Here is a 55,999-nt window from a genome sequence, read left to right on the forward strand (position 1 = left end):
CAAGGGGGAGGGAGGGCGTCGAGCGCGGCCGCGACAACCCCCTCTGTCGCCTTTGGCGACACCTCCCCCGAGAGGGGGGAGAGGTGCCCATGACCCTCGCCGTCGCCATCAAGACCCTGTTCGCCGAGCGCAACGCCGATCTCGTCGACGTCGCCATCCTGCAGCCGGCCGACCCGTTCCTCGACATGGCCGGCGAGGACCTGCGCCGCCGCATTTTTCTCACCGAGAGCGAGACCGGCGAGCAGCTCTGCCTGCGCCCCGAATTCACCATCCCGGTCTGCCTCGACCACATCCGCACCCAGTCGGGCACGCCGCGCCGCTACGGCTATCTCGGCGAGGTCTTTCGACAGCGCCGCGAAGGCCGGGCGGAGTTCTTCCAGGCCGGCATCGAGGATCTCGGCGATCCCGACACGGCCGCCGCCGACGCCCGGCTGATCGCCGACGCGCATGCCCTGCTCGGGCAGGCGCTGCCCGATGCGAGGCTTGCCGTGACGCTGGGCGACCAGGCGGTGTTCGAGGCGGTGCTGGCGGCCCTCGGCCTGCCGCGCGGCTGGCAGAAGCGGCTGGCGCGCGCCTTCGGCGCGCCGGAGCAGCTTGCCGCCGCCCTTGCCGATCTCGCCAATCCGCAGCGCAAGCGCGGCCTCGGCCAGCCGGCGGCGCGCCTGGTGGCGGCGCGCGACCGCGAGGCGCTGGCCGCCCATATCGGCCGGACCATGGAGGAGCACGGCCTGGCGCCGTCCGCCGGCCGCACGCCGGACGACATCGCGCGCCGCCTCATCGAAAAGGCCGAACTCGGCGCGGTGCGCCTGTCGGAAGAGGCTTTCGCCGCGCTGAAAAAGTTCCTCGCGATCCGCGTGCCGCTTGCCGATGCCACCGATACGCTGGCGCGCTTCGCCGACGAGTCCGAGCTTTACCTCGACACGGCGCTCGACCTGTTCAAGGCGCGCGCCAGGGCCGTGGAAGGACAGGCGATCGGCAACGTCACCTACGACGCGGCGTTCGGCCGCCCGCTCGACTATTATACGGGCATGGTGTTCGAGATCGCCACCTCCGGTGCTGGCCAGCCGCTCGCCGGCGGCGGCCGCTACGACCGGCTGCTCACCCTGCTCGGCGCCGCCGCGCCGATCCCCGGCGTCGGCTTCTCCGTCTGGCTCGACCGCATCGAGGCGCTGCGGGGAGGTGGGCAGTGAACCGGGAGGTCAGATTGGCTGGAGACGTCGACGCGCCCCCTCCGCCAAGCGATGCGGCAGGCCACTGCCTCGGATCCTCCCCTGCGAAGCGGGGGAAGTGCATATGACAAACGGCACGCAACTCGGTCGCCTTACACCCCCACCCCTAACCCCTCTCCACAAGGGGGAGGGGAACTTCGCGGCCGCTTTGCAGAGCAAAACCATCAACGATTGGCGCCTGCCGGAAATGCAAGCCAGTCCCCCTCCCCCTTGTGGGGAGGGGTTAGGGGTGGGGGTAGCTTCATATGCGATTGCCCTGCCTGCAAGGGGGAGGGAGACCACGCGTAGCGTGGTGGAGGGGGCGGGCGCGCTGCAAATTGGCGCGGCCGGAAGTACAACATGACCCTCACCCTCGCCATTCCCTCGAAAGGCCGGCTGCGCGAGCAGGCGCTGGAACTGCTCGCCGCCGCCGGCCTGGCCGTCAGCCTGCCCGGCGACGAGCGAAAATACCGGGCGCGTGTCGAAGGCCGCGCCGACATCGAGATCGCCTTCCTGTCGGCCTCCGAGATCGCCGGCGAACTCGGCCAGGGCAATGTCGACCTGGGCATCACCGGCGAGGATCTTGTGCGCGAGAGCCGCGCCGACTGGGACGCCCGCATGGAGATCGCGGCACGGCTCGGCTTCGGCCATGCAGACGTTGTGGTGGCGGTGCCGGAGGTGTGGCTCGACGTCGATACGATGAGCGATCTCGACGACGTCGCCGCCGATTTCCGCCAGCGCCACGGAAGGCGGCTGCGCATAGCCACGAAATACTGGCGGCTCACCCAGCAGTTCTTCTCGGGCAAGCACGGCATACAGGTCTACCGCATCGTCGAAAGCCTCGGGGCCACGGAAGGCGCGCCGGCGGCCGGCTCCGCCGACATCATCGTCGACATCACCTCGACCGGCTCGACGCTGCGCGCCAACCATCTGAAAATCCTGTCCGACGGCGTGATCCTGCGCTCGCAGGCCTGCCTGGTGGCGTCGCGGCGGCAGCGCGACGCGGCGGATCAGGCGGCGCTGGCGGAGATTGTCGGAAAGGTGGGGGCGAGCGCGAGTTAAGTGCCGGGGACAGTTTACTTTTTTCCGGCTAGCACCAGCCTTGAAGTGCCTCCGCCTTTCTGCGGAAAGAAAGTAAACTGTCCCCTGCGCTTCCTGGATCACGACATCACCGTTTCCCGCAATCCGCGCAGAATGCCGGCGAGTTCGCGGCATTCCTCCTGCCGCGGGCTGTTCCTGCGCCAGGCCAAAGCGATCTCGCGCGACGGCATCGGCTCGGCGAAGGGCACGATCTTAAGGTCGCGGATGGACCGGCTCGGCTCGGCCGCCATTTCGGGGATGAGGGTCACGCCGAGTCCGTGCCCGACCATCTGCAGCAGCGTCGTCAGGCTGGTGGCACCGTAGTTGGAAAGGGCGGTCGGCCGCACGCTGCCGCAAATCTTCAGCGCCTGATCGCGCAGGCAATGCCCTTCTTCCAGCAGCATCAGCCGCTCCAGCGCCGGGCTTTCCGGCGGCACCGGCGGCGCGACGAAATCGGCGTCCTGCTCCGGCACGGCAAGGAAGAACCGGTCCTCGAACAGGCTTTCCGTCACCAGCCCCGGATGCTCGAGCGGCAGTGCCGCGACAAAACCGTCGATGCGGCCGGCGGCCGTCTCCGACACCAGCGACATGGTGACGGCCTCGCGCAGTTCCAGCTGCAGCTCGGGAAAGCGCGTCTTCAGCTCCGGCAGGACCTGCGGCAGCAGGTAGGGCGCCACCGTCGGAATCATGCCGAGCCGGAAACGCCCCTGCATGGTCCGCCTGCCGCGCCGCGCCAGCGTCTCGACCTCGCGAATCTGCGCCAGGATCGCCTCGATGCGCGGCTGCAGCGCGACCGCCTCCTCGGTCAAACGCACCGAGCGGCCGCCGCGCTCGAACAGCCGGCAGCCCAGCCGTTCCTCCATCTCGGCGATCTGCGAGGACAGCGCCGGCTGCGTCACCCCGGCAAGCCCGGCGGCCCGGCCGAAATGCAGCGTCTGCGCCAGCGCGTCGAAATACAGCATCTGCCGGATGGTCAGGTTTGTCATAAGGAGAAGTTATCGGAAAAATCAGGAAAGGCAATTTGTCATTATCGTCGCAAGGGCCTAGTCTGGAACGGTTCCAGATCGCTCGGCCATCCGCGCCCTGCGTCTGGTCGATGATTCAGCAAGAACCCACCCAGACGAGGGAGGCAGGAGAAGCCATGGACGCGAAGACGGACGACAAGGGCGCGGGCAAATGCCCGGTCGCGCACACGCCCGCAGGCAGAAAAAACCGCGACTGGTGGCCGGATCACCTGGACGTCCAGGTGCTGCATCACAATTCCACCCTGTCGGATCCGATGGGCAGGGATTTCGACTACGCCAAGGAGTTCGAGAGCCTCGATCTCGATGCGGTCGTCAAGGACCTGCACGCCTTGATGACCGACTCGCAGGATTGGTGGCCGGCCGACTTCGGCCATTACGGCGGCCTGATGATCCGCATGGCCTGGCATAGCGCCGGCACCTATCGCATCACCGATGGCCGCGGCGGCGCCGGCGCCGGCCAGCAGCGTTTCGCGCCGCTCAACTCCTGGCCGGACAACGCCAATCTCGACAAGGCGCGCCGGCTGCTGTGGCCGATCAAGCAGAAATACGGTCGCAAAATCTCCTGGGCCGACCTCATGATCCTCGCCGGCAACGTCGCGCTGGAATCGATGGGCTTCAAGACCTTCGGCTTCGCCGGCGGCCGCGTCGACGTGTGGGAGCCCGAAGAACTCTACTGGGGGCCGGAGGGCACCTGGCTGGGCGACGAGCGCTACAGCGGCGAGCGCCAGCTTTCCGAACCGCTCGGCGCCGTGCAGATGGGCCTGATCTATGTGAACCCTGAAGGTCCGAACGGCAATCCGGATCCGGTCGCGGCGGCCAGGGATATCCGCGAGACCTTCTTCCGCATGGCCATGAACGATGAGGAGACCGTCGCGCTGATCGCCGGCGGCCATTCCTTCGGCAAGACGCACGGCGCCGGCGACCCGTCGCTGGTCGGCCCGGAGCCGGAAAGCGGCGCGCTTGAGGACCAGGGTCTTGGCTGGAAGAGCAAGCATGGCACCGGTGTCGGCGCCGACGCCATCACCGGCGGCCCGGAAGTCACCTGGACGCAGACGCCGACCAAATGGAGCAACCTCTTCTTCAAGAACCTGTTCGAGAACGAATGGGAACTGACGAAGAGCCCGGCCGGCGCCAAGCAGTGGGTGGCCAAGAGCGGCGAGACGTCCATTCCGGACGCCTTCGATCCGTCGAAGAAGCACCGTCCGACCATGCTGACGACGGACCTTTCGCTGCGCTTCGACCCGGAATACGAAAAGATCTCGCGGCGCTTCTACGAGAACCCGGACCAGTTCGCCGACGCCTTCGCCCGCGCCTGGTTCAAGCTCACGCATCGCGACATGGGTCCGCGCGTCCGCTATCTCGGCCCGCTCGTTCCCAAGGAGACGCTGATCTGGCAGGACCCGATCCCGGCCGTCGACCATGAACTGATCGGCGAGCAGGACGTCGCCGCGCTGAAGGAGAAGATTCTCGCCTCCGGCTTGTCGGTGTCGCAACTGGTCTCCACCGCCTGGGCTTCGGCCTCGACCTTCCGCCGTTCCGACAAGCGCGGCGGCGCCAACGGCGCGCGCATCCGGCTTGCACCGCAGAAGGACTGGGAGGTCAATGAGCCAGCGCAGCTTCAGACCGTGCTTGCAAAGCTGGAAGCGATCCAGAAGGAGTTCGGCAAGAAGGTTTCGCTCGCCGACCTGATCGTGCTCGCCGGCTCGGCCGCGGTCGAGAAGGCCGCCAGGGATGCCGGCGTCGAGGTGAAGGTGCCGTTCACGCCGGGACGCGCCGACGCCTCGCAGGAGCAGACGGACGTCCAGTCCTTCGCGCCGCTGGAACCCCGTTACGACGGCTTCCGCAACTACACCAACAGCGGCAAGCTTCAGTTCATGAAGCCCGAGGAAGCCCTGGTGGACAAGGCTCAGTTGCTGACGCTGACCGGGCCGGAGCTGACGGTGTTGCTGGGTGGCCTGCGCGTGCTCGGCGCCAATCATGGCGGCTCCAGGCACGGCGTCTTCACCGACAAGGTCGGAGCGCTGACGAACGACTTCTTCGTCAACCTGCTCGACATGGGCACGCAGTGGCAGCCGCTGGCAGGCTCCGACGGCGTCTATGAAGGTCGCGACCGCAAGACCGGTGCTCCCAAGTGGACCGGCACGCGCATCGACCTGATCTTCGGCTCGCATTCGCAACTGCGCGCCTACGCGGAAGTCTATGCCACGGCGGACTCGAATGAAAAGTTCGCCAGGGATTTCGTGGCGGCCTGGACCAAGGTGATGAACGCCGACCGCTTCGACATCGGCAGCGAATCCTTACGCGAAGCCGCGTAATCCACCCGGCCGCCGAAAGGCGGTTCGAAGGATCAATGGGAAAGGCCGGGGCACGTCTCCGGCCTTTTTGCATTGTGGCCTCGGCCTTGAAGCAGCTATCCGGCTAGCCTACGATCTAGCCGGATGGAGATTTCCATGGGGAAGGTCTGGACGCTTCAGGACGCCAAGAGCAAGTTTTCCGCCGTGGTCGAGGCCGCGCAGCGCGGCGAGCCGCGGCATGTCACCAAGCGCGGTGTCGACGCGGTGGTGGTTTTGTCGGCGGAGGAATACGAACGGCTGCGCCACAGGGCGCCGAAGCCAAAGAAGACGTTTGTCGAGCATATCCTTAGCGCCCCGAAACTGCCGGAGGGCATGGAGGATATCTTCGATGATCGGGACCAATACCCTTCCGAATACCGCGACATTGATCTCGACTGAGCCATGTTCTTGATCGATACGATGGTTTTGTCGGAGAGCTTCAAGGCTCGTCCGCATCCGGACGTAATTTCGTGGATGACATCGGTTCCGGAACGACCAATCTTCATCAGCGGTGTCGCTGTCGGCGAGATTTCGCGCGGCGTTCGAAAACTGGAACGGCAAGATACGAATCGTGCTGCCGGCTATCGTGATTGGCTGGAAACCATTTTGGAAGATTACGACGGCCGCATACCGCCGATCGCAATCGGTACCATGCGGATGTGGGGACCGCTGACATACGACTTGCGTCATACAAATCCGGACCTTCTGATCGCCGCGACGGCGCTCGAACACGATCTGACGCTCGTCACCCGCAACATCAGGCACTTCGAGCCGACCGGCGTCAAACTCTTCAATCCGTATGAACAGACCGCCTGAGCGTCGCTTGAGCCGCGGGACAGCCGAAGGCTTCACGCTGCGTCGTGCAAACCCCGCGGACATCCCTTTCATCATGGCGACCGAGCGCCTGCCGGGCTACGAGACTCTGGTCGGCCGCTGGGAAGCGGACACCCATGCCGCAGCTTTCGCCGATCCCGCCTATCGCTATTTCATCGGCGAGATCGCAGGAAGGCCGGTCGGCTTCGCCCTGATTAGGGACTGGGCCTCGCCGGCAAAAGTCACCTGCGTCAAGCGACTGGCGGTGGTCGAACCGGGGCAAGGCCACGGCTCCCTTATCCTTCGCCGCGCTATCGACGCCGTGTTCGAGGAGACCGATGCGCACCGGCTGTGGATCGGCGCCTTTCCGGAAAATCTTCGCGCCCGCAGGGCCTATGTCGCTGCGGGTTTCGCTGAGGAAGGCATCGCGCGCGGCAGCGCCTTTTTCGGCGGGGTGTTCCGCGACGAGATGATCCTGTCGATGCTGCGTCCGGAATGGCAGGCGCGGCGCGCCCGCGACGGCTTGTGAAACCTTGCTTGCGTCTGTAACAAGCGCCCATTCGGGTTCACCGAAGGCGGGATCGACGATATGCGACTTGGCGGCAGGCTGGCGGCAGCCATCGAAGTTTTGGACGACATCGGGCGGCGGCATCGGCCGGTGGCGGACGCGTTGAAGGACTGGGGCCTTTCGCATCGTTTTGCCGGGGCCGGCGACCGCGCCGCGATCGGCAACATCGTCTATGACGCGCTGCGCCGCAGGCGCTCCGCCGCCTGGCTGTTCGATGCCGATACGCCGCGGGCGCTCGCCTTCGGTGCGCTGCTGCTCGAATGGGGCGAGACGCCGGAGAGCATCAATCGTGCGCTGGAGGGCGACCGCTTCGCGCCGGCGCCGCTCGACGCGGACGAACTGCAGGCCTTTGCCGCGCGACAGGCCGGCGATGCGCCGTCCGCGGTCCGGGCAGACATCCCCGACTGGTGCGAACCGTTGCTGGAACGCAGCTTCGGCGGCGACTGGGTGGACGAGGCCGGCGCGCTCGCCGCCCGTCCTCCGCTCGACCTGCGCGTCAACACGCTGCTTTCCGATAGACCGCGCGTGCTGGCCGAATTGGCCGAAACCAGTGCGGCGGCGACGAAGCTGGCGCAGTCGGGCCTGCGCATTCCCCCGATCGCCGGCGACGGCCGTCATCCCAATGTGCAGGCCGAGCCCTCTTTCCGAAAGGGTTGGTTCGAGGTGCAGGACGAGGGCTCGCAGGTCGCCGCGGAGCTTGCGTCGGCGCAGCCCGGCATGCAGGTGCTCGATTTCTGCGCCGGCGCCGGCGGCAAGACCCTGGCGCTGGCGGCGGCGATGGACAACAGGGGACAGATCTTCGCCCATGATGCGGAGAAGGCACGGTTGGCGCCGATCTTCGACCGCATCCGCAGGTCCGACGCCCGCAACATCCAGGTGCTGGCCAAGCCGGCCGAAGTCGCCAGGCTCGCCGGCAGGATGGATCTGGTGCTGATCGATGCGCCGTGCACGGGCAGCGGCACCTGGCGCCGCCGGCCGGATGCCAAATGGCGGCTGACCGCCAGGCAACTCGACGTCCGCAAGGCCGAGCAGGCCGAAATTCTCGAAAACGCCAAGGCATATGTGAAGCCGGGCGGCAGGCTGGTCTATATCACCTGCTCGGTGTTCCGCGACGAGAACCACGACCAGATCGGCCGCTTCCTTGATGCGAATCCGGATTTCGCACCCCTCGACCACGAGGCGCTGTTCGCCGGGCGATTGCCGGGGAAGACCGGCGCGGCGCGCATCGACAGGGATCGCGGCATCGTTCTTTCGCCGCTGCGCAGCGGCACCGACGGTTTCTTTTTCGCCGCCTTGTCGCGCCGGGTCTGACGCGGCTCCGCCCTTATTTTGCTGCACTGCAGCAGGAGCATTGCCCGATACTGCCGGCTCTGCGATAACCGGCATCCGGAGGTCGAGAAGCGATGTCGGCAAAGATCGTTCCCAACACGGATTTCGAGGAGCGCGTCCGCGCCTCCTTCGCGCGCCAGCAGGCGATGACGACCATCGGCGCCGAGTTGACCAGCGTGCTGCCCGGAACGGTCGAGATCGAGATGCCGTTTTCCGCCGCGCTCACCCAGCAGCACGGCTTCCTGCATGCCGGCATCATCTCGGCGGCGCTCGATTCGGCCTGCGGCTATGCCGCCTTTTCGCTGATGCCGGAAAACGCGGCGGTGCTGACCATCGAGTTCAAGGTCAACCTGCTGGCGCCCGGCAAGGGCGAGCGCTTCCTGTTCCGCGGATCCGTGACGAAACCCGGCCGCACCATCGTCGTCGCCGACGGCCAGGCCTATGCCTTTGCCGCCGACGGCGAGGCCAGGCTGATTGCCACCATGACCGGCACGATGATGACCGTGACGGGACGACAGGGCATCGAGGGCTGAGCGATGGTGCGGCTGACGGCGCTGGGCGGCAAAAGACTCCTCTTCGTCATGGCGGCGGAGGCCGAGTACGGGCCGCATCTGCGGCGCCTGTTCGTGCCTTTGATGACCGGCGTCGGTCCTGTCGAAGCCGGCATACGCCTGGGCGCGGCGCTGGCACGGCTTGAGGCGGCCGGCACGCTGCCCGACCTTGTCGTCTCGCTCGGCTCCGCCGGCAGCCGCTCGCTCGAGCAGACGGAGGTCTACCAGGCGGTTTCGGTGTGTTACCGCGACATCGACGCTTCGCCCCTCGGCTTCCCCAAAGGCGTCACCCCGTTCCTGGACCTTCCAGCGACGGTGCCACTTGCCCTGCGCATTCCCGGCATCGGCGAGGCGACACTCTCCACCGGCGGCACGATCATCTCGGGCGCGGCCTACGATGCCATCCCCGAGGACATGGTCGATATGGAAACGTTCGCGGTGCTGCGCGCCTGCCAGGTGTTTTCCCTGCCGCTGGTGGCGCTGCGCGGCATTTCCGACGGCAAGGCCGAGCTTCGGCATGTCGGCGACTGGACGGAAACCTGCATGTCATCGACGAGCGGCTGGCGGAGGCGGTCGGCCGGCTCGAGGCGGCGATCGGCGACGGGCTTCTCGCCGGCTGACCGGCAAAGCCGGACCGCGGCGGAAGGCAGATCGGCGTTGCGCAGGAGCGTTTCTTTCATTAAATGCCCGCCATGAAGAACACCGACACCGTCCTCATCATCGATTTCGGCAGCCAGGTCACCCAGCTCATCGCGCGCCGGGTGCGCGAGGCAGGGGTGCATTCCGAGATCGTGCCGTTCCAGTCGGCCGAGGCGGCGTTCAAGCGCATCGAGCCGAAAGCGGTGATCCTGTCCGGCGGGCCGGCCTCGACGCATGAGGCGGGGTCGCCGCGCGCGCCGCAGGTCGTCTTCGAGGCGGGCATTCCCGTGCTCGGCATCTGCTACGGCCAGATGGCGATGTGTGTGCAGATGGGCGGCGTCGCCGAGGCGTCGGACCATCGCGAGTTCGGCCGCGCCTTCGTCCAGGTCGAGAAGGACTGCCCGCTGTTCGACGGCCTGTGGGCGACCGGTCAGCGCCACCAGGTGTGGATGAGCCATGGCGACCGGGTGATCTCGCTGCCCGACGGGTTCCAGATTTTCGGCCGCTCCGAGGGCGCCCCCTTCGCCGTCTTCGGCAATGTCGAGAAGAAGATGTACGGCCTGATGTTCCACCCCGAAGTGGTGCATACGCCGGACGGCGCGAAGCTCCTGCGCAACTTCGTCCACGGCGTCGCCGGCATCGAGGGCGACTGGACGATGTCGGCCTATCGCGACAAGGCCGTCGCCGACATCCGCGCCCAGGTCGGCAAGGGCAAGGTGATCTGCGCGCTGTCGGGCGGCGTCGATTCCTCCGTGGCGGCGCTGCTGATCCACGAGGCGGTGGGCGATCAGCTCACCTGCATCCTCGTCGACCATGGACTGATGCGCAAGGACGAGGCGAAGAATGTCGTCGCCATGTTCCGCGAGCACTACAATCTGCCGTTGATCATGGTCGACGCCGCCGACCGGTTCGTCTCGGCGCTGGAAGGCGAGAGCGATCCCGAGAAGAAGCGCAAGACGATCGGCCGGCTGTTCATCGAAGTGTTCGAGGAGGAGGCGAAGAAGCTGGGCGGTGCCGATTTCCTCGCCCAGGGCACGCTCTATCCCGACGTGATCGAGAGCGTGTCCTTCTCCGGCGGTCCGTCTGTGACGATCAAGAGCCACCACAATGTCGGCGGCCTGCCCGAGCGCATGAACATGAAGCTGGTGGAGCCGCTGCGCGAGCTGTTCAAGGACGAGGTGCGGGCGCTGGGCAAGGAACTCGGCCTGCCCGAGCATTTCATCGGCCGCCATCCGTTCCCGGGACCGGGGCTGGCGATCCGCTGCCCCGGCGGGGTGACCCGCGAAAAGCTCGACATCCTGCGCGAGGCCGACGCGATCTATCTGGACGAGATCCGCAAGGCCGGCCTTTACGACGCCATCTGGCAGGCTTTCGCTGTTCTGCTTCCCGTGCAGACGGTCGGCGTCATGGGCGACGGCCGCACCTACGAATTCGTCTGCGCCCTGCGCGCCGTCACCTCGGTCGACGGCATGACCGCGGATTTTTACCACTACGACATGGGTTTCCTCGGCGCCACGGCGACGCGCATCATCAACGAGGTGCGCGGCATCAACCGGGTGGTCTACGACGTGACCAGCAAGCCACCCGGCACAATCGAGTGGGAATGACGGGGAGTACTGTGGAGTAAAGCAGGATAGCGTGGCGGATTATATGCGACCTTTTCCCAGCGATAGTGGTCGATAGTTCTCGCATCACTCTGTCATCTGCAAATAATTCTACCGACACTAACGTCCAGCGCGTAAGAGCTAACGTGCGATTGCATGAAGTACTCTGAGGGTCTGCAACCGTGAAGACGTAGGTTCAAATCCCCCCCGCGCAACCACGCTACAGCGCTGGGCCAACCTGGTCCACGACCCACTCCGCGTGCGTGTCATGCTGGTGACAACCGCTGACAGGTGCGCAGCGATAGCCGCTATGTGCCTTCGGTCATTCAATGGTCGCGGCAGCACTCTATGCACAGATGCTATCGGTCGCTTCGGTCTTGGGCTTCAGGAAGCGATTTTGACGATAAGGCCGACATCTGCCGGCGGCTGTGAGAGACACCCGCATCATTCTCACCTGCAAACTCGAACAAAGCTAGAACAACGGCTTTGACAAATCTCAGAATCGGTGGATTATTCTCAAGTCGTTGCAGCGTCATTCACCTCTTGTTGGACGCTGCGGGTGCAGAAACGATCCCACAGCCGTGTAGGTTTTGCTAGTTTTCTACTCAATAACCGCCGGCGTCAGTCGTGCAGCCGGATCGATTTCGCACCACCGATGTGCGCGCTTCCGCACTCAACGCCTGACTCCGGCGGACCCATGTTGAGGTTCTCGGGGGCGTCCCCGAAAGACCAAGGACGGAGCAAAGGATAAGTCATGGGAAAGCTTGAGGGTAAGGTTGCAGTCATCACGGGTGGATCGAGCGGCATGGCGCTGGCAAGCGCGAACCGGTTCGTTGAGGAGGGAGCCTATGTTTTCATCACGGGCCGGAGGCAGGAGGCGCTGGATGAGGCCGTCAAGCTGATCGGCCGGAACGTGACCGGCGTGCGCGGCGACGCGTCCAATCTCGACGACCTCGATCGCCTGTTCGACACGGTCAAGCGGGAAAAGGGCAGGATCGACATCCTGTATGCGAGCGCCGGCGTGGGCGCAGGCGTCCCGCTGGGTGAGATTACCGAGCAGCACTTCGATGCGACCTTCAACCTGAATGCGCGCGGCACGCTGTTTACGGTCCAGAAGGCGTTGCCGCTGTTCAACGACGGCGGATCGATCTTCATGACCGGGTCCGTTGCTTCGCTCAAAGGCTTTCCTGGTTACAGCGTGTATGCGGCGAGCAAGGCGACGTTGCACGCATTCGCACGCGGTTGGCTCAATGAGCTGAAGGGCAGGAATATCCGGGTGAACGTGCTGCACCCGGGGCCGATCGCCACACCGATGCAGGACCAGGTTCTCACCGCCGAAGCGAAGCAGATGTTCGAATCCCTGATCCCGCGTGGAACGATGGGTCTTCCTGAGGAAATCGCAGCGGCCGCGCTGTTTCTTGCGTCCGACGATTCGAGCTTCGTGAACGGGGTGGAACTGGCTGTCGACGGCGGCTTCTCGGCCATTTGAAATCGCGCCGGATCGCCGGAAGTGTTCGCGGCGGACGTTCACACATCAACACGGATCGGAGAAATATCATGAGCTATGCGATCATAGGATTCGGCAAGATAGGCCAGGCCCTCGCCCACGCCTTCGCCCGTAAGAACATCGACGTGACCGTCGCGAGCCGCCGGCCGCCCGAGGCGTTGGCGCCAGAGGCTCTGGCGATTGGACCCAGGGTCGTCGCCAAGTCGCTGCGCGATGCACTCGAGGCCGACACGATCATCCTGGCGGTCCCGTTCTGGGAGCACCGCGAGGTGGCGAAGGCCCTGCCGAGCTGGGAAGGCAAGACGGTCATCGACGCGACGAACACGTTTGGCGTTCTTCCTGAAGAGCTGGACGGCCTCCCGTCCTCCGCCTTCGTCGCCAAGGCGTTCACCGGCGCCAGGCTCGTGAAAGGTTTCAATCACCTGGTTGCCGCCACCCTGGCTGCCGATCCGATCGTCGAGGGCGGCCACCGGGTCGTTTTTCTGTCTGGTGACGACGAGGACGCGATCGCTCCCGTGGCGGATTTGGCCAAACAGCTCGGGTTCGCACCCGTCAAGCTGGGAAAGCTCAACGAGGGTGGCGCGCTGGTGCACGCACGCGGCCGCACTTGGGGTCCGCTCATCTTCCAGGATTTGTTCAAGAAGGACCAGTAATCGATCCACGACCGTGTGATCGACGCCGAGACCTGGTCGCGCTAGCGATTTTCGCAGCGGATCGCGCGACGGCCGGTAGTCGGGTCGTGCCCCGCAACTTGATCGCCTTCGGCAAGGTTGGCAGTCGGCTCATTGCGATACTCGTTCCGGCCGTAGCGACCGGCTTGCCACTTCCTGAAAGCGGCGTCACCGGCGGTGGCGCTGGAAGTGGAGAGCGACAGATGATGATCAGTAGTGGTCGGCGTCGCGCATCACCTTGTCGATTCGATTCTGGCTGCGCTCCAGCGCTTCGCGATCGGTCAGCTCGCCGTTGAGCGCTGCGAAGATTTCCTCGCCGAGGATGTGCTCGACCACCGCATATTCCGGAATCGGCGGGCGCTGCCATGTGTGCAGCTTGTTCTGCTTGGCCAGCCGGTCGGCGAAGCGCACGATCGGCGTCGTCGCCGCGGCTTCCGGATCCGCGGTGACCGAGAAACGGGGTGCGACCGGAATGCCGTTCTTGACATGCTCCTTCATGGCGGCGGGCGAGGCCATCCACGAGATCGACTCGAATGCGAGTTTGGACCGCTCCGGCGGCAGGCCGGCGGGGATGGCAAGCAGGAAACCGCCGATAGGGCTGACCGTCGCACCCCCTGGTCCGTGCGGGTGCGGCAGGTATTCGACCTTGCGTTTCACCACGGAATGGATGTCGTATTCGAAGCGCGAGGCGCGCATGGTCCAGCAGTAGATCATTGCCGCGCGGCCCAGCATGAAGCAGTCGAGTGCGCGGTTCCAATCCATCAGCAGGATGTCGGGCGGCGAGATGGCAAGAAGCTGGCGCATGTAGTCGAGCGTGCGAAAGCCCTGCTCGCTCAGCACGCGCGGGCGGTACATTTCGCCGGTCATGTTGTTGTAGTCGAAGGCGACGCGCGACATCGGCGCGTTAATCACCGGCACCCCGCAGCAGCCCATGAAGAACATGAAGGAGTGGGCGACCGGCATGCCTTTCGCCGCGTTCCACACGATTCCCTGCATGCCGCGCCTGGGGTTGTGCAACTCCCGGCCGGCTTCCAGCACCTTGTCGAAGGTGGTGGGCGAATGCAGCTTGTGCTGCTCGAACAGATCCTTGCGCACGGCGAGCGTTTCGATCGTGGAGTAGATCGGCACGCCGTATTGCTGCCCGCCCCAATGCCCGGTGTTCCAGATGTTGGGGTGGAAATCGAGCGGGTTCAGGTTGCTGTCGCGCAGATACTCGCCGAGCGGCTGCACGATGCCGCCCTTTACCGCTTCGCCGAGCCAGGGGATGTTGATGCAGATGACGTCGTATTCGCTTTCCCTGCGCCGGGCGTTGCGGAAGAGCTCTTCGTGCAGCTCGGGCAAGGCCAGAAGCTTGAAGTTCTTACGGGACGACAGCTTGCTGCGGAAATCCGACCACATGTTCCGCATGGCTTCGAAATAATTGTCGTCGTTGAGCAGGAAGCGCAGGTCCTGCGTCGGCGAATTGCGGTTCTCCATGATCTTCAGCGGCGGGATGATCTGGTCGACGATGTAGGAGCCGCCGAAATAGTAATCGTCGACGTTGGCATTGCCGGCACCCAGGCCGAAAGTCTCGGCGAGCAGCACCTTCACTTTCATCGCATAGGAAATGAAGTTCGATTTGAGCCGTTGGCTCGGCACGAGATTGTAGGATTTGCCGCCCGGATTTCGCTGCCTTTTCTCGATGTCGCCGTCCTCGATGAGGCGGTGGATGCGGCGCATCGCGCTGGCGAACGGGATTTGCGACACCAGGGCGAGAGAAGACATGGTGACGACGTCGCCGCGCAGATGGCTCTTCATCAGGAACAGGACGATGTTCCATACCGGATCCGGATCGGCATTCCGGAGCTTCTCGTCGTATGGTGTGCGGATGCGCTCGAGGAAATTGATTATGCGCAGCAGCTCATAGTCCGTCATGCGGTGCAACGTGTGATCCTCCGCAGGAAAAACTATCATCGTCTGCCTCCGTTATCACAAAGGCGGCCGGTACGCGTCTGGGCCGCTTGCCGTTCGGGTGCCTGATCGATCCGGGCCAGCGCGAAGCCCGCTATGTCTGCGCGACACCGCCCGCGAACCGGACCTTGCGGGCGGACGCCGGCTCGGACGCGCCGCGGGTCAGGCAATAGAAGCACTTCGGGGCACCCGGCCCGATATCGTCACGCTCGAGAGCCATCCGCGACAGCGAGGCCGAGACGACGCCCGCCGCAGCCGGTGTCGCGCGGCCAACGGTGGTTGGCCGGCTCCGGAATCTCGAAAGCCGGCCTCGAACCGGGCGCCGCCACCGTGCCGCGGCGACGCCGGCTGTCCTCATTGCGGATAGTCGACCTTGAACGTCGTCGGATCGTAATCGGAGCCGAGCCCGGTCGACAGGATCAGATCGTTGGACCTGTCCAGCCGCGCATAGTCCTCGGCCCAGCGATCGGCCTTGACCGACGTGGTCTCGTCGCCCTTGGAGATCGAGATGTCCGAATTCACCGCGTAGATCTTCGGCACCGGCTTGCCGGCCAGAACGTCGAGCGCAACCTGCACCGCGACGCCGCCCATAGCCGGCGGATAGTCGAAGTTGAGCACCGGCACCTTGTGCTGCACGGCCTGCTTGATGCAGCCGTTGAGATCGGCGCAGGTGATCGGCGGAATCGTGCCGTCTTCCCACCCGGCCTCGACAAAGGCCTCGAGCGCACCCGATGCCTGGAGGCCCGAGTCCGACCACACGGCGTCGATGGCCTTGCCGTGCTTCTGCAGCAGTGCGGCCATCACCTGCTTGCCCTTGACCGGGCTCCACTCGGTGTACTGCATGTCGATGATCTTGATGTCCGGATATTCGGCGAAGACCTGCTTGGCGGCGGCGATGCGGATTTCCGCCGGGCTGGCGCCGGCGAGACCGGGCAGCATGATGACGTTGCCCTTGCCGCCGAGCTTTTCGACGATCCACTGGGCGTAGAGGCGGCCCAGCACCTGGTCCGACGCGGTGATGAATGAGACGAAATTGTCGGAAGTCACACGGCGGTCGACGAGCACGACCGGCACGCCCTGCGTCATCGCCTGGCTGACGATGGGGTCGAGTTCCTGGGCGGTCGCCGGCGACACGATCAGCAGGTCGACGCCGCGCTGCAGGATGTCCTGCACGTCCGATACCTGCTTGGCCGCATCGTCGTTGGCGTCGGTGATGATCAGCTTCGAGATCTTGTCCTTGTTGTCGGCCGCCGCCTTCTGCACGGCATGCAGCAGGCCGACACGCCAGACGTTGGAGATCGAGGCGTTCGAGAAGCCGATGACGTAGGGCCCGTCCTTCTTGAACTGGGACGTGTCGGAATACTGGATGTCGGTCGATGCCCACAGAATGGTGCGCGGCTTGCCGCTGTACCCCTCCTTGGCCTCCTGCGCGTGGCTCGTGCCAGCGACCGTGCCCGCGATCAGCACCGCGAGCAGGGCGCTCTTCGTCAACATGCCTTTCATCGTTTCCTCCCTTCGTGTTGTTCAAGTCGCCGCCGGCGATCCTTGCAGTTCATGCTCGGGAAGGCCGCTGCCGTTCGGACAATCGAACACACCGCCGGACAAAGCCCGTCGCGCAGAGCGAACCAGAAGCAAGGAACGGGGAGGAATGTACGACGTGCTTCCGCGGGTAGGCCGTCAGCCTCCTCAAGCTGAAGCCCTTGCCCATGGCGCCGCCCGGTTATGCCGGGACCGGCAATTCTCCTCCTCATTCAGGGGCGATGCTAACACCGTCAAAACAGAGTGCAGTCCCGCGAATTCTCATTTTGAGAGTTTGTACAATGCGAGGGCCAGAGGCTCGAAGGCCCCGTCCGTTCCCCGTCGCATCAGGTTTCCGAAGGCCGGGCCGGCCGGCAATCGATTATCCATTTTGAGAATATTGGGCCGTGTCTCCCCGGAACGACTTTGGCATGGTCGGGCCTCTAGGGTGGATCCGCGATGACAAAGAAGAAAGATGGATCAGGCTCGCAAGGCCTGACAAACGACGATATCGGCGCCGATCTCAGACGCGAGATGTTTCGCCTCCAGGTTGAGATTCGCGACTGCGAGAAGCGCGCCAACGACCTGTTCTTCCAGAACCTGATCAAGGGGACGAGCCATCTGTCGCTCGGCCAGGAGGCGATCGCCGCCGGCATGGCGGTGGCCATGCGGCCTGGCGATAAGTCCTTCTGTACCTACCGCGGGCACGCCCACACGCTGGCGCGCGGCGTTCCCATGGAGAAGGTGCTGGGCGAGCTGATGCTGCGCGACAACGGCCTGATGCGCGGCAAGGGCGGATCGATGCACCTGACCTCGGTCGAGCACGGCGTGATGGGATCCTACGCCATCATCGGGGCACACCTTCCGATTGCGTGCGGCGCCGCCTGGCGTGCGCAGTATCTGGGTGAGAAGGACGTTTCGGTCTGCTTCTTCGGCGACGGCACGACGAATATCGGCGCCTTCCACGAGGCCCTCAACTTCGCCGCCATCTGGAAGCTGCCGGTCGTCTTCGTCTGCGAGAACAATCTCTACATGGAATACACGCCGATCGGCGACGTCACCGCGGTGGAGCATCCGGCAGCCGACCGCGCCTCCGCCTATGGGCTCGAGCGCATCGTCATCGACGGCAACGACGCGGATGCGGTCTATCGCACCGCACTGGCCGCTTTCGGCAAGGCGAGGGCGGGCGAGGGGCCGACGCTCATCGAGTGCATGACCTATCGCCATTCCGGCCATTCGCGCGCCGACCCGGCCAAATATCGTCCGGCCGGCGAGCTGGAGAAATGGCTGGAGAAGGACCCCGTCAAGATCTACCGCGCCCGCCTTCTCGAATTCGGCATAGCGGAGGAGGAGATCAAGGGCATCGAGGCTGAGAGCAAGCGCAAGGTCGAGGAAGCGACGGAGGTGTGCAAAGAGTCGCCCCCCGCGCCCGACGACATCCTCACCACCGACGTCTATGCCGATGGGGGCTGGTCATGGCGGAACTGACCTATCGCGACGCCGTGGCGCGCGGCATCGCCCAGGAAATGCAGCGCGACAACAACGTCGTTTTCCTCGGCGAGGACGTCGCCAAGGCCGGCGGCGTGTTCAAGGCCACGGTCGGCCTGTACGAGCAGTTCGGGCCGCTGCGCGTGCGCGACACGCCGATCTCCGAGCAGGCCATTCTCGGCGCCGCCATGGGCGCGGCGATGACCGGGCTGCGGCCGATCGCCGAGATCATGTTTGCCGATTTCGCGGCCGTATGCTTCGACTACATCGCCAACGAATTCCCCAAGCTGCGCTACATGACCAACGGCCAGCTCGGCTGCCCACTGGTCGTGCGCACCGGCAACGGTGGCGGGGCACGGTTCGGCGCCCAGCATTCCCAGTCGATCGAGAACTGGACGATGATGATTCCCGGCCTGAAGGTCGTGGCGCCGTCGTCGCCGGTCGACGTCATCGGCCTGATGGCGGCGGCCGTGCGCGACGACAATCCGGTGATCTTCCACGAGCACAAGTCGCTCTATGCCATCAAGGGCGAGGTACCGGACGGCGAGATCGTCGACACGCTCGGCACCGCAAAGATCCTGCGTCCCGGCAAGGATGCGACGATTCTTGCGCTGGCGCTGATGGTGCCGCGCGCATTGCAGGCGGCCGAGACGCTCGCCGCCGAGCACGGCATCGACTGCGAGGTCATCGACGTGCGCTCGCTGGTGCCTCTCGACACCAACACCATCCTCAACTCCGTCGCCAGGACCGGAAGGCTGTTCACGGTGGAAGAGAATCCGCGCCTGTGCGGCTGGGGCGCGGAGATCGCCTCCATCGTCGCCGACGAGGCGTTCTGGGACCTCGACGGGCCGATCGTGCGCATCACCACGCCGCACATCCCGCTGCCCGCCGCCGACCACCTCGAGGATTTGGCGCTGCCCAGCGCCCCGCGCATCGTCGAGCGCATTGCGCGCACCATGAACGGATCGGCAAGATGAGCACGCAGGTCCTCATGCCGCAGCTCGGCGAGACCGTCGCCGAAGGCAAGATCCTGACCTGGTTCAAGTCGGAAGGCGCCGAGGTCCAGGAAGGCGACAACCTCTTCGAGATCGAGACTGACAAGGTCACGATGGAAGTGCAGTCGACCGCTGCCGGCAAGCTGTCCTCCATCCGCGTCCAGGCCGGCGAGGTCGCCAAGGTCGGTGCGGTGGTCGCCGTGATCGGCGGGGAGCGCGAGGCGGCCGCTACGCCGCGGATTTCTACTCCGCAGCGGGCTGCGGCGCCATCCGCCGCACCTGCCGCCAATGGTCGGGCCACGCCTTCGCCGGCACCCGTTCCAACCATGCGCTCGCCGTTCGAGGAAGTCGCGACACCGGCGGAATCGTTCGGAAACGCGAAAGGCCCGCTCGGGCTGCGGCTGACCCCGCTGGCGCGCCGCCTCATCGCCCAGAACGGCCTCGATGCCGAAGCGATCGCCAGGCAGGTGTCGGCGGCCGGCGGTTCGAAGATATCCGAGAAGGACGTGCGGGCAGCTCTTGCCGCTCCTGCACCCGCCGACGCGCCGGACACGGGCGGGGCGGGCCCGGTCGTCTCTCCTCCGGCATCTCCGAAACCAGTGGCGATCGCTCCGTTGCCGGGCAGCGTCATGCAGCTCAATACCATCCGCAAGCGTACCGGCGAGCGGCTGGCGCAAAACTGGCAGACGATCCCGCACGTCTTCCAGGCGATCGAGGTGGATTACACCGTGGTCGAGACCGTGCGTGCGGCGCGCAAGGCCTCTTTCAAGGCGGAGACCGGCGTTTCCCTGACCTACCTGCCGTTCATCGCACGGGCGAGCTGCATCGCGCTGAAGGAGTTTCCGCAGGTCAACGCCCAGTTCGACGGCAGCCAGCTTGCGCTCGCCTCCGAGGTCAATCTCGGCATTGCGGTGGACCTGTCGCATAACGGGCTGGTGGTGCCGGTTGTCCGTAACGCCGATGATCTGACGCTGCCTGGCCTGGCGAAGGCGATCGCGCGCCAGATCGACAAGGCACGCACCGGCAAGCTCACTGGAGACGACTTCGCCGGCGGCACTTATTCGATCAGCAACAACGGCGCGTTCGGCACGTCCTTCACGGCGCCGATCATCAACGCGCCGCAGGTGGCGATCCTTTCGACGGACGCGATCCGGCTCAAGCCGGCGGTGGTGGAGACTGAGCAGGGCGCGTTCGTCGCCCCGCGTCTGATCGGCATTGTCGGTCAGAGCTTCGACCATCGCGCCTTCGACGGGGCCTATTCCGCGGCGTTCCTGTCGCGGCTGAAGGCAATACTGGAAACCCGGGATTGGGCAGCCGAGTTCGCATAAGGCCCCGCTTCGACAAAGTGCATGGACTAGGCAGAGGAGCCGCACGAAAATGAAATACAACAGCCCGTATTCAACGGCTTCCTGGGGCCAGATGGCGAAGGACTGGGAGCAGGGCGTCGACTACAGCCGGCTCTCCAAGGATCGCCTCGCCCGTGCCCAGCGGGCCATCAAGCATGCCGGTCTCGGCGCGGTGCTCTGCTTCAACTTCGACAATATCCGCTACGTCACGGCCACCCACATCGGCGAATGGGCGCGCGACAAGTTCATGCGGTATGCGCTGTGTCCGGGCGAAGGCTCGCCCTTCCTCTGGGATCCGGCCCCGCCGGCCAAGCGCATCGCCTCGCCCTGGATCGCCGACAACGTCGCGGCGCCGCTCACGACGATGCAGGGCGCCATCCCGCCGCACATGAACGTCGCGCGCGATTTCGCCCGCCAGATCAAGAAGGCGCTGGTGCATTACGGCATCGACAAGGAGCCGCTCGGCATCGACATCATGGAACTCGGGATGATCCGGGCGCTCGAGGCCGAAGGCATCGAGGTGGTCGACGGCCAGCAGGCGCTGCTCGATGCCCGCGAGATCAAGACGACCGACGAGATCGAACTCCTCAAGATGGCGGCCGCCATGGTCGACGCCACCTATGTCGACATCGCCCGCGCCATCCGCCCCGGCACCAAGGAGAACGAACTCGTGGCGATCGCCAACGACCGGCTCTTCCGCATGGGCTCGGAGCGGGTCGAATGCGTGAATTCCGTGTCGGGCCAGCGCGGCCGCCCGCATTCCCACACCTTCTCCGACCGCATGATCCAGCCGGGAGACATGATCTTCCTCGACATCATGCACTCCTACAACGGCTATCGCACCTGCTACTACCGCACCTTCATCTGCGGCGAGCCGAACAAGGCGCAGATCGACGCCTACGAGACCGCCTCCAAATGGATCAGCGCGTCGATCGACATGATCCGTCCCGGCATCACCCCGGACGAGGTTGCCGCCGTATGGCCGGACGCGCAGGACTTCGGCTATCGCGACGAGGCGGAGGCTTTCCTGCTGCAGTACGGCCACGGTGTCGGACTGTCGCTGTGGGAACGCCCGATCTTCTCCAAGCGTTTCCGCGGCCAGAACACCCCGCTCAAGGAGGGCATGGTGTTCGCGCTCGAGACATGGAAGGGTGCCGAGGACGGAACCGGCGCCGCCCGCATCGAGGAGGAGGTCGTCGTGACCAAGGATGGTTGCGAGATCATCACCAATTTCCCGTCCGATCGACTGATCTCCTGCGGCCTGCCCGGCTGCGAGGTGTTCTGAGACGGGCCAGGACCAGAGTGAGCCGATCCCATGGCAAGCCAAACGCGACGGAGCAGTGCTGGTCGCATCCCGGTGACTCTCGTCACCGGTTTTCTCGGCAGCGGCAAGACCACGCTCATCAATGCGGCGCTGAGGGCGCCGGGCATGGCCAACACGGTCGTCGTGGTCAACGAATTCGGCGAGGTCGGCCTTGACCATCAGCTCGTTACCTCGTCGAGTGATCAGGTCATGGTGCTGGAGAACGGCTGCCTCTGCTGCACCGTCCACAGCGACCTGGTCGGGACGTTGAACGGCCTCTACCACGACCGCGCGGCCGGCCGGATTCCATCCTTCGACAATGTCGTCATCGAGACCTCGGGCCTTGCCGAGCCGGGGCCCGTGCTGCAGGCGTTCCTGTCGGAGCCGACGCTCGACGGCCTCTATCGCGTCGCCACCGTCATCACGCTGGTCGACGTCGTCAACTGGCGAGGTACGGTCGAGCGTCACGACGAGGCGGTGCGCCAGGTGGCCTTTGCCGACCGCGTGCTGCTCACCAAGCTCGACCTGGCCGGCGATCCGCAGGCGGAGGCGCTGGCGCGGCGCGACATCGCCGATCTCAATCCGGCGGCGGAAATAGAGATCGTCGACTGGTCGCCGAAAGCGGTGGCCGCCTTGCTGACCGACAAGGGCTTCGACGCCGGCGACAGCAAGGCCGATCCGCGCCCCTGGTTGAAGGTCGCTGCACACGAAAACCCTAATGATCATCATCATCACGACCACGGCCATCACCATCATGACCACGCCGGCCACGACCACGATCACCACGAGGCGCACTACCATCTCCGTGGCAAGGGGGTGGAAAGCTTCGTGCTGACGCGGGAGGCGCCGCTGTCGCGCGACGAGCTGCAGTTCCTGCTCGACGGTATCAGCCAGAACCTCGGCGCCGGCCTGCTCAGGGTGAAGGGACTGGTCAACATCGCCGGGGAGAGCGGCAAGCCGGCGGTCATCCAGGGTGCCCAGCATCTGCTGCATACCATGACTTGGCTCGACCGCTGGCCGGACAAGGACGACCGCACGCGCATCGTCTTCATCACGCAGGGCATAGCCAGCGCGGAGCTGCGCGAGATCGTGGAGCTTCTGGACCGTGTCGGCGCCCGGACGTTCAAGGCGCGCGAACGGGCCAAGATCCTGCAGGAAGCCGTCGCCCGGCGCAGCGCCGGCTGAGCGGTAGTCGGCGCCCGTTGGGTCGGGAGATTACCTGCGGTTTCGGGCCGCGCCTTACACGACCTGAGCAAGCCATTGCGGAGAGTGGCGGACGACATCATCATTTGGTTCCGCCTCCGGCGCCTGTTCGAGCGATCGGACAACGGGTTCACGAAGGAGACCGTCATGAGAATAGGTTGGATCGGCCTCGGCAAGATGGGATTGCCCATCGCCCGGCACATCCACGCGGCGGGCAATTCGCTGACCGCCTATGCGCGCAGCGACGCCAGCGCGGAGAAGGCGGCCGCCGCGGGCTATCCGGTGGTGCGCGACATGGCTGCGCTCGCCGCCGCCAGCGACGTCGTCATTTCCTCGATTTCCGACGACGCGGCGCTCCACGAGGTCGTTACGGCTGACGGCGCTTTGGCCACGCACCTCATCAAGGGGCAGACCTATATCGACACCAGCACCGTTTCGCCGGAAGCCTCGGCCGCCGTGGCCGATCTGCTCGGGGCCAAGGCTGTGCCCTATCTGCGCGCGCCGGTTTCGGGTTCCACGGCCACCGCCGAGGCGGGTGCACTGACCAGCATCGTCTCGGGTCCGCGCGCCGAGTTCGATCGGCTGACGCCGCTTTTCGAAAGCTTCACCAGGACCCGCTTCTGGCTCGGCGAGGGCGAGCAGGCGCGCTACATGAAGCTCGCCGTCAATTCCACGCTTGCCGGCATGGCGGCGCTGATGGCCGAGGCGCTGGCTTTCACTGCAAAAGGCGGCATCTCGCTCGCCGACGCGGTCGAGGTCTATTCGAAAAGCGCGGTCGCCACCCCGCTGCTCGACTACAAGCGCGCCATGATCCTGGAAGGCAGATACGACCCCGCCTTCGCCGTGACGCAGATGATGAAGGACCTGGACATCGCGCTGTCGGTCGGACGCGACCTGCATGCCCCCCTGCCGCTTGCCGCGCAGGTGCGCCAGCAATACGAGGCCGCCTATCTGCACGGCCGGGGCGAGCGCGACATGTTCGTGCTGGTCAAGGAGATGGCGGACCTGGCGGGGGCCGGCAAGTAGCTCGTATTTCGGCCGGACGGAACCGGCTTGCAGGATAGGATTCCCCACTGCGGATTGGGTGCCTCCGATCAGACCTCGGCGGTCCTGCTCGCGCTGGCCGCGTCAGGCGCGAGGGGCTTCGCCGCTCAGCCGCGTGATGATCAGCGCGAGCAGGATGATCGCGCCGTAGCAGGCGTCGATCCAGAAGGCGGCTATGCCGGAAAGCGTCAACACGTTCTGCAGCAGGCCGAGCAGCAGCACGCCGGTCAGCGCCCCGATCATCCGCCCCTGTCCGCCGTTCAGGCCGATGCCGCCGATGACGGCCGCGGCGAAGACGTAGAAGATCATGTTCTGGCCCTGGCCCGCCATGACGGAAGCGATGCGGCCGGTGAGCAGCAGGCCGGCAAGCGCAGCCAGCAGGCTGCCGACGATGAAGACGCCGATGGTGATGCGCTCGACCGGGATGCCGGCGACGCGCGCCGCTTCCGCATTGCCGCCGATGGCGTAGATAGCGCGGCCGATGCGGTGATAGCGCATCATCAGCCCGAAGAAGAGGAAGAGCAGGCCGGCGATCCAGATCGACGCCGGGGCGCCGAACCATTTGGCCGTGCCGAGATAGAGGAACTCCGACGGCAGGTCGAACAGCGTCTGCCCGTTGGTGATGCCGAGCGTCATGCCGCGCAGCAGGATGAGCACCGCGAGCGTTGTGATGAAGGCGTTGAGCTTCAGCTTGACCACCAGCAGGCCGTTGACCGTGCCTACCACGAGCCCGACGGCGAACAGCACGGCGATGCCGGCATATCCGCTGATGCCGATGCCGGAGCCGCCGACATAGGTGTCGACGATCATCAGCCATGCGGCGAGCATCGGCGCGAGGCCCACCGTCGATTCCAGCGAGAGGTCGAACTTTCCGCAAATCAGGATCAGCGACTGGGCGATGACGAGGATGGACAGCTCGGACGATTGCTGCAGCACGTTGAGCAGGTTTTCGGGCAGCAGGAACGACGATGACACGAAGCTGCCGACGACCATCACCAGAGCGATCACCGGGATCAGCACCAGGTCGCGCAGATTGAGCCTGCTGAACAGGTTCGAGCCGGCGGAGGTGGCCGGAATGCTTCGGGATGCGGTGCTCGCCATGTCAGTAAAGCCCTTCGATTGCCGCGACCATGTCGTGGTCCTTCCAGCCGGGCAGGAAGCTGTGGCTCAGCCTGCCGCGGAAGATGACTTCCACCCGGTCGCAGACGGTCAACTCGTCGAGATCGTCCGAGACGATCAGCACCGCCATGCCGCGCGCCTTGGCCTTGTCGATGATGTCGTAGACGGCCTGCTTGGAGGCGATATCGACGCCCTGGGTCGGCGCGACCAGAACCAGTACCTTCGGATCGGAGGCCAGCGCCCGTCCGACCATCGTCTTCTGCTGGTTGCCGCCGGAAAGCTGGCCGATCTGCTGGTCGCACGAGGAGGCGACGATGCCGAGCGTGGCGATCTGCCCGTCGGCCATTGCTGCCTGGCGCGCCGGCGAGACGAAACCGTACGGACCGAAACGGTCCATGACGGTGGCGGTCAGGTTGTCCGCCACCGAAAGCAGCGGGAACAGGCCGCGCTCGTGGCGGTCGCGCGCCACATAGCCGACGCCGGCGGCGCGCATCGCCACCACGTCTCCCATCGGCGTCGCTCTGCCCTGGATCGAAACGGTGCCGTTGTCGGGTTCGAGCAGCCCTGCGATGGCTTCCGCAACCTTGTCCTTGCCGGACCCGGCAAGCCCCGCAAGGCCGACGCATTCGCCCGGCGCGACGCTCAGTTCGATGTCCTGAAAATCCTCGCCGCGGCAAAGGCCCGACACCTGGAGACCGGGCGCTCCGCCGGTCTTCGGGACGGACTTGCTCTCGCGCTGGACCATCGCCGCGTCGCCGACCATGGCCGCGACCAGCCTGTCCTTCGGGAATTGCGAAAGCTGCGCATCGGCGACGACGCGGCCGTCGCGCATCACCGTCACCGTGCGGCAGATCTCGTAGATCTCCTCCAGATGATGCGAGATGTAGAGGAAGGTGACGCCGTTCGCCTGGAGCGCGCGGATGCGGTCGAAGAGGCGGTTGACCTCCTTGCGCTCCAGCTCGGCCGTCGGCTCATCGAGGATGATGAAGCGGCTGCCCTGCAGCAGGGCGCGTGCGATCTCGACGATCTGGCGCTGCTCGACCGTCAGCCGCCACGCCTCGATGTCGGGCGGCACGTCGAGATCCCAGTCCTTGAGTGCCGCCATCGAGCGCTCGCGCAGGCGCCGCCAGGCGACCAGGCCGAGGGCGTTGCGCGGCTGGTTGTTGAGGAAGAGATTTTCGCCGACGGTCAGATGCGGAATGACCATCCAGCGCTGGTAGACGCAGGCGACCCGCTGGCGCCATGCCCGCCGGTCGCCGAGCGCGGGCGCCGGCTGCCCGCCAAGCCGGATCTCTCCGGCATTGGCGGCGTAGAGTCCAGTCAGAAGTCCGACGAGCGTCGACTTGCCGGCGCCGTTGCGGCCGACCAGGGCACGGGCATCGCCAACCGGGATCGAAATCCCGACGTCGTGCAGGACCTCGATCGGGCCGAAGCGCTTGACGATGCCGTGCGCCTCGGCCGCCAGGTTCGTTGCTGGGTTCGTCATCGGTCAAATCCGCCTGATGGGGGTCCGGCCGAACGGACATTCGGATGAATACCGGATGCGGGACCGCTCTGCGGCGGTCCCGTATGCCAACGCCCTTATTCCTTCGCCTGGTTGCCCCAGAGCGCCGGATCGGACGCGTTTTCCTTGGTGACGACGGTCGCCGGCAGATAATCCATCAAATTGTCGCCGGCATGCACGATCTCGCTGCCGTGGTCGGTCGGACCTGCCTGGAAGGTTTTGCCCTCGAGAGCGGCCTTGGCGTAGAAGGCGCCGTATTTCGCGTAGAGGTCAAGCGGCTGCGCCACGGCAACGTCGAGATAGCCCTGGCGGATCTGCTCCATCGCATAGGGCGTGCCGTCGACCGAGGCGAGGAAGATGTGGTTGGCCTCGCTGACCTTGGTCAGCTTGCCGGCGCTCCTCAACACGTTCAGCACGCCGGCCAGCATCACGGAATCGCTCTGCATGTAGATCGCCTTGAGATCCGGCGTGGTGGTCACCACGGTCTGCGCGGCCGACGTGGCCTTGTCGGCCTTCCAGTTGGTCGGCTGCTCGATCAGTTCGATCTTCGGGAATTTCGCCTTGATGCAGTCGTTGAAGCCGGTCGTGCGGTCGCGGCCGTTGGTCGTCGCCTGGTCGCCCATCAGCGAGAGAACCTTGCCCTCGCCGCCGAGCGCGGCGCCCACAGCCTCGCAGGCCTTGGCGCCGATGCCCTTGTTGTCGGCGCGCACGATCATCGCCGCCTTGCCCTTGGCGGGCGCGATGTCGATGAGCACGGCAGGCACGCCCTTCTCGGCCGCGAAATCCAGCACCGGCGAGATCGCCTGGCTGTCGGTCGGGTTGATGATCAGCGCCTTGGCGCCGGCCGAGATGAGATTGCGCACGTCGGTCGACTGCTTGGCGGCGTCGCCATTGGCGTTGGTCGCCGGCAGCGTCTCCATGCCGGCTTCCTGGACGGCCTTCAGCGTCTGGTTGGCCATGATCGCCTGGAACGGATCGGTCAGGAACGGCGCGGAATAGCCGAGCTTCGGCTTGTCCTGGGCGGCGGCCGATCCGGCTGCGACGCCCAGGGCGATGGCCGAGGCTGCGGCAGCAATGAAGGCCGAGCGGGATGCGTGTCCCGTAAAATTCCTCATGATTTCCTCCCTTAGCCGTGCCAGACGAGGGTGGCCGGCAAGGGGAATAGTTCGCCGCGCCTCCCGGCTGCGCAACGCGCAAGATGCTCATTTTGAGAGGAACGGGCCCGAAGGCGCGGACGCCGCGGGAGAAAGAAAGCCGTCCCCGCATGGACGGGAACGGCGGGCGCAAGACGGCCGGAATAGACTCAGATGATGCTGCGGACCGAGCCGCCGTCGACGCCCCATACGGATGACGTGACGAACGAGGCGAGGTCGGATGCGAGGAAGAGGATGACGTTGGCCACTTCCTCGGGTTCGCCGAGACGGCCCAGCGGCAATTGCCGCAGGCTCATCTCGTGCTCCACGGCTTGCTTGGGAGGCATGTTGTGGAATTTGCCCATGGTTTCGGCGAAGCCGCCCGGCTTCGACCAGAACGGCGTCCAGACCGGGCCGGGGGCCACGGCATTGACGCGGATCTTCGGCGCTTCGGCGCGCGCGAGGCTCTTGGTGAGTGCCAGAACCGCCGACTTGGACGCGCCGTAGTCGACCGGCACCGGCTCGGGCTGGCGGGCGAGGTCGGATGCGTTGTTGACGATCACGCCGCCGCGCTCGCGCATGATTGGCAGCGCCAGGCGGCACGTGCGCACATAGCTCATGAAGTTGAGCTGGAAGGTCTTTTCCCATTCCTCGTCGGACAGTTGGTCGAAGCTGCGCACCGCGCCGGAGCCGACATTGTTGATCAGCACGTCGAGCACGCCGCCGAACCTGTCGAGGGCTGCCTTCGTCGCCGTCGCCACGCCGTCGCCGGTCGACAGGTCTCCCAGCCCGACCGACGCCTTGCTCCCGGCCGCCTCGATCAGCGCAACCGTCTCGTCGCAACCCGCCTTGTCGATGTCGATAAGCGCGACCTTGGCGCCTTCTCTTGCGAAAGCGACGGCTGTCGCGCGGCCTATTCCCGTTGCGCCTCCGGTAATGGCGACGATCTTTCCTTCGAGATTGGTCTTCATCGGCTTTCCTCCCGTTCAAGCTCCCGCCAGCCGGCCTTGTCGAACATCGCCATGGTCGTGTCGTAGGACCGCTTCGCCTGATCCTTGAGAGAGCCCACACGGTAGGTGCGGCTGAGCACCTCCACGGACCAGAAACCGTTCCAGCCGGTCCGGCGGATGGCACGGATGAAGCCGGGCACGTCGAAGCAGCCTTCGCCCGGATAGACGCGCTCGCCGATCGTGTCGTCCCACAGCGACCCGACGATTTCGGCGCGGGCGTCGTTGAGTTCGACCGACTTGACATAGGAGGCGGGCAGGTCGGCCACTTCGCTCAAGGAAATGTTGCCGCGCTCCATGTGCCAGATGTCGATGCACAGTCCTGCGTTGGCGCGCCCCGACTGGGAGACGACGGCGCGCGCGGTTTTCAGGTCACGGATGTTGGTGAAGGGCAGGACCTCGATGGCAACGTCGATGCCGATCGCCGCAGCCGCGTCGGCAACTTCGGCCAGCGCCTTGGCGTAGTGCGCGACATCGATCTCCTCGGCCCACATCTTCGGGGCGATCTTTAGGTCGCGGGCGCCGAGCACCGCGGCGGCTTCGATCAGCTCCTTGCGGACGCGGTCGGATTGCGTCTTGGCCTCGCCGAGCTCGAACCAGTCGCCGAGGAACTCGACCTCGACATGCTTGATGCCGGTATCGTCGAAGAGCCGGCGCATGCCTTCGAGGCCCATCTTGGCCGCGTTCGCCTGGATGTCCTGGTAGACGAGGCCGAGGCCTGTATAGCCCGCTTCGGCGGCCGCTTCCGCACGCTCGCGCAACGGGAACGGGCTGACTTCGGTCGGTCCCATCGGATAGCGATCGCCGGCGATCGTCCAGTAGGCGGCCAGCAGCTCGATCGACTCGGCCATCGATGTCCTCCCCAGGATAGGCTCGTCGGGCCGGCGAAAGGCAGTCGGCCCCGCCGTATGTTTGATCGGCATCTTTCGGATGTGGCCCGTGTCGTGCAACATCCAGGATTATCAAAACGAATATTCCCGGACGTGACTCGAGGGCAAAGTCTTCTCATCCTGAGACATGAGGATCATGGGCTGACTGCGGCTGCCCCATCCGTCGGCGATGCCGTGGGCTATGCTCCCCTTACGGAGTGCGCCGCCGCCAGAATGAACGACATGGGAGGGAAACATGCAGAAGACGGCGTTGGTGGTCGGCATCAGCGGCATGATCGGCGGCAACGCCGCGCGTGAGCTGCTGGATAATGGCTGGACGGTCTACGGACTTTCGCGCAATCCCTCTAACGACACGGCCATAACCGGCGTCCGGCCTGTCGCGGCCGATCTGCTCGACGCAAGATCCGTCGACGCAGCATTGAAGGATGTCGCGCCGACGCATGTCTTCTTCGCCACATGGACGCGCCGGCCGACTGAGGCGGAGAACATCGAGGTCAACAGCGCCATGGTCCGCAACGTGCTCGACGCGCTGTCGCCGAAGAAATGCATCGAGCATGTCGATCTGGTGACCGGGCTCAAGCACTATCTCGGGCCGTTCGATGCCTATGTCACCGGCGGCTTCCGGCCGCAGACGCCGTTGCGCGAGGAGCAGCCGCGCCTCGACCTGCCCAATTTCTACTACGCCCAGGAAGACGAGGTATATGCCGCGGCGCGGCGCGACGGCTTCACCTGGACCGTCCAGCGCCCGCACACCGTGATCGGCAAGGCGATCGGCAATGCCATGAACATGGGCTCGACGCTGGCCGTCTACGCGTCGATCTGCAAGGAAACCGGACGCAAGTTCCGCTGGCCCGGTTCCGAAGGGCAATGGAACGGCATTTGCGACGTGACCGACGCGCGCGTGCTCGCCAGGCATCTCGTCTGGGCGGCGACCGCGCCGGGCGCGCGCAACGAGGCCTTCAACGTGGTCAATGGCGACTACTTCCGCTGGAACTGGCTTTGGCCGCGCATTGCGGACTGGTTCGGGGTGGAGTCGGTCGGCTGGGATGGCACGATCCACCCCTTGGAGGCCGAAATGGCCGATGCGCCGGCCGTCTGGGCGGGCATGGTCGCCAAATACGGCTTGAAGGAAGCCGATCTCGATCGCCTGGCCTCGGCCTGGCACACCGACCTGGATCTCGGGCGGCCGATCGAGATCATGACCGACATGACGAAGAGCCGCGAGGCCGGTTTCCTCGTCTTCCAGTCGACCGAGAAATCGTTCACCGACCTGTTCGCCCAGTTGCGCCAGGAAAGGCTTATTCCTTGACGCTGCCTGGGGCCTGCGTCGCGCCGCGTGCGTCGATGCGGGCCACGTCCCCGTGCTGACGGGAGTCTCAAAATGATAAATTCTCCGGTTGGAACGCAAGGCTAGTCCTGTAACTCTTCGACTTAGCGCCAGGGAGGGCGCAGCCAGTCGAATGGACCGGACTGAGCAGTATCGACGCGCCGGGCAATGCGCCGGACGCGATGGGGAAGGCTGTGCCGCAGCCACAGACGGAGGAGCTGACATGACCAATATTACCCGCCGCTTTGCCATGATGCTGGCCGGCGCGGCAGGACTTGCGGCGCTCGCGGCCCCTGCGTTCGCGCAGGACAGCAAGTTCTACAGCGGTGCTCCGCGCACCTATCTCTACAACCCAGATACGGAAGTATGCTTCAAGGATACTTCCGAATACAAGAAGGACGGGCCGTACACGATCGGCTTCTCCAATGCCGGACTTGGCGACTCCTGGCGTGTCGTCATGCTGCACTCGCTCCAGAAGGCGGCGGCCGGGCACAAGGACCAGATCGGCAAGCTGATCATCACCGATGCCGGCCATGACGATGCCAAGCAGGTCGCGGACATGCAGGACCTGATCTCGCGCGGTGTGGACCTCTTGATCGTCAGCGCCAACACGCAGCAGGCGCTGGATCCGGCGGTGCAGCAGGCGATGGTCCAGGGCATCCCGGTCGTGATGATGGACCGCCGTGTCGCTTCCGACGACTTCGTCACCTTCGTCACCGCTTCGGACGCCATGATGGGCCGCCTGTTCGCGCAGTGGATCGCCGAGAAGCTCAACGGCAAGGGCAACGTCATCATGCTGGCCGGCCAGGCGGGCTCCAGCCCGTCGGAAAACCGCGAGAAGCCGGCACGCGAGGTGTTCGCGCAGTATCCCGGCATCAAGGTTCTGGAGACCGTCTATTCCGACTGGTCGCCGGTGAAGGGCAAGCAGGTCATGCAGGCGATGATCGCCAAATACGGCAAGGACATCAACGCGGTCTGGTCGGCGCACGGCCTTCAGACCCCCGGTTCGATCGAGGCCTTCATCGAAGCAGGCTACAAGGACGGCGAGATTCCGCCGCACACCACGGCGGACGTGAACGGCCCGCTGCAGATGGCGATCAAGCACAAGGTGCCGATGCTCGAGGTCGGCTATCCGCCGGCCATGGGCGGCATCTCGATCGACGTGGCGCTGCAGGTTCTCGCCGGCGCCCCGGTGCCCTGCATCTATACGATCAACTCGCAGATCGCCGTGTCCGAGGGCGACGAGACCCAGTCGATCCAGACGCCGCTGCGCCTCACCGACATGGTGGTTCCGGACGGCCCGGCGGACATGCTGATCACGGGCGGCATGGGCCAGGACTACGACCCGAAGACCTACAAGGTCGACTATCCGCAATAGACCCGGCGGCTCTTGCAACCGTGGTGTCCGGGCCAGCTCCGGGCACCCCGCTATTACAGGAGTTCTACGATGCTGAAGCTGACCGGCATTTCCAAGGGCTTTACCGGCGTCCAGGCGCTGTCGTCGATCGATTTCGATGTTCGTGCGGGCGAAATCCATGCCCTCGTCGGTGAAAACGGCGCCGGCAAGTCGACTACGATCAAGATCATCGCCGGCGCCTACAAGCCCGACTCCGGCCAGATCGAGTTCGACGGCAGGCCGGTCCACTGGGTGCGCCCCGCCGATGCCAAGGCCGCCGGTATCCATGTCATCTATCAGGAATTCGTGCTGTTCCCGCATCTGACGGTCGCCGAGAACATTTTTCTCGGCCACGAGCGCCGTGGCGCCTTCGGCATGATCGACCATGCCAGGACGCGCAAGGACGCGGCGGACCTGCTCCACAAGCTCGGCGTCGACATCGATCCGGACAAGCTGGTGTCGGAGCTCACCGTGGCCGACCAGCAGATGGTCGAGATATCCAAGGCGCTGGTCCACAAGGTCAAGCTCCTCATCCTGGACGAGCCGACCGCCGTCATTTCCGGCCGTGAGGCCGAGCTTCTGTTCGCGCGCCTGGCCGCGCTCAAGGCCGAGGGCGTCGCCATCGTCTACGTGTCGCACCGGCTCGAGGAGATCTTCCAGATCGCCGACCGCGTGACCGTGTTCAAGGACGGCCAGCATGTCGTCACCACCGACATCGGCAAGGTCGATCGCCACCGCCTGATCTCCCACATGGTCGGCCGCGACCTGCGCGACGTCTTCCCCGCCAAGCGTCAGTCGGGCGCTCCCGGCAAGGTGGTGTTGAAGGCGGAGAACGTCAGCGTCGAGGGGCGCGTGCGCAATGCCGGAATCGAACTAAGGGCAGGCGAGATAACGGCGCTCGCGGGCATGGTCGGTTCAGGGCGCACAGAACTCGCGATGGGCATCTTCGGCGGACTGCCGATCTCGTCCGGTTCGGTCACCATCGACGGCGAACAGCTCGCCGGTCTCACCCCGGCCGCCGCCATCAGGAAGGGCCTCGGTTTCGTCACCGAGGACCGCAAGGGGCAGGGGCTGGCGATGCAGCTCGACGTCGCCGCCAACATCTCGGCGGCGAACCTGTCGGAGGTGACGAGCGGCGGCCTGCTGGACCGCTCCCGCGAGCATGCGATTGCCCGCCAGGAGATCGACAATTACCGCATCGCCTGCCGCGGGCCGGGCACGCCCGTGGCCCTCATGTCCGGCGGCAACCAGCAGAAGGTGATCGTGGCCCGCTGGGCGCGCACCAGCCGCAAGGTGCTCATCCTCGATGAGCCGACGCGGGGCGTGGACGTCGGCGCCAAGACCGAGATCTACCGGATCATGCGCGGGCTCGCCGACAGCGGCATCGCCATCCTGATGATCAGCTCCGAGTTGCCGGAAGTGGTCGGAATGGCCGACAAGGTGGTCGTCATGCGCGAGGGTGCCATCAGCGGCGAACTGTCGGGCCCCGCCATCACCGAAGAGGCGATCATGAGCCTTGCCACGCAGCATCCGGTCAGGGAGGCCGCCGCATGAGCGCGACCGTTTCCATCGGCTCCGCCGGCTTTTCGCGCAGCCTGAAGAAGAACCAGGGCATCGTCGTCGTCATTGCCCTGCTCGTCCTGCTGCTGGTCTTCGGCGGCTTCGTTTCGGACCGCTTCCGCACGACCAACAACGTCATGAACATCCTGGAGCAGTCGACCGGCCTGGCGCTGGTCAGCCTCGGGCAGACGCTGACGATCCTGACCGGCGGCATCGACCTGTCGGTCGGCTCGATGATCAGCCTGTTGTCGACGCTGACCTCCGGCATGATCGGCGGCGACGCCTCCATGGTGGCGCCGGTCATCGCCGGCATCCTGCTGCTGGGGCTGGCGATCGGCCTGATCAACGGCCTGCTGATCATCTGGCTGAAGGTGCATCCGCTGATCGTCACCCTGGGCACGGGCGCGGTGCTGCAGGGCCTCGTCCTGCTCTATTCGCTGGGCCCGGCGGGCAAGGTGCCCCGCGGCTTCACCTATCTCGCCTATGGCAAGGTGCTGGGCATACCCATCGGGGCCGTCGTCGTGATCGTCCTGTTCGCGCTGGTCGGCGCATTCCTCACCTACGTCCGCCTCGGGCGCTACATCTACGCGGTCGGCGACGACGATGCCGGCGCGCGCCTGATGGGCCTGCCGCGCGCCAAGGTGATCCTTGCCGTCTATGGCTTCTGCGGCTTCTGCTGCGCCCTGACCGCGATCTACCTGACGGCGCGCTTCGGCGTCGGCCAGCCCTATACCGGGCTGAACTATACGCTTGCCTCGATCACCCCCGTGGTGGTCGGCGGCACCTTGCTGACGGGAGGCAAGGGCGGAGTCCTCGGGACATTGCTCGGCGTCTATCTGATCTCGCTGCTGAACAACGTGCTCAACTTCATGGACGTGTCGACCCATTACCAGCTGATCGCCCAGGGGCTGATCGTGATCGTGGCCGTGTCGATCTACGTCGAGAAGCGGAGGAGGGTCTGATGGTCGACGTCGCCCATGGCAAGCCCGCCGAATTCGCCGGGCCGGCGCGTTCGCCGGCTTCGCGGCTGGCGCCCTACGCCTTGCCGATCTTTCTCGTCCTGATGATCGCCGTGGCCGGGATCATTTCGCCGGCCTTCCTTTCCGCCAACAACATCTCCAACATGCTGCTGCAGGCGGCGCCGCTCGGCATCGTGGTCATCGGCCAGGCTTTCGTCATCATCCTGCGCGGCCTCGATCTGTCCGTGTCGTCGGTCATGGCGACGTCGGCGGTGATCGCGACCAGCTTCTCGGGCCAGAACGCGGACGTGCTGCCGATCCTGCTGATCGCGATCGGCATCGGCGTGGCCACCGGTGTCGCCAACGGCCTGCTGGTCACCAAGCGCAGCGTGTCGCCGTTCCTGGCGACCCTGGCGACGATGATCGTGCTGCAGGGCATTCGTTTCGCTTATACGCAGGGCGCGCCGTCCGGCAACGTGCCGCCGCTGTTCCGCACCCTCGGATCGGCGACCTGGAACGGCATTCCCTACAACATCATGCTGCTCGTCGTGCTGGCGGCGGTGTTCTGGGTGCTGCTCGCCAAGTCCCGCTTCGGCCGCGAGGTCTACATCACCGGCGGCAACCCGACGACCGCCCGCCTGCTCGGCATCAATGCCGACCGGGTGACGATCGTCGGCTACATGATCTCGGGCGGACTGGCGGCGATCGCCGGCCTGGTGCTGTCGGGATATGTCGGCATCGTCGACAACTGGGTCGGGCGAGGCTTCGAGCTCGATTCGATCGTCGCCGCGGTCATGGGCGGCATCTCGCTCGCAGGCGGACGCGGCGGCATCATCGGCGGCCTGTTCGGCGCCGCGGTGCTGATCGTCGTGTTCAACGCCGTGCTGCTGTTCGGCCTGCCGGTGCAGTTCCAGATCATCATCAAGGGCATCGTGATCGTGGCCGCGGCTGCGTTCTATGTCCGGCGCAGCCGATAGCGCCCGGCCGATACTTGGCAGTCGACCAGCGGCCGCCGAGGCGCGCAGCATGCTGATCGGCACAACACAGGAGCAGGAACCATGGGCAGGCTTCAGGACAAGGTCGCGATCGTCACCGGCGGCTCGCGCGGCATCGGCGGGGCGACGGTGCGCCGCTTTGTCGAGGAAGGCGCCAGGGTCGCGATCTTGGACCTGCTGGTCGAGGACGGCGAGAAGCTGGCGAAGGAACTTGGCGACGCCGTGATCTTTCTCAAGGTCGACATCGCCAGCGAAGCCGAGGTCGAAGCCGCGATCGGCAAGGTGATCGGCAAATGGGGCGGGCTGGACATCCTGGTCAACAACGCGGCCATTCCCGGCGCCAACAAGTTCGCGCACGAATGCAGCGCCGAGGAGTGGGACCGCGTCTTCGCGATCAACGTCAAGGGCTCGTTCCTCTGCACCAAATACGCCGTGCGGCCGATGATGGAGAAGAAGTCCGGATCGATCGTCAACTTCTCGTCGATCTATGCCCTGATCGGCAATGACGACATCCCGCCCTACCATGCCAGCAAGGGCGCGGTGCTGGCGATGACCAGGACCGACGCGATCTGCTACGCGCCTCATGGCATCCGCGTGAATGCCGTGCATCCCGGTTCGACCATGACCGAGCTGTTCCTGAAGGCCGCGGAGACCTATCCGCGAGGCAAACAGGCCTATCTCGACATGATGAAGGAGAAGCACCCGCTGCGGCTGGGCGAGCCGGTGGACGTCGCCAATTGCGTGCTCTTCCTCGCTTCCGAGGAGGCACGCTTCGTGACCGGTGCCAGCCTGGTCGTGGACGGCGGCTATACCGTTCAGTGACGATCACCGGTCCGGAAGGGAAGTAACATGAAGGCAGTTCGTTTCCACGGTGCCAGGGACATCCGGGTCGAGGACGTGGCGCCGCCGGCCGCCCGCCTAGGGGCCAACGATGTGCTGATCAAGCCGCTGACCACGGGCATCTGCGGCACGGACCTGCATGAATACATCGCCGGTCCCATCGTCACGCCGGCTAGCCCGCACGTCTATACCGGCGCGACCAATCCGCAGATTCTCGGCCACGAGTTCAGCGCCGTGGTCCAGGACTCCGGCTCGGCCGTGACGAACGTCAAGGCGGGCGACCGCGTGTCGATCCAGCCCCTGGTCTCGCCGCGCGACGATTATTTCGGACGCCGCGGCCTCTATCATCTGAGCCCCGAGATGGCCTGCATCGGCCTGTCGTGGCAGTGGGGCGGCATGGGCGAGCTGGCGGTCGTCAACGACTACAATGTGGTGAAGGTGCCGGACGGCGTCTCCGACGTGCAGGCGGCGATGATCGAGCCGGCGGCGGTGGCGATCTACGGCACGGACCGAGGCGGCGTGACGTCGGGATCGACGGTGCTCGTTTCCGGCGCGGGGCCAATCGGCGCGCTGACGCTGCTGGCCGCCAAGGCCGCGGGTGCTGCCGTGATCTTCGTCAGCGAGCCCAACCCGAACCGCCTGCGGAAGGCGAAGGAACTCGTTCCTGGCATCATCGCGATCGACCCGACGAAAGACGATGTCGAGACGGTCATCCGCGACAACACGGAGGAAGGCGTGGGCGTCGACGTCGCGCTGGAATGCGTCGGCCTGGAGGCGAGCCTGAACGCCTGCGTCAAGGTGGTGCGCCGCCAGGGCAAGGTGGTGCAGACCGGGTTGCACATGAAGCCCGCTTCGATCGATGCCATGCTGTGGGCCCAGAAGGACATCACCGTCGAAGCCACCTGGTGTTACCCCGTGCAGATCTGGCCGCGCATCATCCGCATGATCGAGGCCGGGATCCTGCCCCTGGAGAAGGTGGTGACGGCCAACATCGCCGCCGACGACGTGGTCGAGAAGGGTTTTGAGGCCCTGCTCGACAAGGCCGGCAGGCATCTGAAAATCCTGGTCACGGTCTGATCCCGGCGCGGCCCTGCCGGCAGCGGCAAAAAATCGAACAAGTGGAGGAAATGAAAATGGCAACCGAGGCTTTCGCCAACTACTCGCTGGCCGGAAAGACGGCCGTCGTGACCGGCGCGGCCGGCGGCATAGGCTCCGCGATCACCGAAAGGCTTGGCGCTCTGGGCGCGACCGTGGTGCTGGCCGACGCCGTCGACCGGGTGACGGATGCCGCCAGGGAGTGGGCCGACAAGGGCCTGAAGGCCAGGGGCATCAAGTTCGATGTCACGGACTCCAAGGCCGTCGAGAACGCGGCTGCCCGCTTGAACGAAGAGTTCGGCGCGATCGACATCCTCGTGGCCAATGCCGGCATCGCCTATGAGAGCACGACCAAGGACCATTCCGACGAGGATTGGGATCGCGTGATGAAGATCAACCTGAACGGCGTCTTCTACTGCGTCCGCTCTTTCGGCAAGCGCATGGTGGAGCGCCAGCGCGGCGCGATCGTGGCCATCTCCTCGATCGCCGGCGTCAAGGCGGTCCGTCCAGAGCTGCACTCCGGTTATGACGTCTCGAAGGCGGCGGTGGCGCATCTGTGCCGCGTCGTCGGCGTCGAATGGGCTCCCTTCAACGTCCGCGTCAACGCGGTCGGCCCGGGCTACACCGAAACCGAGATGCTGAAGAAGGTCGGCATGGCGCAGCCCGAGGTCATGAAGGTCTGGCTCGACGACATTCCGACCAAGCGCTTGCTGCAGCCCTCCGAGATCGCCGCGACCATCGGCTTCCTCGTCTCCGATGCGGCGAGCGGCATCACCGGTCAGCTGGTGATGACCGATCACGGCTATTCGGCCGCCTGACACTCGGCCCGTACGGGTCTTGATGGCACGCGGGCCGGCCGATCGATACCGGCCCGACCGATGGAGCACAGCGTGAACGAAGCAACGAAGCCCGTAAGGGTAGCGATGGTCGGCCTTGGCTGGTGGGGCCGCAAGATGGTCGCCGTCCTCGAGGCGGCAGGTGCGCACCTCGACGTCGTCGTGGCCGTCGAGCCCGATCCGGCAGCGAGGGCGTTCTGCGAGGAGCATGGCCTCGCCCTGACGACGAGCTACGAGCAGGCGCTCGCCCGCCCCGACGTCGAGGCGGTGATCCTGGCGACGCCGCATTCGTTGCATGAAGAGCAGATCGAGAAGGCGGTCGCTGCCGGCAAGCATGTCTTCTGCGAGAAGCCGCTGGCGATGACGAAGGCGGGAGCCGAGAAGGCCGTGGCATCGTGCCGCGAGGCCGGTCTGATGCTCGGCATGGGACACGAACGCCGTTTCGAGCCGCCGGTCGCCGAAATGCTGCGGGCGGCGGCAAGCGGCAAGCTCGGCCGCATCCTGCAGGTCGAGGCCAATTTCAGCCACGACAAGTTCCTCACCCTCGACAAGTCCAACTGGCGGCTGAATGCCGCGCAGGCGCCGGCCGCCGGCATGACTGCCACCGGCATCCACTTGACGGACCTTGCGGTGAAGCTCCTTGGCGCCCCCCGCGACGTCCGCGTCGCCTGCGAGAATCTTGCCTCCGACTTCCCGCAGGGTGATACGCTGTCGGCTCACATCCGCTTCCACGGCGGCGGCACCGCCTATGTCTCGGCGACATTGGTGACGCCCTTCGTATCGCGCTTCGCCGTTTTCGGGACGAAAGGCTGGATCGAGGTGCGGGACAAGGCGCATGTCGAGGCACCCGACGGATGGGTGGTGACCAGCGCCTGGACCGGCATGCCGATCGAGGTCAGGGAAGTCGGCCCGGCCGAGCCGGTGCGCGACAACCTCGTTGCCTTCGCGCAAGCGGTCCGCGGCGCCGAACCCTATGCCATCTCCGGCGAGGACATGATCAACAACATCGCGTTGCTGGAGGCTATCATCAAGTCGGCGGCGAACGGACAGGTTGTGACGGTCGGGTAGGGGCGCAAGGCGATCCGGGCCCGATGTGGCGGCTCGTTCCACCGTCCGCCCGCCCCAGTCGTAGGAAATGTGAAGCTAGACAGAAGAACGGAGACACCAGGGATGCGAGCGCTCCTCTTTGAGACCCCCGACAAGCCGATCATCATCGACAAGCCGATGCCGGAGATCGGCGCCAGCGAAGTGCTGGTGAAGACGCGAGCGGTCGGCATCTGCCATTCCGATTATGAGCTGCTTGCCGGCCGCTACATCATTCCCATCTCCTATCCGGTGACCCCCGGCCACGAATGGGCGGGCGAGATCGTCGAGGTCGGCAAGAAGGTCAGGGACTACAAGGTCGGCGACCGCGTCGTCGGCGAATGCGTGGTGCGTACGCCGGAGCGGCTGCACCATTTCGGCTTCTCCATGGACGGCGCCGACCGGGAATATTTCAACGTCAATCCGGAATGGCTGCACAAGCTTCCCGATGGCATCGACGACAAGCGCGCGTCGCTGATCGAGCCGTTCACCTGCGGCTTCTACGCGGTGCTTCGTTCCGGCGGCACCAATGCCAGCGAGACGGTGGTGGTCTCCGGCGGCGGCACGATCGGCCTCGTCTCGGCCGCGGCCGCCATCGGCATGGGCGCGCGCGTCATCGTGGTCGATCCGCTGAAGTCGCGTCGCGACGTGGCACTAAAACTCGGCGCTGCCGAGGTGGTCGACGCGACGCAGGATCCGATCGGCCGTATCATGGAGCTGACCGCGGGCAAGGGCGCGGATCTCGTCGTCGAGGCCGCCGGTCACGACGCTTCGCTCGCCAACGTTTTCGAATACGCGCGCGAGGAAGGCCGCGTCTCGATGGTGGGCATCAATATCGGCCGCAAGATCCCCGTCGAACTCGGCAAGATCCAGATCAGGAACCTGACCGTGAAGGGGTGTATCGGTTCGCCCGGCGTGTGGCCGGCGGCGATCCGTTTCCTGGAGCGCACCGGCATCGACCTGTCGCCGATCCAGACGCATACCTTCGCCCTGGAGGACGCGGTCGAAGCGTTTGAACTGGGCAAGGATGCCACCAAGGCGATCAAGATCACGCTGACGAGCGGCGGGACCTGAAGGCGAGCTCGTGCGGGTATCCGTCCCGGCGAGACTGCCCACGGGAACAATCGGAGAAGGAGGAGACCTCTGATGTCGAAGCAACTCACCGTCGTCGCGCATCTTGTCGCCAAGCCCGACAAGATCGACGAGGTCAGGCAATTCCTGCTCTCGCTCGTCGCCGATACGCGCGCCGAAGCCGGATGCGTCGACTACGACCTGCATCAGGACGACTCCAACCCGGCCGAGTTCACCTTCTACGAAAACTGGGCCGGCCGCGCCGAGTGGGACAGGCACATGGAGATGCCCTATCTCAAGGAATTCGCGCGCCGCGCGCCGGACCTGTTCGCGGTCGATCCGCACATCCGCCTGATGACCATGATCAGCCGGAAGGCTTGACGTGCCCAGCAGTCGCCGCAGGATCTCGGCGAGGCGATCGCTTTCCCGGCGTCCGACAGCGCTCGATCTGGAGTGGCGAGCGGTCCGCCTTTCGTCAAATGATTGCCGTGTCCCGCGTTTCTCAATCTGAGCATATTCGGCGGAGCCGCAAGGATCGCCGCTGCTAGAGTTCACGGCAAAGCTCGTGGGAGGAGCGCGCCCGTTGGAGGCAATCCGGCGGGCAGCCGACTGCAAGCGATACGGACCGGCCGAGCCGGCGCTTTGGGAGGAAGGAATGGGAAGGCTCGACGGAAAGATCGTGCTCGTCAGCGGCGCCGCGCAGGGCATCGGCCGCGCGGTGGCGGAGCGCTTCGCCGGGGAAGGCGCTGTCGTCTACGCCGGCGACGTGAAGCCGGTCGCCGCCGGCGAGAACATCGTGCCTCTGATGCTCGACGTGTCGAAGGAAAGCGACTGGGTCGCGGCCGTCGACAGGATTGTCGCCGAGCATGGCAGGCTCGACGTGCTCGTCAACAATGCCGGCATCGTCAAGGCCTACGGCCCGATCCTGGAAACGCCGCTGGACGACTGGAACCAGGTGGTCGGCGTGAACCTCACCGGCTCCTTCCTCGGCATGAAGGCGGCGATCCCGGCCATGCGCAAGGCCGGCAAGGGCTCGATCGTCAACTTCTCGTCGATCTGGGGCAATGTGGGTGTGCCGGGGGCTGCCGCCTACAATGCCGCCAAGGGCGGCGTTCGCAACATGACCAAGAATGCCGCCGTGACCCACGCGCCGGAGAACATCCGCGTCAACTCGGTGCATCCCGGCCTGATCCGCACGCCGCTGGTCGAGGCGCAATCCGACGAGATGAACGCCGGCATCATCGGCCAGACGCCGATGGGTCGCATGGGCACGCCTGCCGAGGTGGCGAATTGCTGCCTGTTCCTGGCGAGCGACGAGGCGTCGTTCGTCACCGGCTGCGAGCTCGTCGTCGATGGCGGCTATCTCGCCCAGTAGCGCTGCACCAGCACGGAGGACCGCGACATGAACGTCATGAATGCCAGGATCGAGCCGACCGTTGAGCATGGCGGCACCTGCCGTACTTTTTTCATGGTGCCGAAGGAGGCGATGCGCGGCGATACCGAGGGGTCCTATCTCGAATACGTATCGGAGTTCGAGATCGCTGCCGGCTCGCATCTGGAGCCGCACCGCCACAACACGCACGAGTTCTATTACGTCCTGAAGGGCAGGGCGCTGATGCAGATCGGTGCCGAGAAGCGCGAAGTGGAACCGGGGGACCTCGTTCATATTCCGCCGAACGCCGTCCACAGCATTGCACCGATTGGCGACCAGCCGGTTCGTGCGCTGGCGTTCGCCGCGAGCTTCCTGCCGCCGGGCGGAGCCGGCACCGAGGCCGAGAAGGCCGAGTTGCCCGTGTGATCTCGCCGCCCGGCGTTCGCCCGGGCAGGCGATTCTCCGCCGAGAGGAACCCCGACATGACCAGCGCCCTGTTTTCGCCGATCACGCTGCGCGGGCTGACCCTGCCCAACCGCCTCGTCGTCTCGCCCATGTGCCAGTACAACTCGACCGACGGATCGGCAAACGACTGGCACCTGATGCATCTCGGCCAGTTCTCGCTCGGCGGCTCCGGCGCGCTGGTGATGACGGAATCGACCCACGTCAACAAGATCGGCCGCATCACGCTGAAATGCGCGACCATGGATACGGACGACAACGAAGCCGCGATGAAGCGGGTCATCGACTTCTGCAGGCAGTACGGCGTGGCGAAGCACGGCCTGCAGCTCGGCCATGCCGGCCGCAAGGGCTCGACGTTGCCGCCGGCGCTGGGCGGCAAGCCGCTCACCGCGGAGCAGGGTGCCTGGGAGACGGTGGCGCCGTCGGCGATCCCCTTCGACGAGGGCTGGCACGCGCCGCGGGCGCTGACGGTCGAGGAGATTCATGCCATCCGCGACGGTTTCGTCTCGGCGGTGCGCCGCGCCGAGCGCATCGGCTACGACCTTGTCGAGATGCATGCCGGCCACGGCTACCTGCTCCATCAGTTCCTGTCCCCTCTGTCGAACAGACGCACCGACCGGTACGGCGGCAGCCTCGAAAACCGCATGCGCTTCGCGCTGGAGACGTTCGAGGCCATGCGCGCCGCCTGGCCGTCGGACAAGCCGATGGGCGTCCGCGTTTCCGCGACCGACTGGATCGAGGGCGGATGGACGGTGGAGGACACGGTGGTGCTCGCCAGGGAGTTGAAGGCGCTCGGCTGCGACTACATCGACGCCTCGAGCGGCGCGCTCGATCCGCGCCAGACGATTCCGCTCGGACCGGGCTATCAGGTGCCCTTAGCCGAGACGATCCGCAGGGAGGCCGGCGTGCCGACCATGGCGGTCGGGCTGATCGGCACCATAGGGCAGGCCGAGGAGATCGTCACCTCCGGCAAGGCCGATTTCGTCGTCATGGCGCGTGGCGCCATGTGGGATCCGCGCTTTGCCTGGCATGCGGCCGAGGAACTCGGCGTAGAAGCACAGTATGCGCCGCGCACCATGCCCAGCCATCCGTCGCTGCGCCCTTGGCTGTTCCCGAGCCGCCAGACGGCGAGCTGATCGCCGGAAAGATTGACCAAAAATGGAACGGTGGCCGGTCTTTTCCTGCCTGTTTCAGGATATTTCTTGCGAAAAATCTGTAGTTTTTCGGGATCGATACCCTAAAAAACGACGGTCTTGCCGTCCTGCGCGGCGGAGGTGACGATGCCTTCGAAGATGCGCACGTTGTCAAGCACCTGCTCGTGGGTGAAGCGATATTGCCTGCGGCCGGCGACGGCCTCGGCCCATGCCTCGAAATTCGCCGTCACCGTGTCGGTCGGATGATAGACCGTCACCTGCCGCGGTGCGTTCGTGCCGGTGCAGAGCGTCACGATGGTCGGCTTGCCCTGGTCGACATTGCCTTCCGTCACGACCTCGACCCAGCCCTTGTCGCCGAAGACCGTTACGCGGCCGTAATAGGGTGTGCAGGACAGCAGCGTGATGGCGCCGCGGGCGCCCGATCGGAAGGTGATGGATGCCGTGACGAAATCGGTGGCAGGGGGCTCGAAGATCAGGCTCGAGGTCTGCGCGCGCACCTCGGCCGGCGCACCGAAGAAAGCGCAGCAGAGGTCGGTCTGGTGGATGCCGGTCGCCGTCATCATGCCGGCGGGGGCATGCTTCGGATCGAGCCGCCAGTTGGAGCGGTCGATGTTCCTGAACACGTCGTGGCTGATATTGGCTTCGTAGAGCAGCGGCCGGCCAAGCGTGCCGTCGTCGATGAGCGCCTGCACGCGTTCGAAACATTCCTCGTAGCGCCGTTCGTGGCCTATGCCGAGAACCTTGCCGGCCGCCTTGCACGCATCGACGACGCGCTGCGCCCCGGCCGAAGTCATGGTGAGCGGCTTCTCGCAGAAAAGCTCCTTGCCTGCCGCCAGAACCGCCAGGCACTGCTCTTCATGCATCTGGTGCGGCGTCGCCAGGACGACGCCGTCGACCCGCGGGTCGGCCAGCACCGCCGCGAGCTCGGGGGCGTGCCGAACGCCATGCTGCTCGAGAAGGTCGAGTGCGCCCGCGGGTGGCGTCGGATCGACGCCGTAGATCACCTCGAAAAGCGGGCTCTTCCCGAGGCAGCCGATGATCTGCTTGCCCCACCAGCCCAGACCCGCGACAGCGACGCGCATGCCGATCCTCCCGTTACGGTCCATCGCAGCGACGTCAGCCGTTCTTCTTCAGAAAGGCGGTGATGGTGATCGTGTCCCAGACGCCTGCGGTCTTGTAGGGATCGGCGTTGTTGAAGCGCTCCACGGCGGCGCGTCCTTCCGCCTCCACCACGAGGAGGCTGCCCTTCATGGTCGATCCGTCGTCCTCCACCAGCGGACCCGACATGACGATTCGTACGCCGTAGTCGCCGACCGTCCTGAGGTGCGCGAAATGCGCATCCTGCCAGGTGCCGCGCAGGCTCAGCCCATCCTTGCCGTCGAGAGCGTGGATCGCAAAGAGCATCGTTCCATTCCTCCCAGAGAATCCGGGCCGCCGACGGACGGTCGGTCCGCCGGACCCCCGCTGCCGCAGCGGGCAGGCATGTTCCGGCCGGCTGCCTCACGCACCGAAACGATAGGAAACGAGGCGGATAATGTCGGCGATACTTTTCCCAGAATGAAAAAACCGATGATCGTAATGAGAATCTTGCGACTTGCGCCCTCATCCGCGCTGCGGACAATCACGCACCTGACAGGCGCATGATCGCCGATTTCCATTGGCAGGCCGGAGGAGGCGCCGGATGCGGGTCGTGATGGCAGCTGAAGACGGGGATGCCGGCCCGGCATCCGGAAGCAAGCCGCGGCGAGTTCCGTTCGGGCGGCGGCAAGACCACCGGCTCGACGTCGATCCGGCGCTGGTGCCCTTCGGCGAGATCGCAGCCCCACTATGACGCAGCACGGAATCCTCATCCGGAACGCGATCGTCCTGACGATGGACGACGCCATCGGAAGCTTCCGGGATGCCGACGTTCTGGTTGAAGGGGAAAGGATCGCCGCCGTCGGTCCCAATTTGAGCGCGGACGCAGCCGAGGTCGTCGACGGGCGTGGCCGCATCGTCATCCCCGGCCTGGTGAACGGCCATATGCATACCTGGCAGACCGGATTGCGCTCGCTCTGCTCCAACATGACGCTGATGGACTATTTCCGCTGGGTGCACCGCGGCCTGGCGGCCGCTTTCCGCCCCGAGGACATCTATGTCGCGACGCTGGCCGGCGCGCTTGGCCAGATCAATGCGGGCGCGACCACGCTCGGCGACTGGTGCCACAACAACCCGACGCCGGCGCATACGGATGCTGCCGTCGACGGGCTCTTCGAGAGCGGCATCCGCTCCGTCTTCCTGCATGGTTCGCCCAAGCCCGACCCGAAGCCGGGCGAGCCGCACTTCTCGGAAGTGCCGCATCCCCGCCATGAGATCGAGCGGCTGATGCGCACGCGCTTCTCCAGCCGCGACCAGCTCGTGACCCTCGGCATGGCGATCCTGGGGCCGCATTATTCGACCATGGAGGTGGCGCGCGCCGACTTCCGCCTGGCGCGGGAACTGGACCTCGTCGCCTCCATGCACCAGGGCGGCGGCCAGGCCAGGACGCCGGGTGGCTGGGAGACGCTGGAGGCCGAGGGGCTGGTCGGCCGCAACATCAACATCGTCCACGGCAACAATCTCACCGACGACCAGATAAGGCGTTTCGTCGAGGCCGGCGTTTCCTTCACGGTCACGGCCGAGAACGAGATGACGCAGGGCCATGGCTGGCCGATCACCGGGCGCGTGCTCGCGGCCGGCGGCCAGCCGAGCTTCGGCGTCGACATCGAGTCGGTGGTCGGCGCGGACATGTTCGCGGTGGGCCGCATGGCGCTCGCCTGCCAGCGTGCGCTGGACAATGCCGCCAGGCGGGAGATCGACGGCGGGATTCCGGACAGTTGCTCCGTCAGCACGAAGGACGCGCTGCGCTGGATTACCATCGAGACCGCGCGCATGCTCGGCATCGACGACAAGGTCGGCTCGCTGACACCGGGCAAGCAGGCCGACATCGTCGTTCTCGATGCCGCCGCCTGGAACATGACGCCGGTGCACGATCCCTACTCGACCGTCGTCATGCAGGCGGGCATCGGCAATGTCGAACACGTTCTGATCGCCGGAAAGTTCCGCAAACGCGATGGCAGGCTGCTGTGGGGCGACGTGGATAGGGTGAAGCGCGAGCTTGAGGCTTCGGGCCGTCGTATCGTCGCGCAGCTTGGCATTCCGACGCAGCTCCGTGAAGGAGCGATCTGACCTGCCCGGAACGTCCGGGGATGCAATTTCAACCGGCCAGCAAACGGATCGAGACGGTGTGGCGCAAAACGGATGAACTGAAGATAGCCGTCGTGGGCACCGGGGCGCAGGGCGCCTCGATCGGCGCGGATCTGGCGCTGGCGGGGCGGGACGTGACGCTGATCGATCAATGGCCTGCCCATGTCGAGGCCATGCGCGCCAACGGCATCACGGTCAATCTGCCGCGGCGGTCGATCAATGCGAAAGTCCGCGCCCTGCATCTGTGCCAGGTGGCGGAGCTGCGCGAGCCGTTCGACGTGATCTTCGTCGTCGTCAAGGCCTACGATACCAGATGGATCTGCCAGCTGGTCGAGACGGTGCTGGCACCGGACGGTCTCGTGGTCGGCCTGCAGAACGGGATGACGCATACCGCGATCGCCTCGGTCGTCGGCGAGAACAGGTGTGTCGGCGCCGTCTTCGACATGGCGTCCAACATGTTCGAGCCCGGCGTCACCAACCGCCAGAACGATCACGACACGTCGTGGTTCGCCCTCGGGCCGCTCGCGCCCGAAAACCGGGAACGCGTCGAACAGATCGCCGGCGTCCTGCGCGACAGCGGCCGCGTCGAGGTGAGCGACGACATCGTTTCCGCCAAGTGGATGAAGCTGATCGTCAATGCCGCCCAACTTGTTCCCTCGGCGATCCTGAACCTGCCCTTTGCCGAGGCAGTGCGCATGCCGGGCATGGAGCGCCTCATGCGGGCAGCCGGCTACGAGGCAATGCACGCGGCTCTGGCCGACGGGGCAAACATCGTGCCGATCCTCGGCATGCCGCCGCCGAGGACGAACGACCCCGATCGTTATGTCGACCTCATCTTCGACGAGGTGCTCAGCACATTCATGATGGCCGACACCTTGACCACCGTGCTGCAGGACTGGCGGAAGGGCCGGCGGGCCGAGGTGCTGGACCTGAACGGGCATGTCGCGCAGACGCTACGCAAGCACGGCAGGCCGGCGCCCGTGAACGAGCGGGTCGTCGCGATGGCGCTCGAGATCGAGCGGGGCGACAGGCAGGCAGGGATCGCCAACAGCAGCCTTCTGACAGGGGATCTGCAATAGCGCTTTGGCTTGATTAGCCGGCGCTATCCACGTTGGCGGACGATCTGTCCGACGGGCCCGAACTCTTCCTCCACAAGGATAAATGCAGATGACATGGAAAGACAAAGCCGGTCCCAGGATTGCGTTTGTCGGAACCGGCGCGCAGGGGGCGTCGATCGGCGCCGACTTCGCCCTCGCCGGGCTGGACGTCACGTTCATCGAGCAATGGCCGGCGCATGTCGAGGCGATCCGGGCGAGCGGCATAACCGTCAATCTGCCGACCCGCACGCTGAACGCGAAGGTGCCGGCGCTGCATCTCTGCCAGGTGGCTGAAATTCGCGAGCCGTTCGATCTCGTGTTCCTGGTCGTCAAGGCCTACGATACCAAATGGGCGTGCCAGCTGATCGAACCCGTTCTCGCGCCGGACGGCTTTGTCGTCGGCCTTCAGAACGGCATGACGCATGAGGACATCGCAAGCGTGGTGGGGCGCCACCGTACCATAGCCGCGGTCATCGAGATCGCCTCCAACATGTTCGTTCCCGGCGTGACCAACAGGCAGAACGATCATGACAGCTCATGGTTCGCGCTGGGGGCACTCGACCACAGGATGCAGGAGCGCGTCGAGGAGGTGGCTGTCCTGCTTCGCAATTCGGGCACCGTCGAAGTGACGCAGGACATCGTCTCGGCCAAGTGGATGAAGCTCGTCGTCAATGCCGCCGAACTGATTCCTTCCGCCATCGTCAACCTGCCGCTGGCGGATGCCGCGCGAGCGCCGGACATGCTCGAGGTCATGCGGGCCGCCGGTTACGAGGCGATGCAGGCTGCGCTCGCCGACGGCGCAAGGATCGTCCCGATCATCGGCATGCCACCGGTGATGAGCAATCATCCCGATCGGTATGTCGACCAGATTTTCGAGGAGGTGCTGAAGACGTTCTCCCAGCCGGACACCTTGACCACGTCGCTCCAGGATTGGCGCAAGGGGCGCCGGGCCGAGGTTCGCGAGGTCAACGGCTTCGTCGTCGACAAGCTGCGGTCGGTAGGCCGGAATTCTCCGGTAAATCAGCGTGTCGTCGAGATCGCGCTGGACATAGAACGCGGCATCCTGGAGGCTCGCCCGGAAAATTCGAAGCTGCTGCTTGAAGCACCTCAGGGAGCTCCCGGCTCGTCCGGGACGTTGGAGGATCGCGTCTAGGCCCGATCCGAAGCTGGGATTTGGTCAAGTTGTGAACGTCTTAGTCGGACTGACACGGGTTCCGCCAAACGGTGTCCCGAAGCGGTTCGCCCTGCATTCAGAAGCCGTCCCCAGTCGCCGTTCGTATGGCTGTCACCAGTGCGTCGCCGGCAGTGGCGAGCTCGTCGCTGTTGTCGATCTCGATCGCATCGGCCAGATCATCGCCTGGCATCGCCGCCCGAGCGAGACGATTTCGCTGCTGTTGCGGGTCTTCGCGACCGCGGGCGGCAAGCCGCGCCGAGAGAGTGTCGGGATTGCAGGTGACGTGCACCGCGAGCACACGACCGAAGACGGAACGGATCGCCGGCAATGCCGCGCGCGATCCATTGACGACGGCCACGCCACCTGACGCAAGATGTTCGCGCACATGCGCCGGGATCGCATAAAGCAGCCCGTGTGCTTCCCAGGTCACCGCGAACCTGCCTGCCGCCTGCGATACCTGGAACGAAGCGACGGACAGCGAGTCGTGGTCTTCGGCGCCTGCGAGAGCGGTGCGCGTCACGACACGGCGAACGAACAGGACGGACGGGTCCGCCGCCAGCCTCTCCCGCGCATAATTGATCAGGCTGTCCTTTCCCGCGCCGCTTGGGCCGACGACGGCAATCAAGCAACCGTGTTGCGCTCGCGGTGCCAAATCGGCGGCGCCTTCACGCAACGCGCCGGCCCTCGCGCCACACTGATCGCACGACCGGGATGCCGGAACGATGGCGCACCCGCACGAGGTCGGCGCGCAGCCCGGGTTCGATGCGGCCGCGGTCGTCCAGGCCGACGGCGCGGGCGGGCGTCGCCGTCACCAGGCGGATGCTCTCCGCCAACGCCATGCCTGCCTCGGCGAGCACGAACGGCGCGTGGATGAGGCTGAAGGGCACGTAGTCCGACGACAGCACGTCGAGCACGCCGGCGTCGGCCAGCGCCTTGGCCGAGATGTTGCCGGAATGGGATTTTCCGCGCACCACGTTGGGCGCGCCCATCAGCACGGCCATGCCGGCCTCATGCGAAGCCTTGGCCGCCTCCATGCTTGTCGGGAACTCCGCCAGCCGTACGCCGAAGGCCTTCGATTCCTCGACATGCTCGATGGTGGCGTCGTCATGGCTGGCGATCGCAATGCCGCGCTCCGTGCAGGCATCGACGATGGCGCGGCGATGCGGAGCGGCGTAGCGGTTCGACTCTTCGATACGGCGGGCGATGAAGCGCTCGAACTCGGCATCCGTCAGGCCGCGCTTCTTCTTGTAGTAGAGCGTATAGGCATCGAGTGTCTGGAACTGCCTCTGGCCGGGTGCATGATCCATCAGCGACGCCAGCCGGACCTGCGAGTCGCCGCGAAAGTCCGCGAAATGGTCGAGCACATTGCCTGCCGACACTTCGCAGCGCAGGTGGATCAGGTGGCTGGCGCGCAACCGGTCTTCAGCTCCCGCCGTCTCGATGGCGTCGGCGATGGCGCGCATCTCGCCACGCTCGAAGCCGCCGTCCTCGTCGGAGCCGAGACGCAGGCAGTCGAAGACGGTGGTGATGCCCGAGCTGGCGACCTGCGCGTCATGCGCCTGCAACGCTGCGATCGACTCCCAGACCACGCCCGGCCGGGGGCTGTAGTGGGACTCCAGGTGATCGGTGTGCAGTTCGACCAGGCCGGGGACAAGATAGTCGCCGTCCATGTCTTCGCCGCGGCCCACACCGCCGGTTTCGAGCGCCGCGATCATCCCGTCACGCAGGACGACGGTGCCGGCGATCACCTCGTCCTCAAGGACGATCCGTGCGTTGGTGAGAACGGTCTCTTGCGGCATGTCAGGCGGACTTTCTCGCTTCGGCGACGCCGAAACGGTGGGTGGACAGGACGGTGAAATCGGCGCCGGGCTCCGGCTCGACGAACAGCGCGACCGAGCCGACCCGGACCGGCCGCGCGAGCAGCGGCGCGAAATGGTTTTGCAGGGCGGGCTCGATCCGGGTCGCGGCTTCCGGCTCCAGCGAACCGGTGAGCGTCATATGGAAGCGGAATTCTTCCTTCACGTAGGGATAGCCGTAGCGGTCGAGATAGGCGCGCTGGCGCTCCGACAGGCGGTCCGGCCGGCGCCGCTCGATGTCCGCCGCCGCCAGCGGTGCGCGCAGATCGTTGAAATGATCCACTGCGGCGGATGCCAGGGCCGCGACACGGTCGGATTCCGTCGGCGTCAGCGCGAAGAAGCCGCCGATCCGCGTGATCGCCAGTCCCGGAATGGCGAAGGGCGCGCAGCGTTGCGCGAAGCTGTCGGCGGCATCCGTCAGGGCTTCCCGCGAAAGGCCTTCTCGCGGGCGGAATGGCGCGACCAGGGTGGCGTGGAAGCCATAGCGGCGCGGCTCTTCGGTAATCCGGCGAAACTCGTCGGTGGTGAAACCAGCCGGCGCAGGGGATGCGACCGTCTCGGTCGCGAACGCATTGCGCCCGAGCCACGACTGCGCCGCGTGGGTCAGCGCGTCGTCCGGTTCCGGCGTGAAATAGAGGGCGTGGCGCATCACAAAAACAGCTTGCGCAATTGCTGCGACAAAAGGTCGATGAGCGACACCGTCACCAGCATGATGATGAGCATGGCGGAAGCCTGCGGGTAGTAGAAGCCGCGGATGGATTCGAACAGCACCTGGCCGATGCCGCCGGCCCCGATGACGCCGAGCACGGTGGCGGCGCGGACGTTGGATTCGAAGCGGTAGAGCGCATAGGACATCCACAGCGGCATGACCTGCGGCACCACGCCGAACACCACTTCCTGCAGCCGCGAGGCGCCGGTGGCGCGGATCGCCTCGACCGGGCGGGCGTCGATGGCCTCGACAGCCTCGGAAAAGAGCTTTGCCAGGATGCCGGTGGTGTGGACGAACAGCGCCATCACGCCGGCGAAGGGCCCGAGGCCGACCGCGACGACGAACAGCACCGCGAAGACCAGCTCGTGGATGGACCGGCAGGCGTCCATCAGGCGCCTGACCGGCTGGACGACGTACCAGGGCGCGATGTTGCGCGCCGAGAGGATGCCGAAGGGGACGGCGACGACCGCGGCGAGGAAGGTGCCCCACAGCGCGATCTGGATGGTGACGAGCATCTCGTCGATGTAATAGCGCCACTGCGAGAAGTCGGGGCGCGCGAAGCCGCTGGCATATTCGGCCATGTTGCCGGCGTCGCTGACCAGGAACGTCCAGCGGAACATCTCTGCCGGCGACCAGCTCCAGATCAGCAGGATGCCGAGTGTGATCCAGCTGACCCAGGTCCACGCGCTGCGGGACCAGTCCCGCTCCACCTCGGGGCGGGCGGCCTGGGCAGTCACGATCTTGGCGGTCTGATCCATGACGATGTCCTGGGAATTTGCGCGCCGCCGCCGTGTGGCGACGCGCGAGGGAAGCTGGCCCGACGAACGGGCCGATCGATATCAGCCCTGAACGCTCTTCAGCTTGGCTTCGTATTCCGCCCTCTGCGCCTCGAGCGGTGCGATCTGGGCCTTCTTGTCGGCGTCGGAGAGGGAGGCGTCGGCTTCGATCTTGGCGATCGACTTGGTCAGCTCCATGACGCGGATCGGCAGCAGCTGGTCGTCGCTGGAAGCGCGGAACGGGGCCCATTCGAGATCGGCGAGCACTTCCTTCTCGCGGGCGACGTCGCCCTTCGACTTGTCGGTGCCGTAGGTCAGGAAGAAGTCCTTGATCCTGGCCTTGGTGTCGTCAGAAAGGTCCTTGCGCCAGACCAGCGGATCGGACGGGATCAGCGGCGACTTCCAGATCACCTTGACCTTCTCGAAGGCGGCGGGCTGGTTCTTCTCGATCAGCGCGAGGTTCTCGGTGTTGTTGGCCGCCGCGTCGACCTGGCCGTTGGCCACCGCCATCGCATTGGTCTCGTGGTTGGCGTTGGTGACGTTCTTGAAGCAGGTCTTCGGGTCGATCTTGTTGGCGCCGAAGACGAAGGTCATGGGCACGAGATAACCCGAGGTGGAATTCGGGTCGCCGAGGCCGAAGTTGAGCGACTGGTCGCAGGTCAGCAGGTCCTCGACCGTGTTCAGCTTGCTGTCCTTGGGCGCGAGGATGAGCGAATAGTAGCCGGGCTCGCCGCTGGCGGCGACTGTCTGCACGAACACCTCGCCGTCGGCGCGGTCGACGGCTTCCATCGCCGACTTGTTGCCGTACCAGGCCATCTGCACCTTGCCGAAGCGCATGCCTTCGATGACGCCCGAATAGTCGGAAGCGAAGAACGGCTTCACGTCGAGACCGGTTGCCTTGGAGAGATCGGCCAGCAGCGGCTCCCACTTCGGCTTCAGGTTCTGCTGCGATTCCGTCGAGATGATGCCGAAGTTGATTTCCTCGGCATAGGCTGCGCCGGACAGCGCGATGGCGAAGGCAGCGGCTGCCACGCCCTTCAAGAATCCGTTCATGACTGGCTTCCCTGTTTGTGTGGTTGGTTACGCGAAGGCCGGAACGCGCTCGGGTTCAGCGACGCGCTTCGGTTTCGCCGGCTGCGGTGGCGCCTCCGGCAAAATCAGCTCCTCGGAATTGGCTCCGTAGAGCTCGACGAGCATCGGGTTGGTGAGCTCGGACGAAGGTCCATCGAAGACGATGCGTCCGTCGCGCAACGCGACGGTGCGCGGGCAATAGCGGCGCGCATATTCGACCTGGTGCAGCGACACCACGCAGGTGATATTTTCCTCCCGGTTCACCGCGGCGAGGATCTCCATGATGCGGCGGGCGGACGATGGGTCGAGCGAGGCGATCGGCTCGTCGGCGAGCAGGATGTTGGAGCGCTGGACGAGCGTGCGTGCGATCGCGGCGCGCTGCTGTTGCCCGCCGGACAGCGTCGAGGCGCGCTGCCAGGCGACCTCGGGAATGCCGACGCGGGCAAGCGCCGCGCGCGCCGCTTTCTTCTCTTCCGCTGTGAACCAGCCGAGCGTGCCGCGCCAGACGGGAATGCGGCCGAGATTGCCGAGCAGAACATTGGACAGGACCGAGAGCCGGCCGACGAGGTTGAACTGCTGGAAGACGACGCCGATGTTGCGCCGCATGTCGCGCGCCTTGGTCGCCAGCCGTCCGCCGTGCTGGATCGAACTGCCCAGCACTTCGACCGTGCTTTGCCCGGCCTGACCGATCTCGAGCCCGCAGATGTGCCGGATCAGCGTGCTCTTGCCGGAGCCGGACGCGCCGATCAGCGCAACCATTTCACCGCGCTGGATGTCCAGGCTCACATTGTCGAGCGCGCGCTTCTTGCCGAAGCTTTTCGAGAGGTTTCGAATGGAAATGGCGGTCATCGGATGTCGCTCCTTGCCATGCGGTCGAAAGTCGAGAGGCAGTCCGCGAGGATGTGTCTTACGCTGCTCTATCGGCGTTGCCGGCGGCGGAGGCCGCGGCAATGCATTGCCCCATCATGGGCTTAACCCCGCAGCATGAAGGCCGGTTGTCGCCTGGATGTCAGTTCCATGACGATCCACAGCCTGCCGCCAGGGCGCACCTTCGTGCCGTTCCAGGAATTCCTCGACGCCGAGATAGCGGAAATCGTCCAGGGCAAAGCGCAGCCGGTCGTGCGGCCAGTCCCACCAGGCAAGCTGCTGCAGGCGCCTGGCGATGTCCGTCGGAAAGCGCTCGCGCATGAATTTCGCGGGCACCCCACCGACGATGGCGTAGGGCGCCACGTCCTTCGTCACGACGGCGCCGGCGCCGACCACCGCGCCGTCACCGATGGTGACGCCGGGCAGGATGGTGGCGCCGTGGCCGATCCAGGTATCATGGCCGATGAACACCCGCCTGGCGCGGCGGGCGGCGAAGAAATCCGCCTCGTGCTCGGCATCGTCGAAATAGTCGGAAGCGCGGTAGGTGATGTGGTGCAGCGTCGGCCGCGACATCGGATGATGCGTGGCGTTGATGCGCACCGAGGCGGCGATATTGGCGAACTTGCCGATGGTGACGCACCAGCTCTGGCAGTTCTCCATCACATAGGAGTAGTCGCCGAGCTCGGTCTCGATCAGCCGGCCGCCTTCGGCCACTTCGGTGTAGCGGCCGAGCGTGCAGTTCTCGAGCCTGGCGGTCGGATGGACGACGGGCGTTTCGGACAGGCGCGCCACGGTCAGGCCGCCTTCCTGTCAGGAGCGAAGCCGGCCACGTCGATGACGACGTCCGCCACCGCGTTGCGCACTTCCACGTCGTGGAAGATGCCGAGCAGCGCCACGCCGGCGCGTTTCTTTTCCGCGATCATCTCCACGACCACGGCGCGGTTCGCCGCATCCAGCGAAGCCGTCGGCTCGTCGAGCAGGAGGATGGGATGGTCGGTGATGAAGCCGCGGGCGATGTTCACCCGCTGCTGCTCGCCGCCCGAGAAGGTGGCCGGCGGCAGCGACCAGAGGCGCTCGGGCAGGTTCAGCCTGGCCAGCAGGTCGCCGGCGCGCCGCGCCGCCAGCCGACGGTCCGTGCCGCGCTCGACCAGCGGCTCGGCGACGATGTCGAGCGCGCCGACGCGCGGCACCACGCGCAGGAACTGGCTGACATAGCCGACGGTCTCGCGGCGCAGGTCAAGGATCG

52 protein-coding genes and 1 pseudogene (1 of these 53 cut by a window edge) are annotated in these 55,999 nt (G+C 65.7%); 35 read left to right on the forward strand and 18 right to left on the reverse strand.

Annotated features, from left to right (window positions below; all coding sequences use genetic code 11):
• The first annotated feature begins 89 nt into the window (after positions 1–89).
• Together AC5JDC_RS27755 and hisG are read left to right on the forward strand one after the other, a co-directional pair.
• Positions 90–1,190, forward strand: a complete 1,101-nt coding sequence (locus tag AC5JDC_RS27755; RefSeq protein ID WP_495846555.1) for an ATP phosphoribosyltransferase regulatory subunit — start codon at positions 90–92, stop codon at positions 1,188–1,190.
• 378 nt (positions 1,191–1,568) lie between these two features.
• Positions 1,569–2,270, forward strand: a complete 702-nt coding sequence (gene hisG, locus AC5JDC_RS27760; RefSeq protein ID WP_495846557.1) for an ATP phosphoribosyltransferase — start codon at positions 1,569–1,571, stop codon at positions 2,268–2,270.
• A 98-nt stretch (positions 2,271–2,368) separates the two neighbouring features.
• On the opposite strand, the gene AC5JDC_RS27765 is transcribed toward hisG, so the two are convergent.
• Complete coding sequence (locus AC5JDC_RS27765; protein ID WP_495846559.1) at positions 2,369–3,274, reverse strand: hydrogen peroxide-inducible genes activator; 906 nt, start codon at positions 3,272–3,274, stop codon at positions 2,369–2,371.
• A 155-nt stretch (positions 3,275–3,429) separates the two neighbouring features.
• On the opposite strand from AC5JDC_RS27765, the gene katG reads away from it, so the two are divergent.
• The 10 genes and pseudogenes from katG (at position 3,430) to AC5JDC_RS27815 (ending at position 13,310) form a co-directional block, all read left to right on the forward strand.
• The gene (gene katG, locus AC5JDC_RS27770; protein WP_495846561.1) at positions 3,430–5,628 is read left to right on the forward strand and encodes a catalase/peroxidase HPI; all 2,199 of its coding nucleotides are present in this window, start codon (positions 3,430–3,432) and stop codon (positions 5,626–5,628) included.
• A gap of 135 nt (positions 5,629–5,763) precedes the next feature.
• Positions 5,764–6,045, forward strand: a complete 282-nt coding sequence (locus tag AC5JDC_RS27775) for a type II toxin-antitoxin system Phd/YefM family antitoxin (RefSeq protein WP_495846563.1) — start codon at positions 5,764–5,766, stop codon at positions 6,043–6,045.
• A gap of 3 nt (positions 6,046–6,048) precedes the next feature.
• Positions 6,049–6,462 (forward strand): type II toxin-antitoxin system VapC family toxin, encoded by a 414-nt coding sequence (locus AC5JDC_RS27780; protein WP_495846565.1) that lies wholly within the window; start codon positions 6,049–6,051, stop codon positions 6,460–6,462.
• 73 nt (positions 6,463–6,535) lie between these two features.
• Positions 6,536–6,988: a GNAT family N-acetyltransferase gene (locus AC5JDC_RS27785; RefSeq protein WP_495846566.1), complete on the forward strand. Its 453-nt coding sequence runs from the start codon at positions 6,536–6,538 to the stop codon at positions 6,986–6,988.
• Between the two features lie 60 nt (positions 6,989–7,048).
• Positions 7,049–8,338, forward strand: coding sequence for an RsmB/NOP family class I SAM-dependent RNA methyltransferase (locus tag AC5JDC_RS27790; RefSeq protein WP_495846567.1), 1,290 nt, complete (start codon positions 7,049–7,051; stop codon positions 8,336–8,338).
• Between the two features lie 92 nt (positions 8,339–8,430).
• Complete coding sequence (locus AC5JDC_RS27795) at positions 8,431–8,889, forward strand: PaaI family thioesterase (protein WP_106773557.1); 459 nt, start codon at positions 8,431–8,433, stop codon at positions 8,887–8,889.
• A 3-nt stretch (positions 8,890–8,892) separates the two neighbouring features.
• Positions 8,893–9,527 (forward strand): annotated as a pseudogene (locus tag AC5JDC_RS27800) (5'-methylthioadenosine/S-adenosylhomocysteine nucleosidase).
• A 63-nt stretch (positions 9,528–9,590) separates the two neighbouring features.
• Complete coding sequence (guaA, locus tag AC5JDC_RS27805) at positions 9,591–11,153, forward strand: glutamine-hydrolyzing GMP synthase (protein WP_495846568.1); 1,563 nt, start codon at positions 9,591–9,593, stop codon at positions 11,151–11,153.
• 751 nt (positions 11,154–11,904) lie between these two features.
• Positions 11,905–12,639, forward strand: a complete 735-nt coding sequence (locus AC5JDC_RS27810; RefSeq protein WP_106770692.1) for an SDR family NAD(P)-dependent oxidoreductase — start codon at positions 11,905–11,907, stop codon at positions 12,637–12,639.
• A 68-nt stretch (positions 12,640–12,707) separates the two neighbouring features.
• Positions 12,708–13,310: an NADPH-dependent F420 reductase gene (locus AC5JDC_RS27815; RefSeq protein WP_495846569.1), complete on the forward strand. Its 603-nt coding sequence runs from the start codon at positions 12,708–12,710 to the stop codon at positions 13,308–13,310.
• Between the two features lie 228 nt (positions 13,311–13,538).
• On the opposite strand, the gene AC5JDC_RS27820 is transcribed toward AC5JDC_RS27815, so the two are convergent.
• Together AC5JDC_RS27820 and AC5JDC_RS27825 are read right to left on the reverse strand one after the other, a co-directional pair.
• Complete coding sequence (locus AC5JDC_RS27820) at positions 13,539–15,281, reverse strand: extracellular solute-binding protein (RefSeq protein WP_495846571.1); 1,743 nt, start codon at positions 15,279–15,281, stop codon at positions 13,539–13,541.
• A gap of 351 nt (positions 15,282–15,632) precedes the next feature.
• A complete protein-coding gene (locus AC5JDC_RS27825) occupies positions 15,633–16,781 on the reverse strand; it encodes a substrate-binding domain-containing protein (protein WP_495846573.1) in 1,149 nt (382 codons plus the stop codon).
• A 474-nt stretch (positions 16,782–17,255) separates the two neighbouring features.
• On the opposite strand from AC5JDC_RS27825, the gene AC5JDC_RS27830 reads away from it, so the two are divergent.
• The 6 genes from AC5JDC_RS27830 to AC5JDC_RS27855 all read left to right on the forward strand — a co-directional run bounded on the left by AC5JDC_RS27830 (position 17,256) and on the right by AC5JDC_RS27855 (position 24,157).
• A complete protein-coding gene (locus tag AC5JDC_RS27830) occupies positions 17,256–18,284 on the forward strand; it encodes a thiamine pyrophosphate-dependent dehydrogenase E1 component subunit alpha (protein WP_495846575.1) in 1,029 nt (342 codons plus the stop codon).
• A complete protein-coding gene (locus tag AC5JDC_RS27835; RefSeq protein WP_495846577.1) occupies positions 18,272–19,261 on the forward strand; it encodes an alpha-ketoacid dehydrogenase subunit beta in 990 nt (329 codons plus the stop codon). Before AC5JDC_RS27830 ends, AC5JDC_RS27835 begins: the two co-directional genes overlap by 13 nt.
• Positions 19,258–20,607 (forward strand): dihydrolipoamide acetyltransferase family protein, encoded by a 1,350-nt coding sequence (locus tag AC5JDC_RS27840; RefSeq protein ID WP_495846579.1) that lies wholly within the window; start codon positions 19,258–19,260, stop codon positions 20,605–20,607. The genes AC5JDC_RS27835 and AC5JDC_RS27840 overlap by 4 nt, the downstream gene beginning before the upstream one ends.
• 49 nt (positions 20,608–20,656) lie before the next feature.
• Complete coding sequence (locus AC5JDC_RS27845; RefSeq protein ID WP_106770685.1) at positions 20,657–21,910, forward strand: M24 family metallopeptidase; 1,254 nt, start codon at positions 20,657–20,659, stop codon at positions 21,908–21,910.
• A 72-nt stretch (positions 21,911–21,982) separates the two neighbouring features.
• Entirely contained in the window at positions 21,983–23,113 is a 1,131-nt protein-coding gene (locus AC5JDC_RS27850; RefSeq protein WP_165815963.1) for a CobW family GTP-binding protein, read from the forward strand.
• A 165-nt stretch (positions 23,114–23,278) separates the two neighbouring features.
• The gene (locus tag AC5JDC_RS27855) at positions 23,279–24,157 is read left to right on the forward strand and encodes an NAD(P)-dependent oxidoreductase (protein ID WP_495846582.1); all 879 of its coding nucleotides are present in this window, start codon (positions 23,279–23,281) and stop codon (positions 24,155–24,157) included.
• 102 nt (positions 24,158–24,259) lie between these two features.
• On the opposite strand, the gene AC5JDC_RS27860 is transcribed toward AC5JDC_RS27855, so the two are convergent.
• From AC5JDC_RS27860 to AC5JDC_RS27880, 5 genes are all read right to left on the reverse strand, one after another.
• Positions 24,260–25,276: an ABC transporter permease gene (locus AC5JDC_RS27860; protein WP_106770682.1), complete on the reverse strand. Its 1,017-nt coding sequence runs from the start codon at positions 25,274–25,276 to the stop codon at positions 24,260–24,262.
• 1 nt (position 25,277) lies between these two features.
• Positions 25,278–26,780, reverse strand: a complete 1,503-nt coding sequence (locus AC5JDC_RS27865) for a sugar ABC transporter ATP-binding protein (RefSeq protein ID WP_495846584.1) — start codon at positions 26,778–26,780, stop codon at positions 25,278–25,280.
• 95 nt (positions 26,781–26,875) lie between these two features.
• A complete protein-coding gene (locus AC5JDC_RS27870; protein WP_495846586.1) occupies positions 26,876–27,913 on the reverse strand; it encodes a sugar ABC transporter substrate-binding protein in 1,038 nt (345 codons plus the stop codon).
• Positions 27,914–28,101: 188 nt separating this feature from the next.
• Positions 28,102–28,902 (reverse strand): SDR family NAD(P)-dependent oxidoreductase, encoded by an 801-nt coding sequence (locus tag AC5JDC_RS27875; RefSeq protein WP_495846588.1) that lies wholly within the window; start codon positions 28,900–28,902, stop codon positions 28,102–28,104.
• Positions 28,899–29,789, reverse strand: a complete 891-nt coding sequence (locus AC5JDC_RS27880; protein ID WP_495846590.1) for a sugar phosphate isomerase/epimerase family protein — start codon at positions 29,787–29,789, stop codon at positions 28,899–28,901. The genes AC5JDC_RS27875 and AC5JDC_RS27880 overlap by 4 nt, the downstream gene beginning before the upstream one ends.
• A gap of 274 nt (positions 29,790–30,063) precedes the next feature.
• Between AC5JDC_RS27880 and AC5JDC_RS27885 the strand changes: the two genes are divergently transcribed.
• The 14 genes from AC5JDC_RS27885 to AC5JDC_RS27950 all read left to right on the forward strand — a co-directional run bounded on the left by AC5JDC_RS27885 (position 30,064) and on the right by AC5JDC_RS27950 (position 43,960).
• Complete coding sequence (locus AC5JDC_RS27885) at positions 30,064–31,137, forward strand: SDR family oxidoreductase (RefSeq protein WP_495846592.1); 1,074 nt, start codon at positions 30,064–30,066, stop codon at positions 31,135–31,137.
• A 241-nt stretch (positions 31,138–31,378) separates the two neighbouring features.
• Positions 31,379–32,533, forward strand: coding sequence for an ABC transporter substrate-binding protein (locus AC5JDC_RS27890; RefSeq protein ID WP_495846594.1), 1,155 nt, complete (start codon positions 31,379–31,381; stop codon positions 32,531–32,533).
• Positions 32,534–32,602: 69 nt separating this feature from the next.
• Positions 32,603–34,105: a sugar ABC transporter ATP-binding protein gene (locus AC5JDC_RS27895; RefSeq protein ID WP_495846596.1), complete on the forward strand. Its 1,503-nt coding sequence runs from the start codon at positions 32,603–32,605 to the stop codon at positions 34,103–34,105.
• Positions 34,102–35,073 (forward strand): ABC transporter permease, encoded by a 972-nt coding sequence (locus AC5JDC_RS27900; RefSeq protein WP_495846598.1) that lies wholly within the window; start codon positions 34,102–34,104, stop codon positions 35,071–35,073. The genes AC5JDC_RS27895 and AC5JDC_RS27900 overlap by 4 nt, the downstream gene beginning before the upstream one ends.
• Positions 35,073–36,047, forward strand: coding sequence for an ABC transporter permease (locus tag AC5JDC_RS27905; RefSeq protein WP_495846600.1), 975 nt, complete (start codon positions 35,073–35,075; stop codon positions 36,045–36,047). The genes AC5JDC_RS27900 and AC5JDC_RS27905 overlap by 1 nt, the downstream gene beginning before the upstream one ends.
• Positions 36,048–36,128: 81 nt before the next feature.
• Positions 36,129–36,887, forward strand: coding sequence for an SDR family NAD(P)-dependent oxidoreductase (locus AC5JDC_RS27910; protein ID WP_495846602.1), 759 nt, complete (start codon positions 36,129–36,131; stop codon positions 36,885–36,887).
• A gap of 27 nt (positions 36,888–36,914) precedes the next feature.
• Positions 36,915–37,982, forward strand: coding sequence for a zinc-binding dehydrogenase (locus AC5JDC_RS27915; protein ID WP_495846604.1), 1,068 nt, complete (start codon positions 36,915–36,917; stop codon positions 37,980–37,982).
• Between the two features lie 56 nt (positions 37,983–38,038).
• Complete coding sequence (locus tag AC5JDC_RS27920) at positions 38,039–38,818, forward strand: SDR family NAD(P)-dependent oxidoreductase (protein WP_165815962.1); 780 nt, start codon at positions 38,039–38,041, stop codon at positions 38,816–38,818.
• A 72-nt stretch (positions 38,819–38,890) separates the two neighbouring features.
• Positions 38,891–39,904 carry a Gfo/Idh/MocA family protein gene (locus tag AC5JDC_RS27925; RefSeq protein ID WP_495846607.1) on the forward strand — a complete coding sequence of 338 codons (1,014 nt, stop codon included), beginning with the start codon at positions 38,891–38,893 and terminating at the stop codon, positions 39,902–39,904.
• Between the two features lie 102 nt (positions 39,905–40,006).
• On the forward strand, positions 40,007–40,993 hold the full coding sequence (locus tag AC5JDC_RS27930; protein WP_495846609.1) for a zinc-dependent alcohol dehydrogenase: 987 nt from the start codon (positions 40,007–40,009) through the stop codon (positions 40,991–40,993).
• A gap of 72 nt (positions 40,994–41,065) precedes the next feature.
• On the forward strand, positions 41,066–41,371 hold the full coding sequence (locus tag AC5JDC_RS27935; RefSeq protein ID WP_495846611.1) for a putative quinol monooxygenase: 306 nt from the start codon (positions 41,066–41,068) through the stop codon (positions 41,369–41,371).
• A gap of 274 nt (positions 41,372–41,645) precedes the next feature.
• The gene (locus AC5JDC_RS27940) at positions 41,646–42,365 is read left to right on the forward strand and encodes an SDR family NAD(P)-dependent oxidoreductase (protein WP_495846613.1); all 720 of its coding nucleotides are present in this window, start codon (positions 41,646–41,648) and stop codon (positions 42,363–42,365) included.
• Between the two features lie 27 nt (positions 42,366–42,392).
• On the forward strand, positions 42,393–42,788 hold the full coding sequence (locus tag AC5JDC_RS27945) for a cupin domain-containing protein (protein ID WP_495846615.1): 396 nt from the start codon (positions 42,393–42,395) through the stop codon (positions 42,786–42,788).
• A 56-nt stretch (positions 42,789–42,844) separates the two neighbouring features.
• On the forward strand, positions 42,845–43,960 hold the full coding sequence (locus AC5JDC_RS27950) for an NADH:flavin oxidoreductase/NADH oxidase (protein ID WP_495846617.1): 1,116 nt from the start codon (positions 42,845–42,847) through the stop codon (positions 43,958–43,960).
• A gap of 101 nt (positions 43,961–44,061) precedes the next feature.
• On the opposite strand, the gene AC5JDC_RS27955 is transcribed toward AC5JDC_RS27950, so the two are convergent.
• Together AC5JDC_RS27955 and AC5JDC_RS27960 are read right to left on the reverse strand one after the other, a co-directional pair.
• The gene (locus AC5JDC_RS27955) at positions 44,062–45,060 is read right to left on the reverse strand and encodes a Gfo/Idh/MocA family protein (RefSeq protein ID WP_495846619.1); all 999 of its coding nucleotides are present in this window, start codon (positions 45,058–45,060) and stop codon (positions 44,062–44,064) included.
• Positions 45,061–45,094: 34 nt separating this feature from the next.
• On the reverse strand, positions 45,095–45,382 hold the full coding sequence (locus tag AC5JDC_RS27960) for a YciI family protein (RefSeq protein ID WP_495846621.1): 288 nt from the start codon (positions 45,380–45,382) through the stop codon (positions 45,095–45,097).
• 423 nt (positions 45,383–45,805) lie between these two features.
• Here AC5JDC_RS27960 and AC5JDC_RS27965 point away from each other — a divergent pair, with 423 nt between their 5' ends.
• The 3 genes from AC5JDC_RS27965 (at position 45,806) to AC5JDC_RS27975 (ending at position 49,453) form a co-directional block, all read left to right on the forward strand.
• Positions 45,806–47,185 carry an amidohydrolase family protein gene (locus AC5JDC_RS27965; protein ID WP_495846623.1) on the forward strand — a complete coding sequence of 460 codons (1,380 nt, stop codon included), beginning with the start codon at positions 45,806–45,808 and terminating at the stop codon, positions 47,183–47,185.
• A gap of 20 nt (positions 47,186–47,205) precedes the next feature.
• A complete protein-coding gene (locus tag AC5JDC_RS27970) occupies positions 47,206–48,282 on the forward strand; it encodes a ketopantoate reductase family protein (RefSeq protein ID WP_495846625.1) in 1,077 nt (358 codons plus the stop codon).
• Positions 48,283–48,370: 88 nt separating this feature from the next.
• Entirely contained in the window at positions 48,371–49,453 is a 1,083-nt protein-coding gene (locus tag AC5JDC_RS27975; RefSeq protein WP_495846627.1) for a ketopantoate reductase family protein, read from the forward strand.
• A gap of 97 nt (positions 49,454–49,550) precedes the next feature.
• Here AC5JDC_RS27975 and phnN read toward each other — a convergent pair whose 3' ends face one another.
• From phnN to phnL, 8 genes are all read right to left on the reverse strand, one after another.
• Positions 49,551–50,099 (reverse strand): phosphonate metabolism protein/1,5-bisphosphokinase (PRPP-forming) PhnN, encoded by a 549-nt coding sequence (gene phnN, locus AC5JDC_RS27980; protein ID WP_495846629.1) that lies wholly within the window; start codon positions 50,097–50,099, stop codon positions 49,551–49,553.
• A 40-nt stretch (positions 50,100–50,139) separates the two neighbouring features.
• Positions 50,140–51,273, reverse strand: coding sequence for an alpha-D-ribose 1-methylphosphonate 5-triphosphate diphosphatase (locus AC5JDC_RS27985; protein WP_495846631.1), 1,134 nt, complete (start codon positions 51,271–51,273; stop codon positions 50,140–50,142).
• Between the two features lies 1 nt (position 51,274).
• Positions 51,275–51,979 (reverse strand): DUF1045 domain-containing protein, encoded by a 705-nt coding sequence (locus tag AC5JDC_RS27990; protein WP_495846633.1) that lies wholly within the window; start codon positions 51,977–51,979, stop codon positions 51,275–51,277.
• The gene (gene phnE, locus AC5JDC_RS27995) at positions 51,979–52,797 is read right to left on the reverse strand and encodes a phosphonate ABC transporter, permease protein PhnE (RefSeq protein ID WP_495846635.1); all 819 of its coding nucleotides are present in this window, start codon (positions 52,795–52,797) and stop codon (positions 51,979–51,981) included. Before phnE ends, AC5JDC_RS27990 begins: the two co-directional genes overlap by 1 nt.
• 81 nt (positions 52,798–52,878) lie before the next feature.
• Positions 52,879–53,868, reverse strand: coding sequence for a phosphonate ABC transporter substrate-binding protein (gene phnD, locus AC5JDC_RS28000; RefSeq protein ID WP_495846637.1), 990 nt, complete (start codon positions 53,866–53,868; stop codon positions 52,879–52,881).
• 27 nt (positions 53,869–53,895) lie between these two features.
• A complete protein-coding gene (phnC, locus tag AC5JDC_RS28005; protein ID WP_495846639.1) occupies positions 53,896–54,735 on the reverse strand; it encodes a phosphonate ABC transporter ATP-binding protein in 840 nt (279 codons plus the stop codon).
• 114 nt (positions 54,736–54,849) lie between these two features.
• Positions 54,850–55,545 (reverse strand): DapH/DapD/GlmU-related protein, encoded by a 696-nt coding sequence (locus tag AC5JDC_RS28010; RefSeq protein WP_495846641.1) that lies wholly within the window; start codon positions 55,543–55,545, stop codon positions 54,850–54,852.
• A gap of 2 nt (positions 55,546–55,547) precedes the next feature.
• Positions 55,548–55,999, reverse strand: partial view of a phosphonate C-P lyase system protein PhnL gene (phnL, locus tag AC5JDC_RS28015; RefSeq protein WP_495846643.1) — the 3' portion only. 256 nt of this gene lie beyond the right edge of the window; only the last 452 of its 708 coding nucleotides appear in the window; its start codon lies beyond the right edge, outside the window — the gene reads right to left on this strand; it ends in the stop codon at positions 55,548–55,550.

The sequence above is a fragment of the Kumtagia sp. genome (assembly GCF_059502445.1).

Excerpts from the sequence above, each read along its gene's own strand:
- katG (WP_495846561.1), top strand. The coding sequence starts at position 3,430 with ATGGACGCGAAGACGGACGACAAGGGCGCGGGCAAATGCCCGGTCGCG.
- AC5JDC_RS27970 (WP_495846625.1), top strand. The coding sequence starts at position 47,206 with ATGCAATTTCAACCGGCCAGCAAACGGATCGAGACGGTGTGGCGCAAA.
- AC5JDC_RS27900 (WP_495846598.1), top strand. The coding sequence starts at position 34,102 with ATGAGCGCGACCGTTTCCATCGGCTCCGCCGGCTTTTCGCGCAGCCTG.
- hisG (WP_495846557.1), top strand. The coding sequence starts at position 1,569 with ATGACCCTCACCCTCGCCATTCCCTCGAAAGGCCGGCTGCGCGAGCAG.
- AC5JDC_RS27820 (WP_495846571.1), bottom strand. The coding sequence starts at position 15,281 with ATGATAGTTTTTCCTGCGGAGGATCACACGTTGCACCGCATGACGGAC.
- AC5JDC_RS27830 (WP_495846575.1), top strand. The coding sequence starts at position 17,256 with ATGACAAAGAAGAAAGATGGATCAGGCTCGCAAGGCCTGACAAACGAC.
- AC5JDC_RS27845 (WP_106770685.1), top strand. The coding sequence starts at position 20,657 with ATGAAATACAACAGCCCGTATTCAACGGCTTCCTGGGGCCAGATGGCG.
- AC5JDC_RS27780 (WP_495846565.1), top strand. The coding sequence starts at position 6,049 with ATGTTCTTGATCGATACGATGGTTTTGTCGGAGAGCTTCAAGGCTCGT.
- AC5JDC_RS27785 (WP_495846566.1), top strand. The coding sequence starts at position 6,536 with ATGGCGACCGAGCGCCTGCCGGGCTACGAGACTCTGGTCGGCCGCTGG.
- phnE (WP_495846635.1), bottom strand. The coding sequence starts at position 52,797 with ATGGATCAGACCGCCAAGATCGTGACTGCCCAGGCCGCCCGCCCCGAG.
- AC5JDC_RS27870 (WP_495846586.1), bottom strand. The coding sequence starts at position 27,913 with ATGAGGAATTTTACGGGACACGCATCCCGCTCGGCCTTCATTGCTGCC.
- AC5JDC_RS27880 (WP_495846590.1), bottom strand. The coding sequence starts at position 29,789 with ATGGCCGAGTCGATCGAGCTGCTGGCCGCCTACTGGACGATCGCCGGC.
- AC5JDC_RS27960 (WP_495846621.1), bottom strand. The coding sequence starts at position 45,382 with ATGCTCTTTGCGATCCACGCTCTCGACGGCAAGGATGGGCTGAGCCTG.
- AC5JDC_RS27840 (WP_495846579.1), top strand. The coding sequence starts at position 19,258 with ATGAGCACGCAGGTCCTCATGCCGCAGCTCGGCGAGACCGTCGCCGAA.
- AC5JDC_RS27775 (WP_495846563.1), top strand. The coding sequence starts at position 5,764 with ATGGGGAAGGTCTGGACGCTTCAGGACGCCAAGAGCAAGTTTTCCGCC.
- AC5JDC_RS27905 (WP_495846600.1), top strand. The coding sequence starts at position 35,073 with ATGGTCGACGTCGCCCATGGCAAGCCCGCCGAATTCGCCGGGCCGGCG.
- AC5JDC_RS27815 (WP_495846569.1), top strand. The coding sequence starts at position 12,708 with ATGAGCTATGCGATCATAGGATTCGGCAAGATAGGCCAGGCCCTCGCC.
- guaA (WP_495846568.1), top strand. The coding sequence starts at position 9,591 with ATGCCCGCCATGAAGAACACCGACACCGTCCTCATCATCGATTTCGGC.
- AC5JDC_RS27965 (WP_495846623.1), top strand. The coding sequence starts at position 45,806 with ATGACGCAGCACGGAATCCTCATCCGGAACGCGATCGTCCTGACGATG.
- AC5JDC_RS27810 (WP_106770692.1), top strand. The coding sequence starts at position 11,905 with ATGGGAAAGCTTGAGGGTAAGGTTGCAGTCATCACGGGTGGATCGAGC.
- AC5JDC_RS27790 (WP_495846567.1), top strand. The coding sequence starts at position 7,049 with ATGCGACTTGGCGGCAGGCTGGCGGCAGCCATCGAAGTTTTGGACGAC.
- AC5JDC_RS27920 (WP_165815962.1), top strand. The coding sequence starts at position 38,039 with ATGGCAACCGAGGCTTTCGCCAACTACTCGCTGGCCGGAAAGACGGCC.
- AC5JDC_RS27860 (WP_106770682.1), bottom strand. The coding sequence starts at position 25,276 with ATGGCGAGCACCGCATCCCGAAGCATTCCGGCCACCTCCGCCGGCTCG.
- AC5JDC_RS27915 (WP_495846604.1), top strand. The coding sequence starts at position 36,915 with ATGAAGGCAGTTCGTTTCCACGGTGCCAGGGACATCCGGGTCGAGGAC.
- AC5JDC_RS27875 (WP_495846588.1), bottom strand. The coding sequence starts at position 28,902 with ATGAAGACCAATCTCGAAGGAAAGATCGTCGCCATTACCGGAGGCGCA.
- AC5JDC_RS27855 (WP_495846582.1), top strand. The coding sequence starts at position 23,279 with ATGAGAATAGGTTGGATCGGCCTCGGCAAGATGGGATTGCCCATCGCC.
- AC5JDC_RS27910 (WP_495846602.1), top strand. The coding sequence starts at position 36,129 with ATGGGCAGGCTTCAGGACAAGGTCGCGATCGTCACCGGCGGCTCGCGC.
- AC5JDC_RS27885 (WP_495846592.1), top strand. The coding sequence starts at position 30,064 with ATGCAGAAGACGGCGTTGGTGGTCGGCATCAGCGGCATGATCGGCGGC.
- AC5JDC_RS27950 (WP_495846617.1), top strand. The coding sequence starts at position 42,845 with ATGACCAGCGCCCTGTTTTCGCCGATCACGCTGCGCGGGCTGACCCTG.
- AC5JDC_RS27990 (WP_495846633.1), bottom strand. The coding sequence starts at position 51,979 with ATGCGCCACGCCCTCTATTTCACGCCGGAACCGGACGACGCGCTGACC.
- AC5JDC_RS27985 (WP_495846631.1), bottom strand. The coding sequence starts at position 51,273 with ATGCCGCAAGAGACCGTTCTCACCAACGCACGGATCGTCCTTGAGGAC.
- AC5JDC_RS27825 (WP_495846573.1), bottom strand. The coding sequence starts at position 16,781 with ATGAAAGGCATGTTGACGAAGAGCGCCCTGCTCGCGGTGCTGATCGCG.
- AC5JDC_RS27940 (WP_495846613.1), top strand. The coding sequence starts at position 41,646 with ATGGGAAGGCTCGACGGAAAGATCGTGCTCGTCAGCGGCGCCGCGCAG.
- AC5JDC_RS27895 (WP_495846596.1), top strand. The coding sequence starts at position 32,603 with ATGCTGAAGCTGACCGGCATTTCCAAGGGCTTTACCGGCGTCCAGGCG.
- AC5JDC_RS27795 (WP_106773557.1), top strand. The coding sequence starts at position 8,431 with ATGTCGGCAAAGATCGTTCCCAACACGGATTTCGAGGAGCGCGTCCGC.
- AC5JDC_RS27835 (WP_495846577.1), top strand. The coding sequence starts at position 18,272 with ATGGCGGAACTGACCTATCGCGACGCCGTGGCGCGCGGCATCGCCCAG.
- AC5JDC_RS27865 (WP_495846584.1), bottom strand. The coding sequence starts at position 26,780 with ATGACGAACCCAGCAACGAACCTGGCGGCCGAGGCGCACGGCATCGTC.
- AC5JDC_RS27945 (WP_495846615.1), top strand. The coding sequence starts at position 42,393 with ATGAACGTCATGAATGCCAGGATCGAGCCGACCGTTGAGCATGGCGGC.
- AC5JDC_RS27935 (WP_495846611.1), top strand. The coding sequence starts at position 41,066 with ATGTCGAAGCAACTCACCGTCGTCGCGCATCTTGTCGCCAAGCCCGAC.
- AC5JDC_RS27975 (WP_495846627.1), top strand. The coding sequence starts at position 48,371 with ATGACATGGAAAGACAAAGCCGGTCCCAGGATTGCGTTTGTCGGAACC.
- AC5JDC_RS27755 (WP_495846555.1), top strand. The coding sequence starts at position 90 with ATGACCCTCGCCGTCGCCATCAAGACCCTGTTCGCCGAGCGCAACGCC.
- phnD (WP_495846637.1), bottom strand. The coding sequence starts at position 53,868 with ATGAACGGATTCTTGAAGGGCGTGGCAGCCGCTGCCTTCGCCATCGCG.
- AC5JDC_RS27930 (WP_495846609.1), top strand. The coding sequence starts at position 40,007 with ATGCGAGCGCTCCTCTTTGAGACCCCCGACAAGCCGATCATCATCGAC.
- phnC (WP_495846639.1), bottom strand. The coding sequence starts at position 54,735 with ATGACCGCCATTTCCATTCGAAACCTCTCGAAAAGCTTCGGCAAGAAG.
- AC5JDC_RS27765 (WP_495846559.1), bottom strand. The coding sequence starts at position 3,274 with ATGACAAACCTGACCATCCGGCAGATGCTGTATTTCGACGCGCTGGCG.
- AC5JDC_RS27955 (WP_495846619.1), bottom strand. The coding sequence starts at position 45,060 with ATGCGCGTCGCTGTCGCGGGTCTGGGCTGGTGGGGCAAGCAGATCATC.
- AC5JDC_RS27890 (WP_495846594.1), top strand. The coding sequence starts at position 31,379 with ATGACCAATATTACCCGCCGCTTTGCCATGATGCTGGCCGGCGCGGCA.